The 57,671-nt window shown below is 67.3% G+C and carries 42 protein-coding genes and 1 pseudogene; 22 read left to right on the forward strand and 21 right to left on the reverse strand.

Translation table 11 applies throughout. The features are described 5' to 3' along the window. Positions 1 to 65 precede the first annotated feature (65 nt). Together ppgK and map are read right to left on the reverse strand one after the other, a co-directional pair. Entirely contained in the window at positions 66 to 869 is an 804-nt protein-coding gene (gene ppgK, locus ACFRAU_RS10315) for a polyphosphate--glucose phosphotransferase (RefSeq protein ID WP_377999838.1), read from the reverse strand. A gap of 80 nt (positions 870 to 949) precedes the next feature. Next, complete coding sequence (map, locus tag ACFRAU_RS10320) at positions 950 to 1,828, reverse strand: type I methionyl aminopeptidase (protein ID WP_377997269.1); 879 nt, start codon at positions 1,826 to 1,828, stop codon at positions 950 to 952. 124 nt (positions 1,829 to 1,952) lie between these two features. Here map and ACFRAU_RS10325 point away from each other — a divergent pair, with 124 nt between their 5' ends. Next, the gene (locus ACFRAU_RS10325; protein ID WP_190603389.1) at positions 1,953 to 2,117 is read left to right on the forward strand and encodes an SPOR domain-containing protein; all 165 of its coding nucleotides are present in this window, start codon (positions 1,953 to 1,955) and stop codon (positions 2,115 to 2,117) included. A gap of 19 nt (positions 2,118 to 2,136) precedes the next feature. On the opposite strand, the gene panB is transcribed toward ACFRAU_RS10325, so the two are convergent. Next, the gene (gene panB / locus ACFRAU_RS10330; RefSeq protein ID WP_377997270.1) at positions 2,137 to 3,042 is read right to left on the reverse strand and encodes a 3-methyl-2-oxobutanoate hydroxymethyltransferase; all 906 of its coding nucleotides are present in this window, start codon (positions 3,040 to 3,042) and stop codon (positions 2,137 to 2,139) included. 243 nt (positions 3,043 to 3,285) lie between these two features. Between panB and glnA (ACFRAU_RS10335) the strand changes: the two genes are divergently transcribed. From glnA (ACFRAU_RS10335) to ACFRAU_RS10355, 5 genes are all read left to right on the forward strand, one after another. Next, positions 3,286 to 4,626 carry a type I glutamate--ammonia ligase gene (gene glnA / locus ACFRAU_RS10335; RefSeq protein WP_076798006.1) on the forward strand — a complete coding sequence of 447 codons (1,341 nt, stop codon included), beginning with the start codon at positions 3,286 to 3,288 and terminating at the stop codon, positions 4,624 to 4,626. A gap of 9 nt (positions 4,627 to 4,635) precedes the next feature. Continuing rightward, positions 4,636 to 7,647 carry a bifunctional [glutamine synthetase] adenylyltransferase/[glutamine synthetase]-adenylyl-L-tyrosine phosphorylase gene (locus tag ACFRAU_RS10340; RefSeq protein ID WP_377997271.1) on the forward strand — a complete coding sequence of 1,004 codons (3,012 nt, stop codon included), beginning with the start codon at positions 4,636 to 4,638 and terminating at the stop codon, positions 7,645 to 7,647. 21 nt (positions 7,648 to 7,668) lie between these two features. After that, the gene (locus ACFRAU_RS10345; RefSeq protein WP_377997272.1) at positions 7,669 to 8,094 is read left to right on the forward strand and encodes a VOC family protein; all 426 of its coding nucleotides are present in this window, start codon (positions 7,669 to 7,671) and stop codon (positions 8,092 to 8,094) included. A 6-nt stretch (positions 8,095 to 8,100) separates the two neighbouring features. Beyond that, entirely contained in the window at positions 8,101 to 8,616 is a 516-nt protein-coding gene (locus ACFRAU_RS10350; protein WP_377997273.1) for a GNAT family N-acetyltransferase, read from the forward strand. A 103-nt stretch (positions 8,617 to 8,719) separates the two neighbouring features. Then, entirely contained in the window at positions 8,720 to 9,385 is a 666-nt protein-coding gene (locus ACFRAU_RS10355; protein ID WP_377997274.1) for a hypothetical protein, read from the forward strand. A gap of 120 nt (positions 9,386 to 9,505) precedes the next feature. Here the strand turns inward: ACFRAU_RS10355 and glnA (ACFRAU_RS10360) are convergent, their stop codons facing one another. After that, positions 9,506 to 10,930, reverse strand: a complete 1,425-nt coding sequence (gene glnA, locus ACFRAU_RS10360; protein WP_377997275.1) for a type I glutamate--ammonia ligase — start codon at positions 10,928 to 10,930, stop codon at positions 9,506 to 9,508. A 272-nt stretch (positions 10,931 to 11,202) separates the two neighbouring features. Here glnA (ACFRAU_RS10360) and ACFRAU_RS10365 point away from each other — a divergent pair, with 272 nt between their 5' ends. After that, positions 11,203 to 11,640, forward strand: coding sequence for an RDD family protein (locus tag ACFRAU_RS10365; protein ID WP_377997276.1), 438 nt, complete (start codon positions 11,203 to 11,205; stop codon positions 11,638 to 11,640). Positions 11,641 to 11,649: 9 nt separating this feature from the next. On the opposite strand, the pseudogene ACFRAU_RS10370 reads toward ACFRAU_RS10365, so the two are convergent. The 4 genes and pseudogenes from ACFRAU_RS10370 to lipB all read right to left on the reverse strand — a co-directional run. Next, positions 11,650 to 11,952 (reverse strand): annotated as a pseudogene (locus ACFRAU_RS10370) (DUF3817 domain-containing protein); the annotation flags it as partial. Positions 11,953 to 12,085: 133 nt separating this feature from the next. Beyond that, positions 12,086 to 12,838 carry a DUF4191 domain-containing protein gene (locus ACFRAU_RS10375; RefSeq protein WP_377997277.1) on the reverse strand — a complete coding sequence of 251 codons (753 nt, stop codon included), beginning with the start codon at positions 12,836 to 12,838 and terminating at the stop codon, positions 12,086 to 12,088. A gap of 88 nt (positions 12,839 to 12,926) precedes the next feature. Then, entirely contained in the window at positions 12,927 to 13,946 is a 1,020-nt protein-coding gene (gene lipA / locus ACFRAU_RS10380) for a lipoyl synthase (protein ID WP_377997278.1), read from the reverse strand. Then, the gene (gene lipB, locus ACFRAU_RS10385) at positions 13,943 to 14,611 is read right to left on the reverse strand and encodes a lipoyl(octanoyl) transferase LipB (protein ID WP_377997279.1); all 669 of its coding nucleotides are present in this window, start codon (positions 14,609 to 14,611) and stop codon (positions 13,943 to 13,945) included. The genes lipA and lipB overlap by 4 nt, the downstream gene beginning before the upstream one ends. A 208-nt stretch (positions 14,612 to 14,819) precedes the next feature. Between lipB and ACFRAU_RS10390 the strand changes: the two genes are divergently transcribed. Beyond that, entirely contained in the window at positions 14,820 to 16,811 is a 1,992-nt protein-coding gene (locus ACFRAU_RS10390; RefSeq protein ID WP_377999839.1) for a protein kinase, read from the forward strand. Between the two features lies 1 nt (position 16,812). On the opposite strand, the gene ACFRAU_RS10395 is transcribed toward ACFRAU_RS10390, so the two are convergent. Next, on the reverse strand, positions 16,813 to 17,706 hold the full coding sequence (locus ACFRAU_RS10395) for a TIGR01777 family oxidoreductase (RefSeq protein WP_377999840.1): 894 nt from the start codon (positions 17,704 to 17,706) through the stop codon (positions 16,813 to 16,815). 73 nt (positions 17,707 to 17,779) lie between these two features. Here ACFRAU_RS10395 and ACFRAU_RS10400 point away from each other — a divergent pair, with 73 nt between their 5' ends. After that, positions 17,780 to 21,313 (forward strand): S41 family peptidase, encoded by a 3,534-nt coding sequence (locus ACFRAU_RS10400; RefSeq protein ID WP_377999841.1) that lies wholly within the window; start codon positions 17,780 to 17,782, stop codon positions 21,311 to 21,313. An 83-nt stretch (positions 21,314 to 21,396) separates the two neighbouring features. On the opposite strand, the gene ACFRAU_RS10405 is transcribed toward ACFRAU_RS10400, so the two are convergent. The 5 genes from ACFRAU_RS10405 to ACFRAU_RS10425 form a co-directional block, all read right to left on the reverse strand. Beyond that, positions 21,397 to 21,825, reverse strand: a complete 429-nt coding sequence (locus ACFRAU_RS10405) for an OsmC family protein (RefSeq protein WP_377990397.1) — start codon at positions 21,823 to 21,825, stop codon at positions 21,397 to 21,399. A 149-nt stretch (positions 21,826 to 21,974) separates the two neighbouring features. Beyond that, the gene (locus ACFRAU_RS10410; RefSeq protein ID WP_377999842.1) at positions 21,975 to 22,328 is read right to left on the reverse strand and encodes a hypothetical protein; all 354 of its coding nucleotides are present in this window, start codon (positions 22,326 to 22,328) and stop codon (positions 21,975 to 21,977) included. A 173-nt stretch (positions 22,329 to 22,501) separates the two neighbouring features. Then, positions 22,502 to 24,238 (reverse strand): 2-oxoglutarate dehydrogenase, E2 component, dihydrolipoamide succinyltransferase, encoded by a 1,737-nt coding sequence (gene sucB, locus ACFRAU_RS10415; RefSeq protein ID WP_377999843.1) that lies wholly within the window; start codon positions 24,236 to 24,238, stop codon positions 22,502 to 22,504. Positions 24,239 to 24,355: 117 nt separating this feature from the next. Beyond that, entirely contained in the window at positions 24,356 to 25,738 is a 1,383-nt protein-coding gene (gene lpdA, locus ACFRAU_RS10420) for a dihydrolipoyl dehydrogenase (protein WP_377997285.1), read from the reverse strand. A gap of 241 nt (positions 25,739 to 25,979) precedes the next feature. Further along, positions 25,980 to 27,497 carry a leucyl aminopeptidase gene (locus ACFRAU_RS10425; protein ID WP_377999844.1) on the reverse strand — a complete coding sequence of 506 codons (1,518 nt, stop codon included), beginning with the start codon at positions 27,495 to 27,497 and terminating at the stop codon, positions 25,980 to 25,982. 262 nt (positions 27,498 to 27,759) lie between these two features. On the opposite strand from ACFRAU_RS10425, the gene ACFRAU_RS10430 reads away from it, so the two are divergent. The 4 genes from ACFRAU_RS10430 to ACFRAU_RS10445 all read left to right on the forward strand — a co-directional run bounded on the left by ACFRAU_RS10430 (position 27,760) and on the right by ACFRAU_RS10445 (position 33,164). After that, positions 27,760 to 28,698, forward strand: coding sequence for a proteasome assembly chaperone family protein (locus tag ACFRAU_RS10430; RefSeq protein ID WP_377999845.1), 939 nt, complete (start codon positions 27,760 to 27,762; stop codon positions 28,696 to 28,698). A gap of 93 nt (positions 28,699 to 28,791) precedes the next feature. Then, entirely contained in the window at positions 28,792 to 30,132 is a 1,341-nt protein-coding gene (locus ACFRAU_RS10435) for a nitrate/nitrite transporter (protein WP_377999846.1), read from the forward strand. 141 nt (positions 30,133 to 30,273) lie between these two features. Then, positions 30,274 to 31,599: a DUF4192 domain-containing protein gene (locus tag ACFRAU_RS10440; RefSeq protein ID WP_377999847.1), complete on the forward strand. Its 1,326-nt coding sequence runs from the start codon at positions 30,274 to 30,276 to the stop codon at positions 31,597 to 31,599. A gap of 290 nt (positions 31,600 to 31,889) precedes the next feature. Continuing rightward, complete coding sequence (locus ACFRAU_RS10445) at positions 31,890 to 33,164, forward strand: RNA polymerase sigma factor (protein ID WP_377997290.1); 1,275 nt, start codon at positions 31,890 to 31,892, stop codon at positions 33,162 to 33,164. 341 nt (positions 33,165 to 33,505) lie between these two features. On the opposite strand, the gene ACFRAU_RS10450 is transcribed toward ACFRAU_RS10445, so the two are convergent. Together ACFRAU_RS10450 and ACFRAU_RS10455 are read right to left on the reverse strand one after the other, a co-directional pair. Beyond that, the gene (locus ACFRAU_RS10450; RefSeq protein WP_377999848.1) at positions 33,506 to 35,428 is read right to left on the reverse strand and encodes a DUF222 domain-containing protein; all 1,923 of its coding nucleotides are present in this window, start codon (positions 35,426 to 35,428) and stop codon (positions 33,506 to 33,508) included. Between the two features lie 444 nt (positions 35,429 to 35,872). Continuing rightward, the gene (locus tag ACFRAU_RS10455) at positions 35,873 to 36,094 is read right to left on the reverse strand and encodes a hypothetical protein (RefSeq protein WP_377993969.1); all 222 of its coding nucleotides are present in this window, start codon (positions 36,092 to 36,094) and stop codon (positions 35,873 to 35,875) included. A 225-nt stretch (positions 36,095 to 36,319) separates the two neighbouring features. On the opposite strand from ACFRAU_RS10455, the gene ACFRAU_RS10460 reads away from it, so the two are divergent. Beyond that, a complete protein-coding gene (locus tag ACFRAU_RS10460; RefSeq protein ID WP_377993970.1) occupies positions 36,320 to 38,425 on the forward strand; it encodes a type IIA DNA topoisomerase subunit B in 2,106 nt (701 codons plus the stop codon). 23 nt (positions 38,426 to 38,448) lie between these two features. Here ACFRAU_RS10460 and ACFRAU_RS10465 read toward each other — a convergent pair whose 3' ends face one another. After that, a complete protein-coding gene (locus ACFRAU_RS10465; RefSeq protein WP_377993971.1) occupies positions 38,449 to 39,435 on the reverse strand; it encodes a M56 family metallopeptidase in 987 nt (328 codons plus the stop codon). Between the two features lie 6 nt (positions 39,436 to 39,441). After that, positions 39,442 to 39,828, reverse strand: a complete 387-nt coding sequence (locus tag ACFRAU_RS10470; protein ID WP_190603345.1) for a BlaI/MecI/CopY family transcriptional regulator — start codon at positions 39,826 to 39,828, stop codon at positions 39,442 to 39,444. Positions 39,829 to 40,100: 272 nt separating this feature from the next. Between ACFRAU_RS10470 and ACFRAU_RS10475 the strand changes: the two genes are divergently transcribed. From ACFRAU_RS10475 to ACFRAU_RS10490, 4 genes are all read left to right on the forward strand, one after another. Continuing rightward, complete coding sequence (locus ACFRAU_RS10475) at positions 40,101 to 41,699, forward strand: cytochrome ubiquinol oxidase subunit I (protein WP_377999849.1); 1,599 nt, start codon at positions 40,101 to 40,103, stop codon at positions 41,697 to 41,699. A gap of 33 nt (positions 41,700 to 41,732) precedes the next feature. Then, positions 41,733 to 42,782, forward strand: coding sequence for a cytochrome d ubiquinol oxidase subunit II (gene cydB / locus ACFRAU_RS10480; RefSeq protein WP_377999850.1), 1,050 nt, complete (start codon positions 41,733 to 41,735; stop codon positions 42,780 to 42,782). A gap of 6 nt (positions 42,783 to 42,788) precedes the next feature. Further along, positions 42,789 to 46,274 (forward strand): thiol reductant ABC exporter subunit CydD, encoded by a 3,486-nt coding sequence (gene cydD / locus ACFRAU_RS10485; protein ID WP_377999851.1) that lies wholly within the window; start codon positions 42,789 to 42,791, stop codon positions 46,272 to 46,274. 64 nt (positions 46,275 to 46,338) lie between these two features. Continuing rightward, complete coding sequence (locus ACFRAU_RS10490; protein ID WP_377999852.1) at positions 46,339 to 47,391, forward strand: GNAT family N-acetyltransferase; 1,053 nt, start codon at positions 46,339 to 46,341, stop codon at positions 47,389 to 47,391. A 31-nt stretch (positions 47,392 to 47,422) separates the two neighbouring features. Here ACFRAU_RS10490 and ACFRAU_RS10495 read toward each other — a convergent pair whose 3' ends face one another. Next, a complete protein-coding gene (locus ACFRAU_RS10495) occupies positions 47,423 to 47,941 on the reverse strand; it encodes a DinB family protein (protein ID WP_377999853.1) in 519 nt (172 codons plus the stop codon). A gap of 9 nt (positions 47,942 to 47,950) precedes the next feature. Beyond that, positions 47,951 to 50,467: a DNA topoisomerase (ATP-hydrolyzing) subunit A gene (locus ACFRAU_RS10500; protein ID WP_377999854.1), complete on the reverse strand. Its 2,517-nt coding sequence runs from the start codon at positions 50,465 to 50,467 to the stop codon at positions 47,951 to 47,953. A 56-nt stretch (positions 50,468 to 50,523) separates the two neighbouring features. Here ACFRAU_RS10500 and ACFRAU_RS10505 point away from each other — a divergent pair, with 56 nt between their 5' ends. From ACFRAU_RS10505 to ACFRAU_RS10520, 4 genes are all read left to right on the forward strand, one after another. Further along, a complete protein-coding gene (locus tag ACFRAU_RS10505; protein WP_377999855.1) occupies positions 50,524 to 53,214 on the forward strand; it encodes a GNAT family N-acetyltransferase in 2,691 nt (896 codons plus the stop codon). A gap of 77 nt (positions 53,215 to 53,291) precedes the next feature. Next, positions 53,292 to 54,032: a DUF5998 family protein gene (locus tag ACFRAU_RS10510; protein WP_377993979.1), complete on the forward strand. Its 741-nt coding sequence runs from the start codon at positions 53,292 to 53,294 to the stop codon at positions 54,030 to 54,032. Between the two features lies 1 nt (position 54,033). Further along, positions 54,034 to 55,302, forward strand: a complete 1,269-nt coding sequence (locus ACFRAU_RS10515; protein WP_377999856.1) for an alkaline phosphatase family protein — start codon at positions 54,034 to 54,036, stop codon at positions 55,300 to 55,302. Continuing rightward, a complete protein-coding gene (locus ACFRAU_RS10520; RefSeq protein WP_377999857.1) occupies positions 55,295 to 56,080 on the forward strand; it encodes a thymidine kinase in 786 nt (261 codons plus the stop codon). The genes ACFRAU_RS10515 and ACFRAU_RS10520 overlap by 8 nt, the downstream gene beginning before the upstream one ends. Here the strand turns inward: ACFRAU_RS10520 and sepH are convergent. Further along, positions 56,030 to 57,559 (reverse strand): septation protein SepH, encoded by a 1,530-nt coding sequence (sepH, locus tag ACFRAU_RS10525; RefSeq protein ID WP_377999858.1) that lies wholly within the window; start codon positions 57,557 to 57,559, stop codon positions 56,030 to 56,032. The genes ACFRAU_RS10520 and sepH overlap by 51 nt on opposite strands. Positions 57,560 to 57,671: the final 112 nt, after the last annotated feature.

Consider the following 57,671-nt stretch of genomic DNA (forward strand, 5'->3'; position numbering starts at 1 on the left):
GGACACGGGGTCTGCCGCCCTTCGGCGTTTTTGGCGGGCCGTGTTTGCCGCGGCCCGCGCGCGGTTTACTTGGCCAGTTCGTGCTTGACGGCGATCTCGAGGGCAGCGCCCACGATGCCGGCCTCGTTCTTCAGCTCGGCGGGAACGATCGGGGTGCGCAGCTTCATGTGCGGCAGGTATTCATCGGCGCGCTTTGAGATGCCGCCGCCCACGATGAAGAGCTCGGGGGAGAACAGGAACTCGACGTGGGAGAAGTAGCGCTGCAGCAGGACACTGTATTCCTCCCAGCTGAGGCCGTCCCTTTCACGGGCCACAGCGGACGCCTTGCTCTCGGCGTCGAAGCCGTCGATCTCCAGATGGCCGAGTTCGGCGTTGGGTACCAGGCGGCCGTTGAAGATGAACGCGGATCCGATGCCGGTGCCGAGCGTGATGACCAGGACGGTGCCGTCCATTCCGGCGCCGGCGCCGTAGCGGGCCTCGGCCAGGCCGGCCGCGTCGGCGTCATTGATGACCTCCACGGGACGGCCCAGGCGCGCCGTGAGCAGCGCATCAATGTCCGTGTTGAGCCAGCTCTTGTCCACATTGGCGGCGGAATGGACCACACCGTGCTGGATGATGCCGGGGAACGTCACGCCGATGTGGCTGTCAGCCTCGGGCGCGTCGGGACGGGCCGAGAGTTCCTCGACGACCTTGGCCACCACCTCGACCACTGCTTCCGGCGTGGCCGGCTGCGGGGTCGCCAGGCGGAAACGCTCGCCGATCAGTTTGCCCTTCTTCAGGTCGACAATGCCGCCCTTGATTCCGGTTCCGCCGATGTCGATGCCGATCAGCGGGGCGTTCTTGCGGGTCTTTTCGTCCTTCTTGGCCAATGGAATTCCGTTCGTGGCAGGGTAGGGGCTTGGGCTGGGCAAGCGGGACTTGCCCGAATGACGCGGGCGGTTGCCTGGCGTCAGGGAAGGGTAAGGATCTCGGCACCGGATTCGGTGACGAGGAGCGTGTGTTCGAACTGCGCGGTGCGCTTGTGGTCCCTGGTGACGACCGTCCAGTCGTCGGCCCACATGTCCCATTCGATGGTGCCGAGGGTCAGCATGGGCTCGATCGTGAATACCATGCCGGGCTCGATCACGGTGCTGTAGGCGGGCGCGGCGTCGTAGTGCGGGATGATCAGCCCGGTGTGGAAGGCCTCGCCTACACCGTGTCCGGTGAAGTCGCGGACCACACCGTAGCCGAAGCGCCTGGCGTAAGACTCGATGGCGCGGCCGATCACGTTGATCTGGCGGCCGGGGGCAACGGCCTTGATGGCGCGGTTGAGGGACTCCCTGGTCCGTTCAACCAGCAGCCGCGACTCCTCGTCCACATCGCCCACCAGGAAGGTGTAATTGGTGTCGCCGTGCACCCCGCCGATGAAGGCGGTGATGTCGATGTTGAGGATGTCGCCGTCCTGCACCACCGTGGTGTCCGGAATGCCGTGGCAGATGACCTCATTCAGCGACGAGCACAGGGACTTGGGGAAGCCGCGGTACCCCAGCGTGGACGGGTAGGCGTTGTGGTCCAGCAGGAACTCGTGGCCGATGCGGTCCAGTTCGTCGGTGGTGATGCCGGGCCGGATGTGATTGCCCACCTCCACGATGGCCTGCGCGGCGATCCTGCTGGCCACCCGGATCTTCTCGATGGTTTCCGGTGATTTGACCTCTGACCCGGTGAATTTGGCCGGGCCTGGCTTGCCGACGTACTCCGGCCGCGGGATCGCCGCGGGAACAGACCGCTGCGGGCTGACGGTTCCCGGGGTAAGCGTGCCGGTGGGTGCGGTCGAGGCTAAGGAAGGCATAGATTGATCATATAAGGCAGCACAGAACGCCATGTAAATTAATGCGCCCGGCGGCGACCGTTCCGGGTTACGTTACGTGGATCACGGCGGCAGTGCGCCGTTAACCGGAAAGCGAGGAGCTCCGATGCCCGAGTACTGGTACAACGTCAAGACCCACATGGTGGAGGAAGACGCGATGTCGGACTGGACCCAGCTGATCGGTCCCTACAAGACCCGGGAAGAGGCGGAACACGCCCTCGAGAAGGTCAAGGCGCGCAACGAATCCTGGGAAAAGGGCGACGACGACTGACCCTGGAAGACGACTGACCCTAGAACGAGTGCTCCGGTCCGGGGAACTGTCCCGACCGGACGTCCTCGCCGTAGGCCTTGGCCGCGTCGCTCAGGACGGTCCGCAGGTCCGCGTACTGCTTGACGAACTTGGCCATCCTGCCGCCGCGGAGGCCGGCCATGTCCTGCCAGACCAGAACCTGCCCAGTGGTGGCATTGCCTGCGCCGATTCCGATGGTGGGCACGGAAATGGCAGCGTCCACGGCCTTTGCCGTTTCCGCTGGAACCATTTCCATGAGCACGCAGAACGCGCCTGCGTCGGCCAGTGCAGCGGCGTCCTCGACGAGCCGCGCGGCGTCCTCGCCCCTGCCCTGCACGCGGTAGCCGCCCAGGGAATGCTCACTCTGGGGCGTGAAACCGATGTGGCCCATGACCGGAATGCCGGCCTGGACCATCGCCCTCACCGTGTCGGCGTAGAACTTGCCGCCCTCGAGCTTCACTGCGTGCGCCAGGCCCTCCTTGAGGAAGCGCACTCCGGTGGCCACGGCCTGCTGCGGCGAAACCTCGTAGCTGCCGAAGGGGAGGTCCGCCACCACCAGGGCGCGCTTCGCGGAGCGCGTGACGGCCCGGCATAGCGGTAGCAGCTCGTCGACGGTGACGGGAAGGCTGGTTTCGTTGCCAAAGACATTGTTGGATGCGGAGTCGCCCACCAGCAGAACCTCGATGCCGGCCTGGTCGAAGATCTCTGCCGTGTACTGGTCATACGCCGTGAGCATGGCGAAATGTTCGCCGCTGGTCTTCGCCTGCTGCAGGTGGTGCGTGCGGATCCGGGAGAGCGGCTTCCGTGCGGATTCCGACGGCGGCGCTGCAGCTGCCGAGGGGCCGTTCCCGTAGGGTGCAGGTACTTCAGCGGACGTGCTTGGATCGGGACTGCTGCTTGGGGCCATGGCTAGAGCGTAGTCCGGGACCCGCCGTGCTAGCCACCGGCCGCCATGGGATGCCGGGTGATTCGCGTCATAGCGGGATTGTCCGGGTGGGGCGGTCTGTTCTCCGGTCGAGTGTTAACGCTGTGTTACACGGCGCAGCCGCGCCAGCATCATGCCTAAATGCTTAGTAAAGTGATTCGTGAGCTGCCGCTGCTCCGTCGTGGACGGACCGGGGCATGAACGTAGACCGGAGAAGAGGCCTTCATGGACCGCCAGCAAGAGTTTGTCCTGCGCACGATCGAAGAGCGCGACGTACGTTTTGTGCGCCTGTGGTTCACCGACGTCGTGGGCTCGCTCAAGTCGGTGGCGTTGGCGCCTGCGGAGGTCGAAGGTGCCTTCGACGAGGGCCTCGGCTTCGACGGCTCGGCCATCGAAGGCCTTGCCCGTGTCTTCGAGTCGGACATGCTGGCCCAGCCGGACCCGTCCACCTTCCAGATCCTTCCCTGGCGCGGTGAGACGGAGCAGACGTCCCGCATGTTCTGCGACATCCTGACTCCCGATGGCGAGCCCTCGGCAGCGGATCCCCGCAACGTCCTGAAGCGGACCCTGGCCAAGGCCGCCGATATGGGGTTCACCTGCTACACGCACCCCGAGATCGAGTTTTACCTGCTCAAGTCGCAGGAGCCCGGCCCCGACGGTTCACCCATTCCGGTGGACGAGGGCGGCTACTTTGACCACGTCCCCGGCGGCGTGGCCCAGGACTTCCGCCGTACCGCCGTGACCATGCTGGAATCCGTGGGTATCTCCGTCGAGTTCAGCCACCACGAGGCCGGCCCGGGCCAGAACGAAATCGACCTGCGCTACGCGGACGCCCTGCAGACGGCGGACAACATCATGACCTTCCGGACCGTCATCAAGGAGGTGGCGCTGCAGCAGGGCACGTACGCCACCTTCATGCCGAAGCCCTTCACGGCCCACCCGGGTTCGGGCATGCACACGCACTTCTCGCTCTTCGAAGGTGACACCAACGCCTTCTTCGAGGCTGGTGCGGAGTTCCAGCTCTCCAAGACGGCGCGCCAGTTCATCGCCGGCATTCTCAAGCACGCCCCCGAATTCACCGCTGTCACCAACCAGTTCGTGAACTCCTACAAGCGCCTCTGGGGCGGGGGAGAGGCACCCAGCTACCTGAGCTGGGGGCACAACAACCGCTCCGCCCTGGTCCGGGTCCCGCTGTACAAGCCGGGCAAGGGACAGTCCGCACGGATCGAATACCGCGGCATCGACTCGGCCGCCAACCCGTACCTTGCCTACGCCGTACTCCTGGGCGCCGGGCTGAAGGGCATCGAGGAAGGCTACGAGCTGCCGGCAGCGGCGGAGGACGACATCTGGTCGCTGAGCTCCGCGGAGCGCCGGGCCATGGGCCACGACCCCCTACCCGCCAGCCTGCACGACGCCATCCGTGCCATGGAGGACTCGGAACTGATGCCGCAGATCCTGGGCGAACAGGTCTTCGAGCACTTCCTGCGCAACAAGCGGGCGGAGTGGCAGGACTACCGCCTGCAGGTGACCCCCTATGAGCTGCAGCGCAACCTCGCCATCCTTTAGGCGGCTGGGGTGAGCTTGGCCCGCCGGCTCATTACCGCCGGCTTCAGTGACCTCGAAAAGGGCGAACGGTTCCTTGCTGCCCCCGAGCTGGAAGGCATTGACCAGGACATCCTCTTTGCGGGCCTGCAGCTGGCGGCGAACCCGGATGCCGCGCTGCAGTCCCTGGTCCGGCTGATCGAAAAGCATCCGGACCTGAGGAAGCTGGCGGCGGCGGACACCGAGGTGAGCGAACCGCTCTACCGGGTCCTGGGCGCCAGCGAGGCGCTGGGTGAGTTCCTGATCCGGCACCCGGAGCACCTCGACGCGTTCAGCGTGACCGCCAGCCCGGAACCGCTCCAGGCCGATCCGGCCGAGCTGCGTGCCCAGCTGCTCAGGTCGGTCCGCGCCGATCCGAACGCGGCCCGGCCGGTGGCGGGGATCTCGGGCCCTGAGGCCTACGAGGCGCTCCGCACCGCCTACCGCAGGGGCGTGGTGGATCTTGCCGTCAAGGACCTCTGCGCCGCTGACCCGCTGGACTTCATGCCCGCCGTCGGCGCTGAACTCGCGGACCTGGCCGGGGCAGCCATTGAGGCGGCCCTGGCGGTCTCCCGCACCGAAGCGGCGGGGAAGTTCGACGCCGGGGAGGTCGCCGACGTCGCACTGTCGGTGATCGGAATGGGCAAATGCGGAGCCCGGGAACTGAACTACATTTCCGACGTCGATGTCATCTATGTGGTGGAGGCAGGTGAGCTGGACGACGCCCGCGCCAACACCATCGGCACGGCGCTGGCCTCCGGCATCTCGCGGGCCATTTCCTCCCCGGCGCGCGAGCCCGGCCTTTGGGAAGTTGACGCCAACCTCCGGCCGGAAGGAAAGTCCGGCCCGCTGGTCCGGACCCTGGCTTCGCACCAGAGCTATTACGCCCGCTGGGCGGAAAGCTGGGAGTTCCAGGCGCTCCTGAAGGCACGGACCATTGCGGGCGACGCAGAGCTGGGCGCCCGCTACGAGGAGGCCGTGTCACCGCTCGTGTGGACCTCGGCGAACCGCGACGGATTCGTTGAATCCGTGCAGGCAATGCGCCGCCGGGTGACCGAACACATTCCGCCGGCCGAGGAACAGCGGCAGATCAAGCTGGGCCGCGGCGGACTTCGCGACGTCGAATTCACCGTCCAGCTGCTCCAGCTGGTGCACGGCAAGTCGGACGAATCCCTCCGCCGCCGAGACACGACGTCGGCCATTGCCGCGCTGTCCACCGGCGGCTATATCGGCCGGGCTGACGCGGCCGCGTTCGACCAGGCCTACCGGTACCTGCGGTTGCTTGAGCACCGCATCCAGCTTTTCCAGCTCCGCCGCACCCACCTCATGCCGGTCAAGGAGGAGCCCCTGCGCACCCTGGCCAAGGCAGTGCTGGGCCCCTTCTCCACGGACCGGCCGCACCCCGACGCCCTGCTGGCCGCGTGGCAAAAGACCAAACGCTCCGTCCGCGAACTCCACGACAGGATCTTCTACCGTCCGCTCCTGAACACGGCCGCCAAGCTCAGCAGCGAGGACGCACGCCTGACTCCGGAGGCCGCGCAGGGCCGGCTCGCGGCGCTGGGTTACCGGGACCCGCAGGGCGCACTCCGCCACATCGAGGCCCTGACCGCCGGGGTCAGCCGGCGGGCCGCCCTGCAGCGGCAGCTGCTGCCCATCCTCCTCGGCTGGCTGGCCGAGGGCGTGGACCCCGACGCCGGCCTGCTCGCCTTCCGCAGGATCAGCGAGGCCCTCGGCACCACGCACTGGTACCTTGGCATGCTCCGCGATTCGGCGGCGGCGGCCGAGCGGCTGTGCCATATGCTGTCCAACTCCCGGCTCATTGCCGACCTTCTTGAAGTCTCGCCGGAATCGGTGTCGTGGCTGGGGACGGATAAGGAACTGGCGCCGCTCAGCTTTGAGGCGCAGTGGCACGAGATCACGTCCAAGATGTCCCGGCATGCGGACCCGGAAAGCGCCATGCGCCTGATACGGCTCATCAGGCGCCGTGAAATCCTGCGGATCGCCATCGCGGACAGCGCCGGCCTGCTCCGGCAGGGACAGGTGGGGGCGGCGCTGGCCGAGACGGACCGCGCCGCCATTCTGGGCGCGCTGCGGGTGGCCGAAAACATTGTCTCTGCCGCCGGCCCGCTGAAGACGTCGGTGCTGGTGGTGGCCATGGGCAGGCAGGGCGGGCTGGAGATCGGCTACGGGTCCGACGCCGACGTCCTGTATGTCCACCGTGCGCTGCCCGGAGCCACGGACGATGAAGCCCAGCAGCAGGCCGCAAAGATCGTGGGCCATCTGTCAACGCTTCTGACGCAGCCGCTCAAGCCCGCGATCATGGCCGAGCGGGTCCTTGCCGTGGACGCAGACCTCCGCCCCGAGGGCAAGAACGGGGCCATGGTCCGGTCACTGGAGTCCTACGGCGAGTACTACCGCCGCTGGTCGCTCATCTGGGAGGCGCAGGCACTTCTCCGCGCCCGGCCGATCGCCGGCGACGACGGGCTCGCGGCCGACTTCGTGAAGCTGATCGACCCCATCCGTTACCCGGACGCCGTCTCCGACGCGGACGTCCGGGAGATACGCCGCATCAAGGCGCGGGTGGAATCCGAGCGGCTGCCCCGCGGCGCCGATCCTGCCAGGCACCTTAAGCTGGGACGCGGCGGCCTGAGCGACGTGGAATGGCTGGTGCAGCTGCTGCAGCTCCAGCACGCCGGCAACCACCCCGAGCTGCGCACCACGTCCACCCTGAAGGCTCTTCACGCGGCCGCCACGCTGGGACTGCTGGAAGACGACGACGCCCGCCTGCTGGCCGCCGCGTGGCGGCTGGCCAGCAGGATCCGTTCCGCGAACGTGATCTGGACGGGCCGCGCTTCCGACCTGCTGCCCTCCTCGCGGCGCGACCTGGAGGCCGTGGCCAGATGGTGCGGCTTTGAGGAAGGGATGGCCGCGGCCTTCGAAGAGGACTATCTGAGGGTGAGCCGGCGGGCCCGTGCCGTGTTTGAGAAGGTCTTCTACGGCCACTGAACCGGTGCTAGGTTTGGGCGCATGGCTACCCAAATCTTCATGAACCTGCCCGTCAGGGACCTCGATAAATCCGTGCAGTTCTTCACTGCGCTTGGCTTTACTTTCAACCAGGACTACACGGACGAGAACGCCACCTGCATGGTGATCAATGACGACGCCTTCGTGATGCTCCTCGTGGAGAAGTTCTTCAAGACGTTCACCGCCAAGGAGATCGTGGACGCCACCTCGGCCACCGAGGCCATCATGGCCTTTTCGGTGGACAGCCGGGATGCCGTGGACCAGATGGTGGGCAAGGCCCTGGCCGCGGGCGGAACCGAATCGCAGCCGGCCCAGGATTACGGCTTCATGTACAGCCACAGCTTCCAGGATCCGGACGGGCACCTTTGGGAGGTCATGTGGATGGATCCGGCGGGGCCGCCCGCCGACGGGGCGGCACCTGCCTCCTGACGGATCATGAGGCCGGACGTATGGCTCATTCCATTGCGGGACCTGGATGCCGATGCCCGGGCCATCCAACTGGGTGCCGTGGCGGAACTGGAACTCGCCCCCGGTCAGCGGGAGTTTGTGGGCGAGCCTCTGCGCATGATGCTGGCAGGGCTCGAAGACGGGTCCCGCAGGCCCTATGTCATCGAGGCGGGCGGCAGGGCGGCCGGTGTGCTGACTCTGCAGTCGGGAGCAGCCGGGCTCGCCGGCTGGCCCGACGACGAATCCGCCTGGCTGCTTCGCGGGTTCCTGATCGACAGGCGCCGGCAGGGCCAGGGCCTGGGCCAGGCGGCCGCCTGTGCGGCAGTGGCGACGGCCGCCAAACTGACGGCCAGGCTGGGAGGCGGCCAGGCCGGCGTCGTGCTTTCAGTCAACGAGCGGAACCCCGCCGGGCAGGGCGCCTACGTGAAGGCGGGTTTTGCGGACAAAGGCGTCTATCTGGGCGGCGACGCCGGTCCGCAGCGGACCATGTACGCCGCCTTCTGACGGCTGGTCCCGCGCCGAAACGCCGCCGGACCGTTGCGCCGGTACGGGGGCGTGCCTACGCTGTGTCTTGGCAGTGCACTTCAAACCTTGTTGGGGGGAAGGCTTGAAAAGGTCTTCGTCTCGGAGGCACTCGCCGGAACAGGCTGGCTCCCGGTCTCAGCACGCCTGGAGCCAGCTTTCGGCGCGTGAGCTTCCGCAGCGCCAAAGGCTCCGCGATGCGGCACGCCAGGATGCGGACCATGCCAAAGCGGAGGCGAAGGGCAGCCGTGCCAGGAGGCTCAGGAGGGCCGAGCTGCTGCTCATCGGAGCGGGCGTCGCGGCCACGCTCATCGCGGCGGCGTACCAGTACGTGGGGATCAGAAGCACTTTGGAAAGCAGTACTGCCTCCTCGCTCTATGCCCAGCAGCAGGAGATCGACAGGATTTTCGTGGACAACGTCGAGCTGCAGCCGTACTTCTGGCACCGCCAGGAACTGCCCGACCCGTCGGTAATCCCCGACCCTGCGGCGAAACTGGAGGCACAGCACCTGGCGGCCCGGGCCGAAGCGACAGCCCACCGCATCCTTGACCACTTCGCCCACCTCAAGTACCAGATGGGCACGCAGGCCTTCACCTCCGAACGCACGGACTGGGAGGCCTACATGCAGCGGAGTTTCGCGGACTCCCGAATTCTGTGCCGCGCGCTGCGGGGAGACCAGGAAGCCTATGGCGGCACCGGTCCGGACTCCCTCTGGGGACGGTACGCCGAGGAACCCTGCGGGGGAACGTGACCGAAGCCGGGGGGAGTGACCGAAAAACGTCCATGTACCAGAGAACGGCCAAGGGCGGCCACCGGTCAGTAACCGGTGGCCGCCCTTGGCGGTGTCAGGAGGGTCTCCCGAGGGGTCGGACTAGACGCCGTAGTAGAGCTCGAACTCGTAGGGGTTCGGGCGCAGGGACAGCGGGCGGATCTCGTTCTCGTACTTGTACTCAATCCAGGTGTCGATCAGGTCCTGGGTGAACACGCCGCCGGCCTGCAGGAACTCGTTGTCCTCGGCCAGTGCTGCCAGTGCTTCCTCGAGGGTGCCCGGAGCCTTGGGGATGTCCTTGGCTTCTTCGGCCGGGAGCTCGTAGAGGTCCTTGTCGATCGGAGCCGGCGGCTCGATGCGGTTGCGGATGCCGTCGATGCCGGCCATCAGCTGGGCAGCGAAGGCCAGGTACGGGTTGGAGGAGGGGTCCGGAGCGCGGAACTCGATGCGCTTGGCCTTCGGGTTCGAGCCCGTGATCGGGATACGGATACCGGCGGAGCGGTTGCCCTGCGAGTAAACCATGTTGACCGGGGCTTCGAAGCCCTTGACCAGACGGCGGTAGGAGTTGACCGTCGGGTTGGTGAACGCGAGAACAGCGTCGGCGTGCTTCAGCAGGCCGCCGATGTACCAGCGGGCGGTGTCGGACAGGCCGGCGTAGCCCTTCTCGTCGTAGAACAGCGGCTCGCCGTTGCTCCAGAGCGACTGGTGGCAGTGCATGCCCGAGCCGTTGTCACCGAAGACCGGCTTCGGCATGAACGTGACGGACTTGCCCCAGGCGTCGGCCGTGTTCTTGATGACGTACTTGAACTTCTGCAGGTCATCAGCCGCGTGGGTCAGCGTGGTGAACTTGTAGTTGATCTCGGCCTGGCCGGCGGAGCCCACTTCGTGGTGGCTGCGCTCGACCTCGAGGCCGGCCTCGTCCAGCGCAACACACATAGCGTCACGCAGGTCGGCCTGCTTGTCGGTCGGGGAAACCGGGAAGTAACCGCCCTTGACGGGGGTCTTGTAGCCGAGGTTTCCGCCTTCTTCCTCGCGGCCGGTGTTCCAGTGCGCTTCTTCGGAGTCGATCTTGTAGAAGCTGCCCTCGGGGGAGGACTTGTACTGGACGTTGTCGAACACGAAGAACTCTGCTTCGGGAGCGAAGAACGCGGTGTCGGCGATGCCGGTGGAGGCGAGGTAGGCTTCAGCCTTTTCAGCCACGCCACGCGGGTCGCGGTGGTACGGGTCGCCCGTACGGGGGTTCACGATGGAGAAGTTCAGCGCAAGGGTCTTCTCCATGCGGAACGTGTCCAGGAACGCGGTGGTGACGTCCGGGATGAGCTGCATGTCAGACTCGGCGATGCCCTGGAAGCCGCGGATGGAGGAACCATCGAAAAGCTGGCCGTTGACGAAGAAGTCCGCGTCGACGCTCTTGGCGGGCACGTTGAAGTGCTGCTGAACGCCGGGGAGGTCGGTGAAGCGGATATCGACAAACCGAATGTCTTCATCTTTGATGAACTTGAGGACTTCGTCCGCAGTCTTGAACATCTATGCTCCTTACGCATATGTAATATCTGGCTAGAAAGCCAAGTGGTCCAGCGCAATCCAATGGGGCGGAAACACAAAAGTGCCCCGCTCCTGGCTCGCTAGCAACTGGTACCACCCTAGGGATTCGGGGTTTCCCGTCCGTGTCCGCTTTGTTTCCGGCAGGTTACAGAACCTACTGATATGTAAACGCTATACGGTGTCCACACTGTGGTCCATGCCTATCCAGAGTGTGAACGTCCGCGGCGTCGCGAGCGGCTCGGTAAACTTGGCGGGTGGTAGATCGCAAAGACATCGGTTCGTGGCTCAGCGGGCCGGACACTTCCGGCATTTCCAAGTACCCGGGGGAACGGCTCGGCTTTCCCGAGTCAGGCCCGCGGTCCATGGCCCGCGCAGGCCGGCGGATCCTGGCGATCACCATCGATTGGACCATCGCGCTGCTGATCAGCAACGTGTTCCTGGCCGGCAATTCCATGGCCACGCTTGGCGTCTTTGCGGCGGAGCAGATCCTGCTGATTGGAACCCTGGGCTACAGCATCGGCCACCGGGTGATGGGCATCCATGTGGTGAAGCCGGACGGCTCAGCGGCCGGCCCGCTGGCCGCCCTGGTCCGCACGGTCCTGCTCTGCCTGGTGATCCCGGCGGTCATCTTTGACCCCGACCAGCGCGGACTCCATGACAAGGCCATGAACACGGTCCTCGTCCGCAGGTAGCCGCCCGGGGGAGAGGTGTCCCCGGCGGAGCGCCCACCGTTCAAACAGGACCGTGGCGAAGGGGAAAACCGCCGAGAGGCCGGCGAACAGCGCCACCTGGAACGGCCAGCGCTGCAGCCGCCACAGGACAAGGGCTGCCGCGGCGTAGCCGATGAACAGCGCACCGTGCACCGGGCCGGCAATCTCCACGCCGAGTTCGGTGGTCCCGGCGACCCACTTGAAGTACATGCCGGTGAGGAGCGCGGCCCAGCTGAAGGCTTCGGCCACCGCCAGCAGGCGGAAGACCCGGACGACGGCGGACGGGAGTTTCACAGGAGGCTCCGGCTTCTGTAGGGGCTGGGGTCTGGCTGGTTTTCAAAATACCGATCACACGGGCAATGCCGCCCAAACGAGAAACGCCCCGGGGCCGGCGCAGGTGCGGCGGCCCCGGGGCGGATCAGGCGGATTAGCGTCCGCGCTGGGGACGGGCCTTGTAGGGGTCCACGCCCTTGGGGATCGGCAGGCGGCTGCCCAGCGACGAGATGCGCTTGGACACGGCGCTCACCTCGGTCTTGGTGAGCTCGTTGTTGAGCTTGTTCATCTTCTTCGCCACCTGGCTGATGGGGACCTGGCCCTCGCCGCGCCCGGTTTCGATGACGTGGATGGTGACATTGGGAAGGATGCGCGCCAGCTTCTTGCGTTCGCCTTCGATCAGCGGGCGCACGCGGTGGGTGGGGCCTTCAGCAACGAGCACGACGCCGGGACGCCCGACAGCGCGGAAAACGGCGTCCTGGGTCCGTGGGTTGACAGCCACGGGCTGCTCCTCGGTGATCCAGCCGCGCTTCAGCGTGCTGAGGGCAGCGCCGGACGCTCCTGGCTGGTTCTCGATCTGCGCGAAGGCAGCCCGCTCGGCCCGGCGGGACAGGATGAATGTTGCCGCCAGGAAACCCAGCGGGATGCCGATGATCAGGCCTGTAATCCAGTTATTCAGCAACAGGCCAACAATGAGGCTGACGGCCACGACGCCCAGGAATGCCAGCAGCATGAGCCACGGGACCATGGGGTCGTGGCGGCGGGTCATGTTGAAGACCTCGCGGATCTGCTTAAGCCGGCTGGGCTTCTTTTCCTTCACGGCCTCCGGCTTGCGCCCAAAGAGACCGCGCTTGGAGCCATCAGCGGCTGCAGGAGTGTTGTTGCTGGAGTCAGGGGAGTTCGCCATAGTGCCTTAATTCTACGTGATCCACGACAAAGGGCCGGACGCCGAAAAGTTCCGGCATCCGGCCCTTGGCCATGGGAAATACCTAGTGCTACTGGTGCGCCGCGAGCAGGGTGCTGGCTTCCTGGCGGGTGGTTCCGGAGTCCTGGATGGCGTCGGCGATGTGGGCGAGTGCGGCGGGGATGTCGCGGCCTTTTTTGCGCATCGCGGTGGCCCAGAGCCGGCCGGCGCGGTAGGAGGAGCGGACCAGTGGGCCGGACATGACGCCGAGGAAGCCGATCTCTTCGGCTTCGTGCTGCAGGTCGACGAATTCCTGGGGTTTGACCCAGCGGTCCACGGGGAGGTGGCGTTCGGAGGGGCGCAGGTACTGGGTGATGGTGATCAGGTCGCAGCCGGCCCCGTGGAGGTCGCGGAGGGCCTCGGAGATTTCCTCGCGGGTTTCGCCCATGCCCAGGATCAGGTTGGACTTGGTGACCATGCCCAGGTTGCGGCCCTGGGTGATGACGTCCAGGGAGCGTTCGTAGCGGAACGCGGGGCGGATGCGCTTGAAGATCCGGGGCACGGTTTCGACGTTGTGCGCGAAGACCTCGGGTTTGGAGTCGCAGATCGCGGCGATGTGCTCGGGTTTGCCGGAGAAGTCCGGGATGAGGAGTTCGACGCCGGTGCCGGGGTTCAGTTCGTGGATCTTGCGGACCGTTTCGGCGTAGAGCCAGACGCCTTCGTCTTCGAGGTCGTCGCGGGCGACGCCGGTGACGGTGGCGTAGCGCAGCTGCATGGCCTGGACGGAGCGGGCCACCTTGGTGGGTTCGAACCTGTCCACGGGGGAGGGTTTGCCGGTGTCGATCTGGCAGAAGTCGCAGCGGCGGGTGCATTCGGAGCCGCCGATCAGGAAGGTGGCTTCCTTGTCTTCCCAGCATTCGAAGATGTTGGGGCAGCCGGCCTCTTCGCAGACGGTGTGCAGGCCTTCCTTTTTGACCAGGTTCTTCAGGCCTACGAACTCGGGGCCCATCTGGACCTTGGCCTTGATCCAGTCCGGTTTGCGTTCCACCGGGGTGGCCGCATTGCGCTGCTCGATCCGCAGCATTTTCCGGCCTTCTGGTGCCAGTGTCACAGGAGAGCTCCTTCGGGGGTTGCAACTAGGGCGTCTTCATTGTTGCGCAGTTCCTCGGTGATCCGCGAAACGAGATCGGCGGGGGACACGTCGCGGCCCGTTTCCAGGGCGATGGTGGTGACACCGGCATCGGTGATTCCGCAGGCGATGATCTGGCCGTACGGTGCGAGGTCGTTGTTGCAGTTGATGGCGAAGCCGTGCATGGTCACGCCCTGGCTGACCCTGATGCCGATGGCGGCAATCTTGCGGGCAGGGCCCTTGGCGTCCTCTTCGATCCAGACACCTGCACGGCCCTTGATCCGGACGGCGGTGATGCCGTAATCCGCGAGCACCGCGATGATCACGGCCTCCAGCCGTTCCACGTAGTCGCGGATGCCGGCCTTGTTCTTCAGCTTGATAATCGGGTATCCGATGAGCTGGCCCGGCCCGTGCCAGGTGAGCTTGCCGCCGCGGTCCACGGGAACCACGGGGGTGCCGTCGAAGGGCCGCTCGTGATCCTCGGTCAGCTTTCCGGCCGTGTAGACGGCGGCATGTTCGAGGAGGAGTACGGTGCTGGGGGCCTTGCCGGCCAGGACATTTTCATGGATTTCGCGCTGGATCTCCCAGGCGTGGCTGTAATCGACGAAATCCGGGGCAAGACCGAGCTTTGTGAACTCAAGAGTCATGCGTTCCAGCTTAGACCTCAGCCGGCGTCCTGCCCGGCAGTGTGCCCAAGCTCTCACCCCGGCCCTGGTCACATTCTGCGCCATTCCTAGTCGGGGCCGCGCGCCCGGGCCTGCCTGTGGATAACTTCTGCAGGAATTGCCGGTTTCCGGTACTCCTTAACCCATGGACGAGCACAGCCTGGATGATCACAGCCGGGAAAACCACAGCTTGGATGACCACAGCCTGGACATGCGCAGTCAGGAAAATCACAGTCTGGAAAACCACAGCCCGGAAGTCCGCAGCGCGAACACGCACGGTTCGGCAGGGGCGGCACCTGCCGTCGCAGGCTACTCTGTATGCCGCCGGCTGGGCCGTGGCGGCAGCGCCGACGTGTGGCTGGTTTCGCAGGACACCACCGGCGTGAAGCTGGCCCTCAAGTGTTTCGGCCGGCCGGGCAGTGGTGAATCCGGAAGTGGTGAAGCCGGCAGCGGTGAATCAAGCAACGCTGCTGACGCACACCCGGCCATGGCCCGGGAAGAGGATGTCCGCCGTGAACTTCTGGTCATGTCTGTCCTGGACCACGAACACCTGGTGAAGGCTTACGGCGTGGTCGAAACGGATGAACCTGCAGGGGGCGGCTTTGGTCTTCTGATGGACTACGCGGCCGGGGGTTCGCTCCAGCAGTTGGTCACGGCGAGGGGCAGCCTGGGTGTCGGGGAAACGGTCACAGTCCTGACGCCGATCGCGCAGGTACTGGGCTATCTGCACGGCAAGGGCTTTACGCACTCGGACGTCGCACCCGGCAATGTACTCTTCACCGCCCATGGAAAGCCGCTGCTGGCCGACCTCGGCGTCGCCCGGATGGTGGGCGACGCGTCCGGTGTTCCTGCCGAGCACACCGACGGCTTTGCGGATCCGGCTCCTGTGGACGCGGTCCGGGCTGGTCTTCAGCCGGAGCGCGACGTCTATGCTGCTGCCGCCTTGGGTTGGTACTGCCTCACCGGACAGCCCCCTCCGCCGTCAGCCGTGAGGCCGCCGCTGTCCCTTCTTGTGCCGGACGTGCCGGCCGAACTCGCGGCGGCGCTGGAAGCGGGACTCAGCGATGACCGGCGGCAACGTCCGCCTGCCGCCGAGCTGGCCACTGCTGTGTACCGCAGCGCGGCCGCGGCCCCAGTGGACCTGTCCCGCTCGGTGCATGACACCGTTCTGCCCGAGTTGCTGACGCGCAGGCCCGTAGCGCCGTCCGGCGGGAGGCTGAAGAAGCGCCTGTTCGCGTGGGGAAGGCGGTTGAAGACCGTCGGCTGGGTAAGGGCGTTGGGCCGGCTGTCATCGCGTGGGGCGCCGGCTGCATCGCTCCCGCGCCCGGCTGCCAGGGATGCCGGAGACAGGCACGGTGTCAGGCACGCTGCGGTGCGGCCAGCTGCGGCCAGGCGAACCGTCAGGCACGCTACGGTGCGGCCAGTCGCAGCCAGCCAGGCGCCAAGGCACTCGACGGTTAGGCACTCCGCGGCGCGGCCAGTCGCGGCCAGCCAGGCGCCAAGGCACTCGGCGGCCAGGCACTCCGCGGACGGGCAGCACGCCGGGGACACCAGCCGCCGGCTGGTAGCGGCGGGCGGCGTGCTCACAGCAGCGGTGCTTTCCGGCGCTGTGCTCCTGGGGCTTCCTGGGGCGGCAAGGGATTCAGGCCAGGCGGCTCCGGACTCGGCGCCGGCGGCGCCCGAGTCAGATCAGGCGGCGCAGGAGGCAGTCCTTCCAACCGGCAGCCCCGGATCCTCGCAAGGCGCTGCGGCACAGGAGGCCGGCCTGCCCGATGATGTCCGGCGGCGGCTCGCGGCGAAGGATCCTGTGGAAGCGGTCCTCGGACTGGCGCAGCTGCGTTCGCTGGCGCTGCGGGAGGGCAGGCTGGACTTGCTCGATGCCGTCAACGCCCCGGACACCCCGGCTCAGGCCGCAGATGAACGGATCCGGGCCGGCCTGGCGAAATCCGGGACACTGCTGGCCGGCTTCAGCACAAGCCTCTCAGCCGTCCGCCGCCTGCCCGAAAGCACGGCTGCGAGGGCCGTGGTGTCGGTGACGTCATCGACCTCGGCCTATAAGGAGCAGTCGGCGGCAGGCGCCGTCGTGGCCACCGGCGCGCGGCAGCAGGGCATCCGGCTGCGGCTGGTTCTTGTGAAGGCCGAGGGACGCTGGCGCATCGCCGATATCCTGCCGGCGGCCTGAACTACTCGCCACCGGCCACCCATTTGGCGGCAAGCGCCACCGAGGGATGCCGCCAGGTGAACCCGCTCTCCCTGAGCAACGTTGGCTCGATCCGCTGGCTCGCGAGAAGGAGTTCGTCCGTCAGCCTGCCCATGACGAGGCGCAGCGCCGGGGCGGGCACGCGCAGCAGGGCAGGACGGTGAAGCGCCCTTGCCAGCCCGGTCACGAGGGTGTTGAGGTCGGCGGCTTCGGGCGCCCCAACATTGACAGGGCCCGAGTTGCCGGATGTGAGGAGGAATGCGAACGCGGAGGTGAGGTCGGGGAGGGTAATCCACGGCCAGTACTGCCGGCCGTTGCCCAGCGGGCCGCCAATCCCGGACCGCAGCATGGGCAGCAGGCGGCCCATGGCCCCACCCGACCTGCTCAGGACCACTGCCGTCCGCGGGGTCACGAGGCGGACTCCGGCGGGAGCCTCATGGGCTGCCGCTTCCCACTCGACGCAGATGCGCGCCATGATGCCCTGCCCGGCGGGCGAGTCTTCAGTCAGCATGGCGTGCCCGGCGTCTCCGTAGTAACCTGCGCCGGACTGGCTGATAAAGGTCCGGGGCGGGGAGTCGAGGTGGCGCATCGCCGAGGTCAGCGTGCGCGTGGGATCCAGGCGCGACCGGAACAGCTCATCGATCCGGCGCGGTGTCCATGGCCTGGCCCCGATGTTCGCGCCCGAAAGGTTGATCACGGCGTCGGCGCCCTCAAGGGAGGCCGGGTCCAGGGTACCGGCGGCGGGATCCCAGGGGATTTCCGACGGCGACGAGGGCGGCCGCCTCACCAGCCGGACGACGTCGTGCCCGTCGGAGGCGAGGCGGGATGAGAGTGCGGTTCCAATGAGCCCGGAGGCGCCGGCCATGACAATGCGCATGATCCATCTCACCATGTCCGGCACGGCAGGGCACCTCCCCGATGGCACATGTCACGTTGACTATGATCGAACGATGACCTCTTCGAGTTACCTCCGGTTCCCTCATGTTCACGGCGATCTGGTCACGTTTGTGGCCGAGGACGACGTCTGGATTGCCCCCCTCGGCGGCGGCCGCGCCTGGCGTGTTTCCTCGCTCCAGCTGCCGGCCCGCAACCCGCGCTTCACGTCGGACGGAAAGAAGCTGGTCTGGACGGTCGTGCAGGGGACGGCTCCCGAGGTGGTTATCGCCGATGTCGACGGCGGGGGATACCGCCAGCTGACCTTCTTCGGGCACAGCACTACCCGGGTTAAGGGCTTTACCCCTGCCGGGGACATCGTGGTCACCAGCGCGTTCCGTCAGGCCGAGAGCCGCCACACGCATGCCTACCGGCTGTCCACCGACGGCGGCTGGGCCGAGGAGCTCCCGCTGGGGCCGGTTGAGTCCGTGGCCTTCGGGCCGGAACTCGGGGACGAAAAGCCCGTGGTTGTGGGCAGTGTGCTGTCCCGCGAACCGGCCTGGTGGAAGCGCTACCGGGGCGGCACCGCCGGAAAGCTCTGGATTGACGGCGACGGAAACGGCGAGTTTGAGCGGTTCCTGCCGGAGCTGGACGGCAACCTCGCCGATCCCATGTGGGTGGACGGGCGCATCGCCTTCCTCTCCGACCACGAAGGCTACGGTAACCTGTACTCGGTTCTGCCCGGCGGCGGGGACCTGCGCCGCCACACCGACCACGAGGACTTCTACGTCCGCCATGCCTCCACGGACGGCAAGCGCGTGATCTTCGAATCGGCCGGTGAGCTTTGGCTCCTGCATGACCTTGGGTCCGAGGCCGTCCGGCTGGACGTAACGCTCGGATCGGCGTCCCAGGGCCGCCGTCCCTCACTTCTCAAGGTATCCAAACACCTCGGTGACGTCCGGCCGGACACCACCGGGGAAGCAAGCGCCGTGGAGTCCCACGGTACGATCCACTGGCTGCGCCACAAGGATGGGCCGTCCCGCGTTGTGGAAGCGACGGCCGGCGTCCGCGCCCGCCTGCCGCGTCCCCTTCCCGGCGGCCGGATCGCCTACGTGGCAGATCACGACGGCGACGAGGCCCTGATCATCAGGGAAATCGCGCCCCAGGTCACGGCCCGCGGCGGCGCAGCCGGAAAGGCCGCGCCAGCGGCCAAGACCACGGCCGCGCCGGACACCAAGTCCGCCGGAGATGAGCAGGAAACCGCGCCTCCTGCAGTTCCGTTGCCCAGCCCCGTCTCCGCCGCGGGCGTGGCGGGGCCCCGTGCCATCCATCCAGTGGCCGATGACGCCGCGGCCGACCTCGCCCCCGCCGGGGCGGCAACCGAAACTGCGGCCAGCCACGCGACCGCCGGCCCTGAGGGCGAATCAAGCCCGCTCACGGTCCGGTTCCCCAGGCCTTCACGCGCCAGCGCCATCGAAGCCAGCCCCGACGGCCGCTGGATCGCCATCGGAACCGCCTTTGGCGACCTGTACGTCGCTGACACCCGGGACGGCACGCTGACGGCGGTGACCAGTATTGGCGAGGGCAGCATTGAGGATCTCGCCTGGTCGCCGGACTCCGTCTGGCTCGCCTGGTCCGAACCGGTGACATCCTTTGGCTCACGCAGCCGGCTGCGGCTGGTCCGCGCCGACGCCCGGGAAACCGGTGCCGGAGAGCCGGCTATCGTGGAGGTGACGGACGGGCGCTTCCGGGACGAATCGCCGTCGTTCTCCCCGGACGGCAAGTTCCTTGCCTTTCTTTCCAACCGCAGTTTCGATCCGGTCTACGACGGCCATTCCTTCGACCTGTCCTTCCCCAGCCCGATCAAGCCCTACCTCGTGGCGCTGGCGGCGGACACTGCTTCGCCGTTCGGCCCCGGCGTTGCCTTGGCAGACGAAACAGGGGCGGAGGGTACGGCCGCCGAGGGCGGGACGGCACCGGCGGCCGTCAGGGTGGACGCCGCAGGCCTCGCACACCGGGTCATCAGCGTCCCCGTTCCGCAGGGCAACTACTCGGCGCTGACCGCCACCGACGGTGCGCTGCTGTGGCTCGACAGCGCCCTCGCCGGAGTCACCGGGGAGGGCAGGGCAAGCCTGGAGGACAAGGACGCCGCCCCGAGCCTGGTCCGCTTCGACCTGGCAAAGCGCAAGAGCACCACCCTCGTGGACGCCCTGGACAGCTACCGGCTTTCCGCTGACGGCAAGAAAGTGGTCCTGGTCCACGACAAGCAGGTCCGGGTGGTGCCCTCCGACGCCAAGGCCGACGAGGACTCCGGCCAGCTGGTCAAAGTGGACCTCACCCGCGTCCGCGTGCTGATGGACCCGCTGAGCGTGTGGGGGCAGGCCTTCGACGAGGCGTGGCGGCTGCAGCGCGACTTCTTCTGGAGAGAGGACATGGCCGGCCAGGATTGGGACTCCATCCACGCCCGCTACCGTCCGCTCGTGGAACGGCTCGGATCGCATGACGACCTGGTGGACCTGCTGTGGGAGCTGCACGGCGAACTCGGCACGTCGCACGCCTACGTGCGTCCGGCGGCGGCCACCGAAAACGGCAGCAACGGCCAGGGCCGGCTGGGCGCCGACCTCGCGTTCACCGGCGAGGGCTGGGAAATCGAGCGCATCCTGGCCGGCGAGTCATCGGACCCGCTGGCCACATCGCCACTGACCCGGCCCGGCGCCGACGCCAAGGCGGGCGACGTCCTGCTGGCCATTGACGGCGTGCGGCTCACGGAGTCGCTCACCCCGGCCAGGCAACTGGTGGGCGCGGCGGGGCGCGCGGTGGAACTGACCATCCGCAACGGCGCCGGCCACGGCGGATCAGCCGGAGTCCAGCGCCGGATCGCCGTCGTCCCGATCCGGGATGAGGAACGGCTCCGCTACCAGGACTGGGTGAATGCCAACCGCCGTACGGTCCGCGAGGCCTCGGACGGCAAGTTCGGCTACCTGCATATCCCGGACATGCTGGCCAACGGCTGGGCCCAGCTCCACCGCGACCTGGACACCGAGACCGCGCTTGACGGCCTGATCGTGGACGTGCGCCGCAACCGCGGCGGGCACACCTCCCAGCTTGTGGCCGAACTGATCGGGCGGAAGGTGACGGGCTGGAGCATGCCCCGCGGCGAAAAGCCGCGGACGTATCCGCACCACGCGCCGCGCGGCCCGGTCATCATCCTGGCCGACGAATTTGCCGGGTCCGACGGCGACATCATCACCCAGGTGTCCAAGCTGCGTGGCATCGGACCGGTGATCGGCACCCGTACGTGGGGCGGCGTCGTCGGCATCGACAACCGCTTCACCTTGGCCGACGGAACGGGCGTGACCCAGCCCCGCTACGCCACCTGGTTCAGTGGCGGCGTGGGCTGGAGCGTCGAAAACCACGGCGTGGCTCCGGACATCGAGGTGACGTTCCCGCCGCACGCCTATGCTGCCCGCCGGGACCCGCAGCTGGAATCCGGCATCACAGCGCTGAAGGAGATGGTGCAGGAGCTCCCGACGGACCGGCCGCCGGCCCGCGAGGGCTACCGCCGGCTGCGCCCGGAGCCGCTGCCGGCCCGCCGCCACACGGACGCCTAGCAAAGCAAAAAGGCCCTGTTCCCGACTGGATTTCTCCAGGGGAACAGGGCCCTTTCTGATCCTAAAAGACCAGCGCCTTAGATTCAGGAGGCCAGTGTGGCGTCCAGGGTGATCTCGATGCCGGTCAGGGCCTGGGATACCGGGCAGCCCTTCTTGGCGGATTCGGCGATGCGCTGGAAATCCTCTTCGGAGATGCCGGGAATGCGGGCGTTCAGGGTCAGGTGGCTGCCGGTGATGCCGGTGCCGGGCTGGAAGCCGACCTCTGCCTTGGTGTTGACTTCGTCCGGGGTGAAGCCGGCCTGGCTCAGCTCGTGGCTGAAGGCCATGGAGAAGCAGGCGGAGTGTGCCGCGGCGATGAGTTCTTCGGGACTGGTCTTGCCGCCTGCCGCTTCGGTGCGGGCCTTCCAGGTGACGTCGAACGTGCCGAGGCCCGAGCTGTCCAGGGTCGTGTTGCCTGAGCCCTCTGTCAGGCTGCCGGTCCATACAGTGTGCGCGGTGCGTGTTGTAGCCATGTCACTCCTCAACGTTGATTCGATCCGGGGGCCGGCACCTGCCAACGCCCCCGCCGCTACCAATCCTATGGATTCGGTGCGGCCGGTGCACGGGTTGTCCGCTGTCAGTGGATTATGACCGGACTGCGGGTTTTGCGGCCTAGTACCGATTAGTTCCATAGGGTGGCGATGGCGATGTTGATCAGAGCCAGCCCGCCAACGCCGTGTGCGAGGCCGGTTGAGACGGGCTGCCCGTTCTTGACCTTGCGCGCTCCAATGACGGCCAGGACTGCAACAACGACGGCGATGACGAACTTGATGCCCAGCTTGGCGTAGTTCGGGTGGGCGTCGGGCAGCAGCGGAAGGAGGCCCATCATGGCGATGCCCGTGAGCAACTGCAGGAAGGCTCCGTCGCGCTGGCGGGGGTGCACGGTGGGCTGCTTCATCGTGGCGATCCAGTAGCCCACGATCATGGCGGCTCCGACAACGTGCAGGAACACCAGAATGCTAAAGAGAATAGTCATGGCACCAGCTTAGCCAGTCTGTTCTACGTCCTGTAGCAAATCCACGCGTGAGCTCGGTTAACACTGTGCCGGCGGTGTTAACCGGACAGCGGAGCGCCTTAAATAACGACGGCGGTACGGGCTTCCGGTGGCAATCCACCGGTGCCCGCACCGCCGTCGTCATTGGCTGCTGGTTACAGTCCCAGGTCCGCTTCGAACGCGCCCTCTTCGAGGCGGGCCTTCAGCGTCTGCAGGAAGCGCCCGGCGTCCGCACCGTCCACCAGGCGGTGGTCGTAGGTGAGGGACAGGTACATCATGGAGCGGATGGCGATCGAGTCGTCACCGTTCTCGTCCTGGACCACGACGGGGCGCTTGACGATCGCACCGGTGCCCAGGATGCCGACCTGCGGCTGGTTGATGATCGGGGTGTCGAACAGCGCACCGACGGAACCGATGTTGGTGATGCTGAACGTACCGCCGGACAGCTCGTCCGGACCGATCTTGCCGTCGCGGGTACGGCCGGCGACGTCGGCGATCTTGCCGGCGAGGCCGGCAAGGTTGAGATTGCCGGCGTCGGAGATGACCGGAACCAGGAGCCCCTTGTCGGTGTCCACCGCAATCGCCAGGTGTTCGGCGTTGTGGTAGGTGATCTCCTGCTTGTCTTCGTCGTACGCAGCGTTGAGCTTCGGGTGCTGCTTGAGGGCCTCGGCCACGGCCTTGGCAATGAACGGCAGGAAGGTCAGCTTGACGCTGTTCTGGGCCTGGAACGAGTTCTTGGCCTTGAGGCGCAGCTTGGCGATCTTGGTCATGTCGACCTCGTGCACCTGCGTGAGCTGGGTGGAGACCTCGAGGGACTCGCGCATGCGGCGGGCGATGACCTGGCGGATCCGCGGAGCCTTCTGCACGGTGCCGCGCAGCGAGGAAGCAGCGGCCGACGGGGCTGCCGAAGAAGCGGCAGGGGCTGCCTGTGCTGCGGGAGCGGCCTTGGATTCAGCAGCGGCCAGGACGTCCTGCTTGCGGATGCGGCCGCCAACGCCGGTGCCGGAGACGGCGGCGATGTCCACGCCGTGCTGGTTGGCGAGCTTGCGCACCAGCGGAGTGACGTAGCCGGACTCGCCGCCTGCGGCGGGAGCAGCCTGCGGTGCCGGTGCGGCCTGGGGAGCGGGCGCTGCCTGCGGTGCCGGTGCAGCCTGGGGAGCGGGCGCGGGCGCCTCTTCCTTTGCCGGGGCAGCTGCCGGTGCCGGCTTTTCTGCAGCGGGAGCGGCGGGAGCCTCGGCGGGCTTCGCCGGAGCCGCGGCAGGGGCAGCGGCGCCGGAGCCGATGACGGCGAGGACGGAGCCAACCTCGGCGGTCTCGTCCTCGTTGACGCGGATTTCCTGCAGCGTACCTGCCACGGGGGACGGGATTTCGGTGTCTACCTTGTCGGTGGAAACCTCGAGCAGCGGCTCGTCAATTTCCACGGTGTCGCCAACAGCCTTGAGCCAGCGGGTGACGGTGCCTTCGGTGACGCTCTCGCCAAGGGCGGGCAGGGTGACCTCGTGGCCCTCGCCGGAGGATGCGGGTGCTGCTTCGGCGGCAGGTGCTTCCTGGGCCGGTGCCTCTTCAGCGGGAGCGGCAGGTGCCTCTTCGGCGGGTGCTGCCGGTGCTTCCTCGGCGGGCGCTGCTGCCGGTGCTTCGGCGGCGCCGCTACCCGAGCCGTCACCGATGCGCACCAGCGGAGCGCCAACTTCAGCGGTCTCATCTTCGGCGACGAGGATTTCCTCGATGACGCCGGCGATCGGAGAGGGGATTTCGGTGTCTACTTTGTCGGTGGAAACCTCGAGCAGCGGTTCGTCCACCTCTACCCGGTCACCTACCTGCTTGAGCCAGCGGGTGACAGTTCCTTCGGTGACGCTCTCACCGAGGGCGGGCAAGTTAACGGATTCAGACATGTCGTCCCCGTTCTCCTTATTGATGTAAAAGTGCGGATGAATTGCTGCAGTGTTCGAGCCCGGTGCACCGTGCTGTTCGAGCCGGTGCACCGGGCCGTTGGTGTCTTGCGGAACGAATTAGCCGTGGAGGGGCTTTCCTGCCAGCGCCAGGTGCGCCTCGCCCAGGGATTCGTTCTGGGTCGGGTGGGCGTGGACCAGCTGGGCCACGTCCTCGGGGTAGGCTTCCCAGTTCACGATCAGCTGGGCTTCGCCGATCTGCTCTCCCATGCGGGCGCCGATCATGTGGACGCCGACGACGGGGCCCTCTTTCTGGCGGACCAGCTTGACGAGGCCGCTGGTGCCCAGGATGGAGCTCTTGCCGTTGCCGGCGAGGTTGTATTCCTGGGTTTCGACCTGGTCGTCGCCGAACTTGGCCTTGGCGGCCTTCTCGGTGTAGCCGACCGTCGCAATTTCCGGCTCGGAGTAGGTGACCTTGGGGATGTTGACATCTTCGACGATGACGGGCTTGAGGCCGGCGATTTCTTCGGCGACGAAGATGCCCTGCTGGTAGCCGCGGTGCGCCAGCTGCACGCCGGGGACGATGTCGCCGACCGCGTAGATGTTGCCGACGCCGGTGTGCAGGCGCTCGTTGGTGATGACAAAGCCGCGGTCGATGTTCAGGCCGGCCTCCTCGTAGCCGAGGTTGGCCGTGACGGGTCCGCGGCCCACGGCCACGAGCAGAAGGTCGGCTTCGAAGGTCTTGCCGTCGACGAGGGTGACCTTGACGCCGTCGTTGTTCTGCTCAACGCCCTGGAAGAAGACGCCGGTGGAGAACTTGATGCCGCGCTTCTTGAAGGCGCGCTCAAAGTTCTTGACGATGGTGGCGTCCTCGTTGGGGACGAGGGAGGGCAGGCCCTCAACGATCGTCACGTCAACGCCGAAGGACTTCCAGACAGAAGCGAATTCGACGCCGATCACGCCGCCGCCCAGGATGATGGCACTCTTGGGGATGTAGTCCATGGTGAGCGCTTCGTCTGAGGTGATGACCTTGCCGCCGATTTCCAGGCCCGGCAGCGTGCGGGAGTAGGAACCCGTGGCGAGGACGATGTTCTTGCCCTTGTACGCGGTGCCGTTCACGACGACGGTGTCGGTTCCCTGGAGCTTGCCCTCACCCTCGATGACGGTGATGCCCTTGGACTTGATGAGGCCCTGCAGGCCCTTGAACTTGCCGGCAATGATGCCGTCTTTGTAGGCGTTGACAGCGGTGATGTCGATGCTGTCGAGCGTCACGTTCACGCCATACTTGGCGGAGTCGCGGGCGTGGTCTGCCAGTTCGGCCGAGTGCAGCAGCGCCTTGGTGGGGATGCAGCCGTTGTGGAGGCAGGTACCGCCGAGCTTGCCCTTCTCCACGAGGCCAACGGTGAAGCCAAGCTGAACGGCCCGGAGAGCCGTGGCGTACCCGCCGCTGCCACCACCGAGTACCAGGATGTCGAATTCTTGCGCAGTTGCCTGATCGGCCACTTAGACGCTCCCTCGCGTGAACGATGACACGAGAGTACGCATCATCTGGTCTTGGAAATTGCTCTGCCGTGATTATGCCAGCAGGCCTTTTCCCTTTCATTTGTGACTACCGTGGTTCACCTTAGCGAACCACTTATCCATGCTCCACCTTGCCGGTCCTTTTGTGGAGCGCTTGTGTCGAGTGTCACGCGGCTGTGTGGCGAGCGGATCACGCCGCCACACAGCCGCGGGGCACAACGGCTCAGGCCAGGAGATCCTCGACGTAGGCAACCAGCGTGCGCACGGTGCAGCCCGTGCCCTGCTTCGGCGTGTAGCCGTAGGGTGCCCCGTTGTTGAAGGACGGCCCGGCAATGTCGATGTGCGCCCACGGGATGGTCTGGCCGTCCTTGTCCTTGCCCACGAACTCGCGCAGGAACACGGCCGCCGTCATCATGCCGCCGTGGCGCTCACCGATGTTGGCGATGTCCGCCACCTGGGAATCGAGGCTGGGCCGCAGTTCTTCAGGCAGGGGCATGGGCCACACAAGCTCGCCGGCCCGGTCAGCGGCCGCCTTCAGCGGGCCGGTCACGCTGTCCGCGCCCATGATGCCGGCGGTCCGGTTGCCGAGCGCGATCAGCTGCGCACCGGTCAGGGTGGCAACGTCGATGATGGCGTCCGGGTACTCCTGGCTTGCGGCGACGATGCCGTCTGCCATGACCAGCCGGCCCTCGGCGTCGGTGTTCAGGACTTCCACCGTCTTCCCGCCGAACATGCTCAGCACATCGGCAGGACGCGAGGCCGCGCCGGATGGCATGTTCTCGGCGATGCACAGCCAGGCGGTCGCCTTGACAGGCAGCCCCAGGCCCGCGAGGGCCAGGACCGTATTAAGCACGACGGCGGCGCCCGCCATGTCGCTCTTCATGTCGCCCATGCCGAGGGCCGGCTTAATGGAGATGCCACCGGTGTCGAAGGTGATGCCCTTGCCGACCAGCGCGATTTTTCGTGTGGCCTTGGCGGGGGAGTACTCCACCTTGACGAGGCGGGGCTGGCGGGCGGAACCCTTGCCGACACCCATGATGCCGCCGAAGCCTTCCTTCTCCAGGCGCTTTTCGTCCCACACGGTGACCTTGACGGGCAGGCCCTTGGCCAGTTCCTTGGCGGCATCGGCGAACGACTCGGGGTAAAGGTGGCTCGGGGGCTGGTTCACGAGCGAGCGGGTGGCGTTGACGGCCTTGCCCAGCAGCCGCGCACGGTCGAGTGCGGCGTTCAGGTCCTTGTCGCCGGCGAGTTCGGTAAAGATCGCGACGTCCGCCACGGGATCCTTGAGGCCGTCCCTGCTGGACCGGAATTCGGTGAAGGAGTACGCGCCCAGCGCGGCACCCTCGGCGATGGCGGCAACATCGGCGACATTCGCCGTCGGGAACGCCAGCGTGACAGAGGACAGGCCGGCAAGCTGGCGTACAGCGGAGCCGGCCGCGCGGCGCAGCGCCTCCCCGGAGACCCTTCCACCGGCGTCGACCTTGCCCACGCCGGCCAGCACGAGGATTCCCGAGCCCGTCTCCGGAAGCCCGGGAAGGCGGACCGCCTGGTCCGGGGCGCCGGTGATGCCGAGAACCTTCAGCGAGTCGGTCAGGGCCTCAACAGATTTCGCGGTCAGCGGGTTTTCCAGCAGGAACGGGCCGTCCGGGCCCTGTCCGACGCCGATGACCACCGCGTCACTTGCCGCCTTCTTCAGGTCCCTTGCAATGGCACTAAGGTTGATTTCAGTATTCTTGACCACGAGGATCGGTCCTCAATTCTCTGTGATTGTTCGGGCAGGGAGCGCAGCAAGGCGCCCACTCGCGGGTGTCGGCCGCCGTCCATGCAGGGCAGCGGCGCCAACTTCCAAGGAAGCCAATTCCGATCGTAGTCTCTCGTTCCGCAACAGCGGGGGAGCGCCGGGGATCCGGGCCGGTTGAGAGGCTCGCCACAACGCCCCGAGGAATGACGCCGCTGTTCCGGGCGTTATGAAGAATAACCCCCGACCACGAAAGGAACTCGCCGTGTTTGAAAGGATCTCCGGCTCGCTGCTGGACCCCGACGCGCTCTATGCCAAGAACATTGGGCTGTTCCATAACCCTGAGCTCCGCGGGCTGAACCTGGTGATGGGCTTTACCGGCTTCGCCGACGCCGGCCACGTGGTCCGGCAGATCACCGACGAGCTGCTGGACACACTCGACACTGAACGTGTGGCCGTGTTCGACGCCGACCAGCTGATGGACTACCGGTCCCGGCGTCCGCATGTGACCTTTGTTGAGGACCATCTGCAGGACTACCAGCCGCCCACCCTGGCCCTCTACAGGCTGGTTGACGGGCTGGGCAAGCCTTTCCTGTTCCTCGCCGGCTTCGAGCCGGACCTGCAGTGGGAACGCTTCGCGCGTGCCGTGGTGCAGATCGTGGAGGCTCTGGATGTCAACCTGGTGACCTGGATCCACTCGATTCCCATGCCCGTGCCCCACACACGTCCGGTCGGGGTGACCGTGCACGGTAACCGGCCCGAGCTCATCGAGGGCATCTCCTCCTGGAAGCCGACCGTGGAGGTGCCGGCCGCCGTCGGGCATGTCCTGGAACTTCGCCTGAGCGACGCCGGCCGCAATGTTGCCGGCTACGTGATCCACGTGCCGCACTACCTCGCCGAGGCGGAGTACCCCCCGGCCGCCGTGGCTGGACTGGAGTACCTGGGCGCGGCCACCTCGCTGATGCTGCCGACAGACCGGCTGCGCGAGTCCGGCCGTGAAGTCGGCCGGCAGATTGCCGAGCAGATCGAGGCCTCCGAGGAAGTCCAGCAGGTGGTGGCCCGGCTGGAGGCCCGCTATGACGAAAAAGCCGAGGGCACGGTGCGCCGGTCCCTGCTCGCCAACGAGAACGACGAACTGCCCGACGGCGACGCGCTGGGCGCCGCTGTGGAGGCCTACCTGGCGCGGGAGAACCCCGCGCCGTAAGCCCCGTCACTGGGCGGCATAAGACTCGTCACTTGAGGGCAAAAACCGGGCAAAATAAATAGTATTTTTGTTCCGCCCGGGGATAATAAAAAGGTGACTGCACCCCGCGCCTGGCTCATTTGGTCCATCGGCATCTTTTCGTACCTTGTGGCTGTGACCCAGCGTACGTCGTTCGGTGTGGTGGGTCTGGAGGCGACCGAGAGGTTTCACGCCAGCGCCTCGGCCATCTCGTTCTTCACCGTGCTGCAGCTGCTGGTGTACGCCGGCCTTCAGATTCCGGTGGGTGTGCTGGTGGACAGGTTCGGCTCCCGGGCCATGATCGCCGGGGGCGCCCTGCTGATGGGCCTGGGCCAGCTGCAGCTTGCATATGCAGACAGCGTGCCGGCCGGTGTGCTGGGACGCGTGCTCGTGGGTGCCGGCGACGCCATGACCTTCATCTCCGTCATCCGGCTGATTCCGCTGTGGTTCGCGCCCGCCAGGGTTCCGCTGCTGACCCAGCTGACCGGCATGTCCGGGCAGCTCGGCCAATTGCTGAGCGTGGTGCCGTTTGCCTTCATCCTGCACACCGCGGGCTGGACCCCGGCGTTCCTTGCGCTGGCGGGATTCTCCGGAGTCGCCGTCGTGCTGGTGGTCCTGATGCTGCAGGACGTGCCGCCCGGCACGCCCAGGCAGGAGGCCGCCAAGGGGCTGCGCGCCACCGGCGTGTCCCTGTCCCGTGCGTGGAAGCAGCCGGGGACGCGGCTGGGGATGTGGAGCCACTTCACCATCCAGTTCAGCGGGACGGTGTTCGCCATGACCTGGGGCTACCCGTTCCTGATTTCGGCGCAGGGCCTTAACGCCGGCACCGTCGCCTCGCTCATGTCCCTCTACGTGGCCGGTGCCATCGGGGCAGGCCCGCTGATCGGGCGTTTCGTTTCGCGGCACCCCCTCCGGCGTTCCACCATGGTCCTCCTCCTCGTCGCCGCCACGGCAGCGGCCTGGGCGGCCGTGCTGCTCTATCCCGGCCGCTCGCCGCTGTGGCTGCTGGCCGTTCTCATCGTGGTGCTGGCCATCGGCGGCCCGGGCTCCATGATCGGCTTCGACTTCGCCCGTACCTTCAACCCGGCCCACCGGATCGGGACCGCTACCGGCATCGTCAACGTCGGCGGCTTCTTCGCAGCGCTCATGGCCATCTACCTGATCGGCGCCGTGCTGGACATCCTCAACTCCACGGGCTTTTCCCGCGGCGAACTCTATGGCCTCGAGCCCTTCCGCATCGCGCTGTGCGTGCACTTCCTGCTCCTCGGCGTCGGGTCCGTCGCCATGCTGGTGGTCCGCCGCAAGGTCCGCCGTCAGATGGCCGCGCAGGGCGTGGTGGTGCCGCCACTGCTGCAGGCAATGGCCCAGCAGCGCAGGCAACGGATTGCCCGCCGCAAGACCCTGTCCCGCGACTAGGCTTTTCCCCGCTGACGGCGCCTCCTCGGCAGACGGTGCCGGCTGACTGCCCGCGGGGCACTGCTCCTCAACAGACCCCCGTTGTCCACATGCACAATCTTCCAGTCGCGCCGGCAATAACCGCCGTCGGAAGCTGTTTCCATGACAGCACCGGAGCATCTCACCATCAGCGGACCCGAGGACATTCTTGGCTATATCCCGCACAGCCTGGGCTATCGGCCGTCCGAGAGCCTCGTGGCCATGACCATGCAGGGCAAACGCCTCGGAGCGACGCTTCGCGTCGACCTCCCGACGGGCGGCGGCCGCCGCAGCCGGGAGGCGTTCGCCAGGACAGTGGCGGAGTACTTGCTGGCTGACAAAGACGCTGATGGCACGCTGCTGGTCTTTTTTGCCGACGGCGGCTTCGACGATGACGGCAGGGAAGGTGGGGCGGCGTCGTCTCTTCGGCCGCTGCTCGCCGATCTGGAATGTGCCCTCGGGCTGGCGGGCATGCCTGTGCGGGACGCATGGCGGGTGGGCGCAGAGTACTGGCGCAACGTCTACTGCACCGACAACGGTTGCTGCCCGCTGCCGGGCCGCCCCGTGACCGAGATCCGGGACAGCCGGCTCAACGCCGAGATGGTGTATCTGGGCAGCAGCGTCGGCGCGCCGCCCGGTGCGGCGTCGCCCGGCAATGCAGATACGCCGGCAGCGGACGACGCCGACGTCATGGCAGCCGAACGCGCGTGGGATCTGGCCCTGGCCGGGAAGAGAACTCATCGGGCCCAGTTCGACGCGGTTCTCGACGCCTGGGCAGCTGCGTTGCAGACTGTTTCGCCTGATGCCATTCCGGAGGGAGCCGTTCCGCTTGATTCCGGTCCACTTGCAACTGGCGAGGGCGGCGGTCTCGAACCGGAACTCGCCGGGTTTCTGCGCGCATCGCTGCGTGTGCCGGCGTGGCGCGACGCAGTACTGGTCATGGCTGCCGCCGGGCGCGCCGCGGCGGCGGCCGGCGCCGAAGCCTTCGGGATCTTCTCTGCCGGGACAGGACAGGCCGTGTCGTGCCCGCCGCTGCCGGAGGTGCGGCTGTCTCCGCTCCTTCCTGAACAGTCCGAAGACAGCGTCGGCGACGCCGCCGCTTCCGGCTGCGGCCCGGATGCCCTGCCCGGATACGGCGAAGTCCTGCTGGGCCTGAGCCCACGGGTGCCGGACTGGGACACGCTGAAACGCTTGGAGCGCCTGATGCATGATCTGTCGTCGTGCGGCGGGGGCGAGGCGCAGGCTGCGGCGCTAACAGCGACCGGCTGGATCGAATGGTGCCGGGGGAGAGGTTCCTTCGCGGACGCGTCGTTGACGCGGGCGCTGGAAGCCAGTCCTGGTTACCGGCTGGCCGAGCTGCTGTCCGAGGTTGTCCGGCGCGGAACACTCTGCGGCTGGGCAGGACGCCGCGAGGCCGCGTGGCAGAAGTTCGGATCGGACGCTGCCTAGATCAGCTGCCTCGATCAGGGCCGCCGGCGCCGACATGACCCGCCGCCGGGGCGTCTTACGGTCCGGTCGGCCCCTGGCGCGGAAAATCATGAGACAATGGAGGCCGAGACCCGGTTGGGTCCGTGAATCAATGCTTGCAGTGATCCCAAACGGGAACATTGCGGCCGTCCCGGCAGTTCTACTTAGTGGCCCTGTCGGTCGGTTGCATCTGATGTCAATCACGGACTTGACAGGGTCATAGTGGTGTTGCCCGAAGGTGACTCCACAGACCGCCGCTAGAAAGGTTTTCTGTGACCCCGTCTTCCGCGAAGAAGGAACCCGCCGCCCTGGCCGTTGACACTGCCGAGGAGAAGCCGGCGGCATCCAGCGCCAAGCGTGCAACCACCCGTGCCGCTGGGAAGCCCGAGCCCAAGAAGCGCGGACCCAAGCCCGGAGCCAAGGCTGCAGCCGAAGCTGCCGGAAGCCGCTCAACCAATGACGATGCCGAGCTGGAGTCCGAGGAGGACCTGGACGACGCCCAGCCCGACACCGCTGATCTGGTCGATGAACCCGACGAGGCCGGCAAGGAAGCCGCAGCGCCTACCGGTTCGGGATTCGTCTACTCTGACGCCGACGACGACGATGCACCTGTCCAGCAGGTCATGTCAGCTGGCGCCACCGCCGACCCCGTCAAGGACTACCTGAAGCAGATCGGTAAGGTAGCCCTCCTCAACGCCGAACAGGAAGTTGACCTCGCGCTCCGCATCGAGGCCGGCCTGTTCGCCGAAGAAAAGATCGCCGCCGATGACGGCTCGATGGACCCGAAGTACAAGCGCGAACTTGAGTTCATCATCCACGACGGCAAGCGCGCCAAGAACCACCTCCTCGAGGCCAACCTCCGCCTTGTCGTCTCGCTTGCCAAGCGCTACACCGGTCGCGGCATGCTGTTCCTGGACCTCATCCAGGAAGGCAACCTCGGCCTCATCCGTGCTGTCGAGAAGTTCGACTACACCAAGGGCTTCAAGTTCTCCACCTACGCCACTTGGTGGATCCGCCAGGCCATTACCCGTGCCATGGCGGACCAGGCCCGCACCATCCGTATCCCGGTGCACATGGTGGAAGTCATCAACAAGCTGGCCCGTGTCCAGCGCCAGATGCTGCAGGACCTGGGCCGCGAACCTACGCCCGAAGAGCTGGCGCTCGAGCTGGACATGACCCCCGAGAAGGTCGTCGAAGTCCAGAAGTACGGCCGCGAGCCCATTTCGCTGCATACACCGCTTGGCGAGGACGGCGATTCCGAGTTCGGTGACCTCATCGAGGACTCCGAAGCCGTCGTTCCGGCCGATGCTGTGAGCTTCACCCTGCTGCAGGAACAGCTGCACTCCGTGCTGGACACCCTGTCCGAGCGCGAAGCCGGCGTTGTTGCCATGCGGTTCGGCCTCACGGATGGCCAGCCGAAGACTTTAGACGAAATCGGCAAGGTCTACGGCGTTACCCGTGAGCGCATCCGTCAGATCGAATCCAAGACCATGTCCAAGCTCCGCCACCCGTCCCGGTCGCAGGTGCTGCGCGACTACCTGGACTAGGCATCACCGGGCCAGTAATTCCTGGACTGGGAAACACGAACAAGGGCCAGGCCTTTCGCCGGAAACCGGCGGCAGGCCTGGCCTTTGTCATGCCCGCGACTCACGGTGTAGGCGCGCGTGGCCGGAGACGCTGTGGCCATGCCTGCAGGCTTGCGCCGGCGGGTCGTTTTTCGGGCAGCAGTCCGCAACATTGGTTGAGGTACCCAGCCCCCAAGGTACCCAGCCCCCAAGGTGCCTAGTCCCTAAGGTGCCCAGTCCTTAAAGTGCCCCGCCACAGGTCACCCGACTCGGGCTACTTACCCGGCCGTTCCGGATAGAGGGTTTCAAGGACCGCGGGAACCTCAGTGACCGATTCCACCCCGGCCGGTTCCCAAGAGGCCGTCTCCCAGTAAGCCGTTTCTGGGCAGGCTGGCTTCACTCAGCCGGGTTCCGGGCGAACTGGCTCCGGAGAGTGGCATTCCTGGCAGTGGCATTCCTGGCAGTGGCGTTCCTGGTAGTGGGGGTGCGGTGGATTGGTAGGTGTGGCCGGTGGGTGTGGTGAGTTCGATGGTGTGTCGTGGTCCGGGTCTGGGTTGGGCTTTCCAGCCGGGGAGTTCTTTGGTGTGGTTGCAGGCTTCGCAGAGTCCGGCGCCGTTGGCGAGGGATGTTGGGCCGTTGTTGTGCCAGGGGATGATGTGGTCGTGGTGGCGGATGGGTGCGTCGCAGTAGGGTGTGCGGCAGGTGTTGTCGCGGATTTGGATGAAGCGGCGCAGTGGTGCCGGGAAGAGCCGCCGCCGGGAATCCATGGCCACGAGGTCGCCGGTGTCCGGGGCGGTGTAGAGCCGGCGGAGCCAGATCTTCAGTTCCTGCACGGCGTCCTGCTGGCCTGCGTCCTTATGGCCGGTGCCTGAGCCGGAAATGTTCGAGCCTCCGGCGGCTGACCGGCCAGCTGCGGTCTGGAGATGATCCGGCGGGCCGGAATCGTGGCACCCGGGCAAGCTCTGGCCCGGAGCCCTACCCTGTCCAGCTCCTTGTCCTTCTCCCTGTTCGTCCTCCTGTTGAGCCACGAGCTTCCGGGCCCAGGCGGAGGGGACTACACCGTAGCCAGCAAGCCTTGCTGGTTCGCTGTCGCCCTGGAGGAGCGTGCGGTCGGTCATGACGAGGCTGATCTCCACCCCGGCGACGCCACCCTGTGTGCCGGTGGTCCATTCGACGAGGGTGTCGGCCTTGATCTGCCCGAGGCTGCGGGGGTCGCCTGCGGCGTGGACAGTGTCGGCCTGCCGGGTCAATGCCGCATACACGGCGACGCCCTGGTGGGCGGGCAGCATCGCTGTCAGGTAGGTCATGCAGTCCGGTGCCGGGCGCAGGCTCACGCCCCGTTCCGAGGCGGCGTGGCTGGCGCGTTGGGTGACCGAGCGCGGGTCCCTGCGGGTGGCGGCGGCCTTGAGAGCGGCGATGACGGCCCGGGTCCCGACCCCGTTGAAGGTTCCGGTGTCGGCGGCGAGTTCCTCATCGACGGCGGCCCGGTCTTCGACGGTCAGGGTGGCTGTTTCCTTCACGACATACATGGCGCGCTCTTCGTTGAGCTGGCCGGTGTCCAGTGCACCGAGGGTGTGGGGCATCTCGGTGACCAGGGCCTTGGCCATGCCGAGCAGCCGGCCGCCGCGGTGTGGTGACTCGCCCCGGGCCAGGGCGATCTGCTCGGCCACCCCCATGCTCTGTTCTTTGGGGCGTGGCTTGCCCAGGTCCCCGGCCGACAGAGCGCTGCGGTTGCCATGACCGGGACTGCTCTCGGCTTCGAGTTCAGCTTGTTCCTGACGCTGTTTCGCTTCGAAGGTGACGGCAAGCCTCGCTTGTTGCCCGGTAGCCCAGCATTTGAATTTCTCCAGCGCCTGGGTCTGGTCGATCAGTCCGGGACCGTCGGCGGTGAGGTCGGCCTTCAAGAAGACCTCGGCCGCCGCCAGTCTTGCGTCGAGACTCAGCCAAGGCGCATCAGCACTGGAGGGCGCGCCGCCGGCGAACACCGCGTCGTAAAACAGTGCCTCGGGAAACGGATCCACTGGAAAGGATTCCGGATACTCGTCGTCGTATGGAACCCCGTCGTCCAGGAAGCCGTCGTACCCGAACTCATCGAACAGAAGAGTCTCGTCAGAGAACCAACCGGCGGGATTCGCGTCAAAAAGAAAAACTGCATCCGGAAGCAAGGCCCCGGGACCCGCGGCAGCACGCAGGTCGTCGCCGTGCGGCGCCGCTCCTGTCAGTGCTGAATTCCCGAAGCCTTCCATGAACACAGTCTGCCAACAGGCACTGACATTAAAGGGCCCATCGGACGCCCGGGGCGGGTGGATCCAAAAAAGTTGTTTGGATCCACCCGAGGACGAAAAACTGCGTCGCAGATCAGGGCGTTCCCAGCGGTGAGAACGCCCTGATCTGGTACCCAGTTGGGCGCCCGAAGCCAACCAAGCATTCGGCTGGAAGCAAGCCCGCCGACTAGAAAGCCCGAGCCGCGGCAGCGCCGCCGTCGTACGGGGTTATCCCGTATGACCGAAGGGAATCCAGGTAGCAGATCAGGGCGTTCCCAGCCGTCAGAACGCCCTGACCTGCCTCCCAGTTGGGCCCTTGGCGAGTGGGAAGCCCAAGACGCGGGAGCATCTAGGAGGGGAGCCGGGCTGGCGACAAAGAAAAAGCCAGGACCCCCGGGCGGGGATCCTGGCTTTGAGCTTTGTTGTCTAGTCGACCGGAACCGGTGCCTTTTCGTTCAACCGGTCAGTCTCATCGTGCCAGTCGGAGCTGAGCGGCCTAAGGGTCGCTTCGACGGCCCGTGAATGGTGGGCGCAGAAGAGCAGCTCGCCCCCGGAGGACTCAAGTACAACCCGGACGTATGCCTGCGCGCCGCAACGGTCACACCGGTCAGCTGCGGTTAGCGTGCGGTCGGCAACTGCTGTTGTCATGTCGGCCTCCTTAGTAGATCTGTACATCTATATAACCAGCATTCGCCGCTAAACCATGGCAAGGATGGGTCACTTTCGCTGTCCGCGTATCACGTGTGCGTAACGAACGCCGGGAGCGGGGACCCGTGTCGGGAGTGGCAGTCCGGCATTTGGCGGCATCGGGACTAGGCTAGAGGGAGCTTTTTAACGCCTATCCGGCCTGTTCCCCAAAGGAGTTCACAACCTGTGGCACCGAGTTCTGATTACACCGCCCGCCACCTTTCGGTGCTGGAGGGGCTGGAGGCCGTGCGGAAGCGCCCCGGCATGTACATCGGATCCACGGACTCCCGCGGCCTCATGCACTGTCTCTGGGAAATCATCGACAACTCCGTCGATGAGGCGCTGGCCGGCTTTGGCCACGACATCAAGATCATCCTGCACGCGGACAACTCCGTAGAGATCCACGACGACGGCCGCGGCATTCCCGTCGACGTCGAACCTAAGACGGGCCTCACCGGCGTCGAGGTTGTCTTCACCAAGCTGCACGCGGGCGGCAAGTTCGGCGGCGGCTCCTACACCGCCTCCGGTGGGCTCCACGGCGTCGGCGCCTCCGTCGTCAACGCCCTCTCCGCGCGTCTCGACGCCGAGGTGGACCGGGGCGGCAAGACGTACAGGATGTCGTTCCGCCGGGGCGAGCCTGGCCGCTTCAACGACAACGGCCGGCCCAGCCCTGCCGCCACCTTCGCGCCGTTCGTCGAAGACTCTGTCCTCGACATCGTCGGGAAGGCCAAACGCGGCGTCACCGGAACACGCATCCGCTACTGGGCAGACACCCAAATCTTTACGACGGACGCCCGGTTCTCCTACGAGGAACTCACCGCACGGGCCCGTCAGACCTCCTTTCTGGTCCCCGGCCTGAAGATCACGGTGCGCGATGAGCGCAAGCTTCCCGGCACGCCCGGTGAGCTCGGGGCCCACGAGGAAGTGTTCCACCACGACGGCGGCATCTCCGAGTTCGTCGAATTCCTCGCCGCAGACTCCGGGGTCACTGACGTCTGGCGCCTGCACGGCGCCGGTAAGTTCAAGGAAACCGTGCCTGTGCTGGATGAGAAAGGCCACAGCAAGATCGCGGAAGTGGAACGAGACTGCGAAGTGGACGTCGCACTGCGTTGGGGAATCGGCTACGACACCTCTGTCCGCAGCTTTGTGAACATCATCTCCACGCCGAAGGGCGGCACCCACCAGGCCGGCTTCGAGCAGGCCCTGGTCAAGACGTTCCGGAAGACCGTGGAAGCCAACGCGCGGAAACTCAAGGCCGGTAACGACAAGATCGAGAAAGACGACATCTTCGCCGGACTCACCGCGGTCCTGACCGTACGGCTCGCCGAGCCGCAGTTCGAGGGCCAGACGAAGGAAATCCTTGGCACCTCCGCGGTCAAAGCCATCGTGGCGCGGGTTGTGGAGAAGGAGATCGCAGCCAAGCTCAGCTCCTCCAACCGCAACGACAAGGCCCAGTCGGCGCTGCTGCTGGAAAAAATCGTCAGCGAGATGAAGTCGCGCATCTCGGCGCGAGTCCATAAGGAGACGCAGCGCCGCAAGACTGCGCTCGAGACGTCGTCGATGCCCACCAAGCTGGCCGACTGCCGCACCGACGACGTCGCCCGTTCCGAATTGTTCATCGTGGAGGGTGACTCGGCCCTCGGCACGGCCAAGCTGGCGCGCTCCTCCGACTTCCAGGCACTGTTGCCGATCCGCGGAAAGATCCTGAACGTCCAAAAGGCATCCGTGGGCGACATGCTCTCGAACGCCGAGTGCGCGGCCCTCATCCAGGTGGTGGGAGCCGGATCCGGACGGAGCTTCGCGATCGAAGCGGCCCGGTACGGGAAGGTCATCCTGATGACCGACGCCGACGTCGACGGCGCCCACATCCGTACGCTGCTGCTCACCCTGTTCTTCCGCTACATGCGGCCGATGGTGGAGGCGGGCCGCGTCTTTGCTGCTGTGCCGCCGCTGCACCGGGTGGAAGTCATCAACCCCGGCCAAAAAGCCAACGAGATGATCTACACCTATTCCGAGGCGGAGCTGCACGGCCTGCTGGCGAAGCTTGCCGCCGAAGGCAGGAAATACAAGGAACCCATCCAGCGCTACAAGGGACTGGGTGAGATGGACGCCGAGCAGCTGGCCGAGACCACCATGGACCCCCGTCACCGCATGCTCCGCAAGGTCAACATCGAGAACGCGCAGCAGGCGGAAGCAACGTTCGACCTGCTGATGGGATCGGACGTCGCGCCGCGCAAGGACTTCATTATCGCCGGTGCCTCCAGCCTGGACCGCGAACGCATCGACGCCTAGGCAGGCTCAGCCAACAGACGGCCTTAGCCCAGCAGGCCCGGAACGATCAGCAGGGCGGTGGGCATCGCGAGCAGCAGCGTGCACACGGCGAGGACGGCTGCGCGGAGTCCGCCGGCGAGTGGGGGCTTGGGTGAGAGAAGGCGGCTGACGCGTGACGCCGTCGTACTTGCCGGGCCGGCGCCGCCGGCACCATCGGGCAGCTGCAGGCCTGCTCCCGCAAGGCCTGCCGGTTCGACGACGGCGGCCCCCTGGGGCGCCGCCGAGCCGCTTGCGACGATGGCTATGGCCTTGATCAGGGTTGCCTTGCTCTCTGTCTTGAGGGCAACGTCGTCTGCCAGCATTTCAATCAGCGAGTTCACGGATTCCTGGGCAAGGCGCGTGGTGGGCAGCCACGGCAGTGCCTGGCGCCAGGCGGCGAAGGCCCACAGCAGCAGGTGGTGGCGCTGGGTCAGGTGCGCGTTTTCGTGAATCAGGACGGCACGCAGCTCCGCTGGTTCCAAGGCGGCCATGAGGCCGTCGGAGAGGACCGTGACGGAGCGGGCGCCGCCGGGCAGGCAGTACGCCACGGGCGAATCGTGGCTGATGACCACCGTGCCGGGGCCGTCGTCGGACGGCGAGGCCAGAAGGGCCAGCAGTTCCCGGTGGCGCCTGCGCTGGCGCTCAATCTTGTAGTAGGTCAGCAGCAGCGTGAAGACGAGGTGCGCGGTCAGCAGTGCCGCCGCGGAGAGCGCGAAGAGATGCCAGAAACCCAGCGCGGTGGTGGGTGCTGCAAAAAGCACCATGCCTGCCAGCGCACGGAGGCCCGCAATCAGGTTGTCGCCGACGGGTTCGAGGCCGTAGACCAGCATGGCGCCGATCATGGAGAGGCCACCGGCGAGGGCGATGGCCTGCCACAGCACCATGGCCGTAAAAGGGTCGCGCGCCGGCCAGTGGGCGCGCGAAAGCAGGATAGGTACCGGCCAGGCCAGTACTATCGCCAGGACCGCCAGGAAATATGAGGTCCAGAACATTAGGTGCTAGCTGTGGCCAAGCAGTTTGCGCAGCGTCTCGGCTTCACTTTCGGTCACCGAACCGATGAAGCGGGCCAGCACGGCCTCGCGGTCCGGAGCGGATCCCAGCACTTCGTGCATGAGTTCGGCGGTGTGGTCTTCGCGGCTGGATACAGCCTGGTAGCGGTGCGGCCGGGTGCCGCGTTCGCGTTCCACGAGGCCCTTCTTTTCGAGGCGCGAAAGGACCGTCAACACGGTGGTTACCGCCAGGTCCTTGCCCTCGTGCCCCGCTGCTCCGCCATGCGCTGCCGTGCTCTGCGCAAGCAGGTCCCGCAGCGTGTTGGCCGTCGCTGCTTCGTGGCCCGCCCAGAGCAGGTCCATGACTGCGCGTTCCAGTTCCCCAAGACTTGCCATCTGTACATCCTTTTGACAACGCACTGCCAAGGGCCGGTTGCCCGGCCCGTGCCGTGATTCCAATACTGCAACTTCAAATCTATCGTGTTTGGCCGCTTGTTTCTACATGAGGTAGAACGTTCGGCGCGTCGCGGGTGATTGCGTTCCTCCGATGTGCATGCAACCGTGTTTACAGTGTTCGACCCGTGTTCTACACTCTGTAGAAGTTGAAGTTCTACGTTGCGTAGAAAACAACGCTGGAGAGCTAGACCCAACCGTAAGTAGGGACCGCCTTGGACGCCTTGGAAATCGCACGCTGGCAATTCGGAATCACCACCGTCTACCACTTCATGATGGTGCCGCTGACAATCGGCCTCGGCCTGGTGGTCGCGGTGATGCAGACCGTCTGGTACGGCACCGCGAATCCGGCCTATCTGCGGATGACCAAGTTCTGGGGAAAGCTCTTCCTCATCAACTTCATCATGGGTGTGGCCACGGGCATCGTCCAGGAGTTCCAGTTCGGCATGGCCTGGAGCGAATACAGCCGCTTCGTGGGTGACGTCTTCGGCGCCCCGCTGGCCCTCGAGGCGCTCCTGGCGTTCTTCGTCGAGTCCACCTTCCTGGGCCTGTGGATCTTCGGCTGGAAGCAGCTGAAGAAAGGCGTGCACCTCGCCTCCCTCTGGATTGCCGTCGTCGGCTCGTTCTTTTCCGCGTACTTCATCATTGTGGCCAACAGCTGGATGCAGCACCCCGTCGGCGTCACGATGGTTGACGGCCGTCCGGTCATGACCGACGCCTGGGCCGTCTTCACCAACAACACCGCCCTCGTGGCCGTGCCCCACACGCTCTTCGGTGCCCTCGCCGTGGCCGGCGGGTTCCTGCTGGGCATCGCCTGGTACCACCTCTGGCGCAGGCGCCGCGACGGCATCGACACCATCGGCGCGGACGGCAAGGTGGTTGCCGGGGAGGCCGGGATCCCTGGCCGCGACCGCACCGACTACTCAGTCTGGATCAAATCGCTGCGGATCGGTGCCGTCGTCGCCATGATCTCCTTTGCCGGAACCGCCATCACCGGTGACCTGCAGGGCAAGCTGATGTTTGAACAGCAGCCCATGAAGATGGCCGCCGCCGAGGCCGCGTGCCACGACGGCACCGGCTTCTCGGTCCTGAGCGTCGGCAACCTCGGCTCCAAGAACTGCGATGACATCAAGGCCGTGATCGAGGTCCCCGGCATTCTGTCCTTCCTCGCCAAGGGCGACTTCACCACGGAGGTCAAGGGCGTCAATAGCCTCCTGGACCAGTACAAGGCGGACTACGGCACGCACGTGCCGGACAACCCCATTTACGGCGACCGGGCCGGCCAGGAAGTCCAGTACGTTCCGGTCATGGAGGTCACCTATTGGGGCTTCAGGGCCATGATCGGATTTGGCGGCCTCGCCGCCCTCGCCGCCCTGGTGGCCCTCTGGCTGACCCGCAAGGGGACCGTGCCCGAGTCGCGCTGGCTGATGCGGCTGGCCGTGTTCGGCATCCTGGCCCCCTTTGGTGCCAACGCCGCGGGCTGGATCTTCACGGAAATGGGCCGGCAACCGTTCGTCGTGGCCCCCAACCCCGACCTCAACGGCATCGACCAGGTCTTCATGTTCACCGCTGCGGCCGTTTCGCCGGGCGTGTCCGCCGGTGAGATCCTGACGTCGCTCGTGGTCCTCACCCTGATCTACGCGGTGCTCCTGGTGGTGGAAGTGAAGCTGCTCGTGAAGTACGTGCGTGGCGGCGTCGTCTCGGCCATGCCTGAACTGGTCCACGCGCCGGTCGACGAGAACGAGGACGCTACACCCGGCGGCGGGCCGGACAAGCCCGGAACCCCCGACGACGTCCTGGCCTTCGCCTACTAAGACCCGAGCCTATTAAGACCGAGGATACAAAGCATGGAACTGCTGCCAACCATCTGGTTCATTGCCATCGCCGTCCTGTGGACCGGCTACCTCTTCCTGGAGGGATTCGACCTGGGCGTCGGGATGCTGATGAAGATCTTTGCCCGCAACAACACTGAACGCCGCGTGCTCCTCAACACCATCGGGCCGGTCTGGGACGGCAACGAAGTCTGGCTCCTGACCGCCGGCGGCGCCACCTTCGCGGCCTTCCCGTTCTGGTACGCCTCCCTGTTCTCCGCCCTGTACCTGCCGCTGCTGCTGGTCCTGGTCGCGCTGATCTTCCGTGCGGTCGCGTTCGAATACCGCGGCAAGGTGGACACCGACCGCTGGCGCAACACCTGGGACTGGGCGATCGCCGCCGGCTCCTTCCTCGCCGCCTTCGGCGTGGGCGCCGCACTGGGGCTGACCACCACCGGCCTGCCGCTGGACGCCAACGGCGACCGCGACGGCGGGCCGTTCGCCTGGTTCAGCTGGTACGCCGTGCTGGGCGGACTGGCGGTGGCCGGCTTCGCCCTGTTGCACGCCCTGGCATTCCTGGCACTGAAGACCGACGGCGACGTCCGGCACCGTGCGCGGCAGTGGTTCGTCCGGCTGCTTCCCGTCCTGCTCCTCCCGATGGCCGGCTGGGCCATCGGCGTGCAGGTCCTCAGCGGGAAAGCCTGGACACTGGTTGTCCTCGCGGTGGCCGTGGTTGCCGCCGCGGTAGCCTGGGCCCAGGCCCGGAAGGGCAACGAAGGCAGGGCCTTCCTGGCAACCGGCGTGTTCCTGCTGGGCGGCTCCGCCTCCATCTTCGGGGCAGTGTTCCCGGTGGTCCTGCCCTCCACCATCGACCCCGCCTTCAACCTCACCATCGCCAACGCTTCATCGTCCGACTACACCCTTGGCCTGATGAGCATCGTGGCGTGCGTCGGATTGCCGCTGGTGATCGCCTACCAGGCCTGGACGTACTGGGTGTTCCGCCGCCGGGTCAGCGCCGCGCACATCCCCGAGGCACACAGTTTCCTGCCCGCTGTCGCGGCGAAAGCCCTCCTCAGGAAAGACTGATCCGCCTTGAAGCCCCAGTTCCCGTCCGGACCTTCCACCCGCCGCGCCCTTTACGAACTTGGCCTGCTGGCCGCGCTGAAGGCCCTGTCCCTGGTGCTCATGGGACAGGCCGTCGCCTCCGCCCTGGCCGGCCTCATGACGCAGGACGCCGCGTGGGCTGACCAGCTGGCCTGGGGCGCAGCCGGCGTGGTGCTGCGGTCCGTCACGGTCTGGGCGCAGGGCGTCGCCGCGAGGCGCGCCGCCCTGGGCGTCAAGGAGGAGCTGCGCGCGCAGCTCCTGGAGACGGCGCTTCGGAACGGCGTCCGGGCAACAGGCCCTTCCGACGGCGGCCTGGCGGTGCTCGCGACGCGCGGCCTGGATGCCCTGGACAGCTACTACACCCAGTACCTGCCCGCGCTGGTGAACTGTGCGGCCATACCGCTGCTGCTCGGCGCCCGGATCCTTTTCGCCGACTGGGTCAGTGCGGTGGTGATCGTCCTGACGGTGCCCCTGGTCCCCGTGTTCATGGTGCTGATCGGCCGCTACACCGAGGACAGGGTGCGGGACGCCCAGGCCGCCCTCTCCCGGCTGTCCGGGCACATGCTGGAACTCGCCAAGGGACTGCCGGTGCTGGTGGGACTCGGCCGGGCCGCCGCCCAGCGCCGCGCACTGGAGGACATCTCCGAGGACTACCGGTCCCGGACCATGGGGACCCTGCGGACGGCGTTCCTCTCCGCCCTCGCACTGGAACTGATCGCCACTATCTCCGTTGCCGTGGTGGCGGTGTTCATCGGTGTCCGGCTGGTCCACGGCGACATGGCGCTGGAGGCAGGGCTGCTGGCGCTCATCCTCGCCCCCGACTGCTACCTTCCGCTTCGCGAGCTGGGAACCGCCCACCACGCGAGCGACGACGGCCGGGCCGCCCTTGCCGAAACGACGGCGGTGCTGGAGGCCCCGGAGCCGCAGCGGCTCGTGCCCGGTCCGGCCCGTGCGTACAAGCCAGCGGGCGTATCTGTCCGGGATCTCACGGTCAGGTATCCGGGAAGGCAGGGTCCCGCCGTCGGGCCCGTCAGCTTTGCGGCGCCGGCCGGACTGGTCACCGCGCTGGACGGTCCCAGCGGGGCAGGCAAGAGCACCGTGCTGGGCGTTCTCGCGGGCACGGTCGGCAGTGGCGCCGGTACCGCAGTGTCCGGAACCATTGACGGGTTCGCGGCGAACGGTGTGGCCTGGGTGCCGCAGCATCCCGTGATGGTGGCGGACACCGTGCGCGGGGAGGTCCTGCTGTACCTGACAGCCGGCACTGATGCAGCCGATGCAGCCGCCGGCGATGAAGCACATGCCGGGGGAGTGCTGCGCTGCCTGGCGGCCGTCGGTGCTGACCATCTGGCGGACAAGCATCCGGCCGAACTGAGCCCGGGCGAGCTGCGCCGCGTCGCCGTGGCCCGCGGCCTGGCCCGCATCGAAGCCGGCGCCACGGTATTGCTCCTGGACGAGCCGACCGCCCACCTGGACAGGGACTCGGCCAACCGGGTTCACGAGGCCATCCGTGCGCTGCGCGGCCGCGCCACCGTCATCCTGGTGGCCCACGACCGCCAGACGAGGGAACTCGCCGACAGGATCGTGCGGGTTGCCGGGCGTGGAACCGGGTCCACCACTGAAACGTCCGCCACTCGAACGTCGGCCACTGCCCATGCTTCGGCCGCGGACACCGTTCCCAGTGCGTTGGCCAGCGGCGGAGGCGATACCGATGCGGTGGCCGGCACCGTGCTGTCCGGCGCCCCGGGCGGCGTCCCCGGCGGCGAGGCACAGGCCAGCTCCGGCCACACCGCCGGGATGCTCGCGCGGCTCCTCGCGCCCGTGCGCGGGCGGTTCGCCGCGTCCGGGCTAGTCGGCGCCCTGGCCGCCCTCTTCGCCGTCGCGCTTTCCGGGTTGTCCGGCTGGCTCATCCTGCGCGCCAGCGAACAGCCGCCCATCATGTACCTCCTGACCGCAATCGTGGGTGTCCGGTTCTTCGGCATCGGCCGCGCCGTTCTGCGCTACTGCGAGCGGCTTCTCCTGCACGAAGCCGTGTTCGCCTCCCTCACGAAGCTCCGCGGCGGCCTCTGGGCCTCCCTGAGCCAGCGGGCGCTGTCCCTGCGCCGGCTCCTGCAGGGCGGCAACGTGCTGGGCGCTGTCATCGAGGACGTCGACACCGTCCGGGACCTGCTCCCGAGGGTTGTCCTGCCGCCGGTGACCGCAGTAGCGGTGGCGGCGGCGGCAGCGGGTACGGTGGGCTGGCTGCTTCCGGCTGCCCTGCCGGCCATGCTCGCTGCCGCCCTGGTGAGCCTGGTGGCCGCGCCGGCCGCGTCGCTGCTCGCCGACCGGATGTCGGCCAAGGCCGAGCAACGGCTGCGCTCCGGGGTCCTCCGGCGCATCGCCGCCGCTTTGGACGCCAGGGCGGAACTGCACGCGAACGGCGCGAAGGAGCCGGTACTGGACGGAATCCGGGCACTGGACCGGGACGCCACCGCCGCGGCCCGTCGTTCGGCCTGGGCAGAAGGGCTCGGCCAGGCGCTCACCGCGGCCGCGTGCGGGGCGGGCGCCCTCTACAGCGCCGTGCTGGCGGCTCCGCTGGTTCAGGCGGGGTCCCTTCCGGCCACGACTGTGGGCGTCGTGGTCCTTCTGCAGTTGGCGCTCGCCGAACCCTTTGGGGCCATGACGACGGCGGTCCGGCAGTTTCCGGCGCTGCGCGCGGTCCTGCGCCGCGTCGGTGCGTCGGGTGTCCTGCAGCCGGGCGAACCCAGCGCCGGCACGGACGCCAGGCAGCCTTCCCGCCCGGATTCCCGGGAGCTCGGGCAGCCGGGCGTTGAACTGGACAGGTTGCAGGCCGCGTGGCCAGGGGGCGGAGTCGTCTTCAGCGGTCTCTCCGCCGTGGCTGAGCCCGGCCGCTGGCTGGCGGTGACCGGCCCGTCGGGTGCCGGCAAGTCGACGCTGCTGGCAGTGATGTTGGGCTTTCTGCCCGCCCGGGCGGGCCGCATCGCCGTAACAGGCTCCGCGGCGTGGTGTCCGCAGGAGGCGCACCTATTCGACTCCACCGTCCGCGGGAACCTGCTGCTTGGCAGTCCGCGGCAGGAGCCCGGAGCGGGGTCTTCAGCGGAGGCCGATCAGGCGATGCGGGAAGCTCTGGAGGCGGTCGGCCTGGCGCCGCTGCTGGCCCGGCTGGAAGACGGCCTGGATACCCGCATTGGCCCGGGTGGAGCTTTCCTCAGCGGCGGTGAGCGGCAGCGCCTGGCCGTCGCGCGCACCCTCATGACGCAGGCCGACGTGATCCTTCTGGACGAGCCGACGGCGCACCTCGACGCCGAATCCGGCCGTGCGCTGATCGCCGACCTGCGTGCCGGACTCGCATCGCGCACCGTGGTGCTGGTGACCCACAACCCTGCCGACATCAGCCCCGACGATGCACTCCTGGACCTGCGGCCCGAAAACAGTCTCGCCGCATCTGTGGTGATGGCGTCCGGCCAGCCCGCCTAACCTGCGGCCCGGGCGCAGCCCGGCATGATGGCGCGGCCCATTCCCGGCGGCTAGCCTGTTTCCCATGACGCACAACGACGCCCCCGGCCTGCCAGCAGCCGGCTTCGGGGAACTGCCCGCCGTCGACTTTCCCGAACTGCGCTGGCGCAGCGCCGGCGCCGGGGATCTTGATGCGTGGGCGGCGCTGATTGCCCGGACCGCCGCCGCCGAGCAGCCGGTGTGGTTCGAACGGCGGGCCGACCTGGAACAGATCGTGGAGTCCAGGAACAACCCGGTGGGGCCAAATACGGTCCTTGGCCTGGACGCCGACGGCGTTCCCCGGGCCTACGCCCGGCTGACCAAAAACAAGGACGGGGCAAAGGCACACGGATTCTGCGCCGTGGACCCGCACTGGCAGCGCCGCGGCGCCGGCTCAGCCCTCCTGTCCTGGCTGGAAGCGCGGACCCGGCAGCGGTTCGCGGAGGATGCCGGAGCGCGGCAGAACAACGCGGGCCGGGGCAGCACAGGGCCGGTGCCGCGGCTGCGCATTTTCATCGAACAGAAGCAGCAGCATCAGTGCGCGCTCCTGCAGGAGTCCGGGTACGGGGTGGTCCGCTATTACAACGAGATGCACCGTCCGCTCTCTGCTCCGCTGCCCGAAGCACCCCTCGACCACGGCCTGGAACTGGTGCCGATGGACCCCGGGCTGAGCGAAGCCGTGCGTCTGGCGCACAACCAGGTCTTCGCCGACCACTGGGGCAGCGAACCACGGGATGAGGAGGCCTGGGGCTTCGTGATCAACGACCCCCTGGCCCGGCCGGATCTCAGCGCCGTCGTGCTGGCGGGCAGCACCGGTGAGGTGGTCGGTTACCAGCTTGCCAGCCACGACCCCGACACGGCGGTGACCCGCGGGTTCACGGAGGGCTACACGGACCTGCTCGGCGTCCGCCGGGAATACCGCGGGCGCGGGATCGCGCAGGCGCTGCTGGCCGATGCCATGCGGCGTTTCGCCGCCGCAGGCATGGACAAGGCGTCGCTGGATGTGGACTCCGAGAACCCCACCGGTGCCATGGCGCTGTACCGCAAGATGGGCTACGTCCCGGTCAACACCAGCCTGGCCTGGGACAAGGTCCTGTAGTCCAACACGCCGCAGTTGAACACGCCGCCGGTCAGCCGTCCACGTCCGCGAGGTGGTGGACGACGTCGTGCAGGAAATACTGCGCGAGCGTCAGGACGGTGAACTCCGAGCCGTTGCTGCGCAGCCCGGTCCGGCCCCACTGCGACTCCTGGACCCTGGCGAAGGAGGCGGCCACCTGCTCGCCCTCCGCGGTGAGCTCGGCGCTCACCACGGCAGGGTCGGCGTTCGCGTAGTCGCTCTCCACCGCCGTCTTGTCCTGGTCCCAGTTCTCAAACCGGGCGTTGTCCTCGGTGAGCATCAGGTTGAGGCGGCGGTCGAAAAGACTGAACACATCCCTGACATGGCAGGAGTACTCCAGCGCCGACCACGTGCTGTTGTCCGGCCGCTCGGTGGCGTCCGGCCGTCGGAGCACGGCCCGCCAGCGGGGCAGCATGTTCTCGACGCTGCCGGGAACCGTTGACGGCGTGACGGTGGACGCGTCGAAGCCGCACTGGGTGCAGGGGCGGGACAGGACCCAGGTCCAGTCCTTTTCATCCGGGACGATAGGCATGGCAGTAGTCTAGGCCGATTCCGGCCAGGCCATGCTGGGGCCGATGACGTCCACAGCCTGCGACAGCGGAATGCCCGAACCGTCGCGCCGGCCGTGCTCCTGGGGCAGCGAGCGGGCCACTCCTGCCGACGACGACGCCTTCGCCGGTCCGTGGCCCGCCCACGCCAGGAGCAGCGTGTCCTCGCCCTTCAGGAACCGGTGCGCCCGGACCCCGGCGGTGGCCCGCCCCTTGGCCGGGTATTCGGCGAAGGCCGTCACCTTGGCGGCCCCGGGGGCCGTGCCCGGCAGGGCACCTTCCGTGCCGGAAATGGTCACGACGACGGCGGCCTCATCGCCGGGGGCGACGGCACCGAAGAACACCACCTGGTCGCCGGCGGCCAGTTTGATGCCCGCCATGCCACCGGCCGTCCGGCCCTGCGGGCGGACACCGACGGCGCTGAACCGCAGCAGCTGTGCCTGCCGCGTCAGGAACACGAGGTCGGCGTCGTCGGACCCGGCAGGCGCCACACCCACCACGGTGTCCTTGTCCTTCAGCGCGATGACTTCCCAGTCCTCGCGGTTGAGGGGGTAGTCCGGCTGCACGCGTTTCACCACGCCCTGTGCCGTGCCGAGCGCCAGCACCTCATCGAGCGGCGCGAACGCCACAAGGGACTCACCCTTCAGGAGGGTGATGAAATCCTTGGCCGGAACGCCGCCGGCCAGGTTCGGCAGGCCGGAGACCGGCGGGAGGACGGGCATGTCCATCACCTGGATCCGCAGCATGCGCCCCTGCGAAGTGATTGCGGCGATCTCGCCCCGGGCAGACGTCTTGATCACCGAGCGGAACACGTCGTGCTTGGAGCGCGGGCCGGCCTCGGCCAGGCTGTCCTGGTTGGCGGTCCGGGCAATCTGGCCGGAGGCTGTGAGGATCGCCCAGCACGGGTCGTCGGCAATCTCGAGGGCCAGGGGAGCGGGCTTTCCCCTGACGCCTGCCTTGCCCTCGACGCCGGCGGCGCTGGCCACCGTGGGGGCCACGGCCTCGGACTCGAGCAGCACGGTCCGCCGCGGCGTGCCGTACTTCTCCGCGATCTCGCCGAGTTCGCCGGAGACGAGTTCGCGCAGCAGCTGATCGGATTCGAGGATGGCCTCCAGTTCGGCGATCTCCTTGCGAAGCTCGTCCTGTTCCTTCTCCAGCTCGATCCTGCTGTATTTGGTCAGCTGGCGGAGCCGGAGCTCAAGGATGTAGTTGGCCTGGATCTCGGAGAGATCGTAGATGGACATCAGCCGTTCGCGCGCCGCGGAGACCTCGTCCGAGGACCGGATGATCTGGATGACCTCGTCGATGTCCACGATGGCGATGAGCAGGCCCTCCACGAGGTGGAGGCGGTCCTTCTTCTTGCCGAGCCGGAACGCCGTCCGGCGCCGCACCACCAGGATGCGGTGGTCCACGTACACGGTGAGCAGCTGCAGCAGGCCCAGCGTCTGCGGCTGACCCTCCACAAGGGTGACGTTGTTGATGCCGAAGGAATCCTCCATCGGCGAGTAGCGGTAGAGCTGCTGGAGGACGGCGTTCGGGTTGAAACCGTTCTTTAGCTCGATGACCAGCCGCAGGCCGTGCTTGCGGTCGGTCAGGTCCACGACGTCGCTGATGCCTGCCAGTTTCTTGCTGTTGACCGCGTCCTTGATCTTCTCGATCACCTTCTCCGGGCCCACCATGTACGGCAGTTCGGTGACCACGAGGCCGGTCCGGCGGGCCGAGAGCTGCTCCACCTCCACCTTGGCGCGGGTCTTGAAGGAACCGCGGCCCGTGGCGTAGGCGTCCCGGATGCCGTCCAGGCCCACGATGCGGCCGCCGGTCGGCAGGTCGGGGCCGGGGACGAACCGCATGATGTCTTCCAGCGTGGCGTCCGGGTTGGCGATGAGGTGCCGGGCCGCGGAGATGACCTCCACGAGGTTGTGGGGGGCCATGTTCGTAGCCATGCCGACGGCGATGCCGGTGGTGCCGTTGACCAGCAGGTTGGGGAACGCTGCGGGCAGGACCTCGGGCTGGGTGAGCTGGTTGTCGTAGTTGGGGACGAAGTCCACCACGTTTTCGTCGAGGTGGTCCGTCATGGTGAGCGCTGCCGCCGCCAGGCGGGCCTCCGTGTACCGCGGTGCCGCGGGGCCGTCGTCGAGCGAGCCGAAGTTTCCATGGCCGTCGATCAGGGGGAGCCGGAGCGAGAAGTCCTGGGCCATGCGCACCATGGCGTCGTAGATAGCGGTGTCGCCGTGCGGGTGGAGCTTGCCCATGACCTCACCCACCACGCGGGCGCTTTTGACGTGGCCCCGGTCCGGACGGAGTCCCATGTCGCTCATCATGTAGAGGATGCGCCGCTGGACGGGCTTCAGGCCGTCGCGGGCGTCGGGCAGGGCCCGGGAGTAGATGACCGAGTACGCGTACTCCAGGAAGGAGCCTTCCATCTCGGAAGTCACGTCGATGTCAACGATGTTTTCGGTGTAGTCCTGGACTGTTTCCCCTGCGGGGGTGCGTGTTTGGCGGCGTGCCATGGGGCTGGTGGATCCTTTTTGGGGTGCACTTCGGGAGGTTTGGCTAGGCTAAGCCTATGGTGGATCAGCCCGGGGACGGCGAATATCCGGAATATTGGGAGGCCGATGTCGTTTTGAGGGACGGCGGCACAGCGCATTTGCGGCCCATCCATCCCACCGACGCGGACGCCGTGCAGACCTTCCACACGCGGCAGTCGCAGAACTCCATCTACATGCGGTTCTTCGCCTTCAAGGAGCGGCTCTCCAGCCGCGAGCTCAAGCGTTTTACCGAGGTGGACTACCGGGACCGGGTGGCCTTCGTGATCACCATCGGCGGGGACATCATCGGCATCGGCCGGTACGACCGGCTGGATGACCCCGCGGAGGCCGAAGTGGCCTTCAACATCGCCGACGCGCACCAGGGCCGCGGCATCGGCTCGATCCTGCTGGAGCACCTCGCGGCGGCGGCCCGCGAAAACGGGATCCGCAGGTTCAGCGCCGAGGTGCTGCCCGAGAACCGCAAGATGCTCATGGTCTTCTCCGACGCCGGCTACGACGTCAAACGCCATTTCGACGACGGCGTGGTGAGCCTGGAGTTCAACATCGACCCCACGGACAAGTCACGCGCGGTGATGGAAGCCCGGGAGCACCGCGCGGAGGCGAGGAGTGTGCAGGACCTGCTGGCGCCGTCGTCGGTAGCGGTGATCGGCGCAAGCCGGCGGTGGGGGACCGTGGGGTACCAGCTCCTGGAACACATCATCGAAGGCGGCTTTACCGGTCCTGTCTACGCCATCAACCCCGAAGCCTTTGAACTGGCCGGCATGCAGTCCTTCGGCAGGCTCTCCGAGGTGCCCGGGCCCGTGCAGCTGGCGATTGTCGCGGTGCCCTACGAGGAAGTCCCGAAGGTGGTTGATGAGTGCGCGGCTGCCGGCGTGAAGGGCGTCCTGGTGGCTTCGGCCGGATTCACCGAGGACGGGGAGCGGGGCCTCGCCCGGCAGCGCGAGCTGGTGCGGCAGGCACGCGCCAACGGGATGCGGGTCATCGGACCCGCTTCGCTGGGCATCGTGAACACCAACTCCGCGGTTTCATTGAACGCCTCCATGGCGCCCAGCCTGGCGCGGGGCGGCGGACTCGGGCTGTTCAGCCAGTCCGCGGCGATCGGTGTGGCGCTGTACGCGGCGTCCAGCCGGCGCCGTGCCGGCATCTCCACGTTCCTGTCGGCCGGAAACCGGGCCGATGTGTCCGGCAACGACATGATGCAGTTCTGGGAGGACGACGCCGACACCACCGCCGTGGGCCTCTACCTGGAGTCGATCGGCAACCCCCGCAAATTCTCCCGCATCGCCCGCCGGCTCGCCCGGACGAAGCCGGTGATTGTGGCCAAGTCCACTTCCATGGGGCTGCAGCTGCCGCCCGGCCATGCCGTGCGCACCACCCAGGCTCCCGCCGATGCGCTGGATTCGATGATGCGCCAGGCCGGCGTGATCCGGGTGGAAACCATCGAACAGCTCATGGACGTGGCGCAGATCGTGTCCGCCCAGCCGCTCCCGAAGGGGGCCGGGGTGGCGGTCTTCAGCAACTCCGGGGCGCTGGGGAAAGTGGTGGCGGACAGCGCCGTCTCCCAAGGGCTGGGCGTTGAGGAGCTCGTGACGGAGCTGGACCTGGACGCCGGCATGTCCCGTGCCCTGCCGGCACTGCGGGACAGGCTCCGGGAAGTCCTGGCCAGGGAGGCAGTCCACGCGGCGGTGGTTGCCTTCCTTCCCGCCCGCGGGTTGACCGTTGAGCACATTGCCGGGGCGCTCGCAGAATCCTCCGCCGAGGCCGGCAAGCCCGTGGTGGCTGCGTTCACCGGCATCCTCGATCCGTCGGTGTACGTGGAAGGCATGGTGGGAGGAGGCCCCGGCGCGGCACCGGTGCCGTGCTATTCGAACCCCGGGGCGGCAGTGGCCGCCCTGTCCGCGGTGGTGCGGTACGCCGAATGGGCGGAACGGGACCAGGGCCTCTTCGTGGATCCTAACGGGTGCGATCCCGACGCGGCGCACGCAGACCTCGAGAACCTGCTGGCCGACGTCCGCGGCGAGCAGCTCAAGCAACTCGGCCCCGGCGACGCCGCCCGCCTGCTGGCGCATTACGGAATCAGGGTCATGCCGTCGGAAGGCTTCGACACGGAGGACGAAGCCGTGGAGGCGGCCGGCCGGCTGGGCTGGCCGGTGGCGCTGAAGACCACCGATCCGACGCTGCGCCACCGGCTGGACCTGGGCGGCGTGCGGCTGGATATCCAGGACGCGGATTCACTGCGGCTGAACATCCTCCAGATGCGCCGGGCGCTGGAGCCCTACGGCCCGGCGTCGTTGGAGGTCCAGACCATGGCCCCGGTGGGCCAGGCGTGCACGCTGCGCGCCATCGAGGACCCCCTGCTGGGGCCCGTGGTGTCCTTCGGACTGGCCGGCGACGCCGTCAACCTGCTGGACGACTGGGCCCACCGGGCACCGCCGCTCTCGGGCGCCGACCTTCGTGACCTTGTCCGCAGCCCGCGCGCCTCCCGGAAGCTGTTCGGCTACCAGGGCCTGCCCGCCGTCGATGTTTCCGCCCTGGAGGATGTGGCCGCGCGGCTGGCGCGGCTCAAGGACGCGCATCCGGAGATAGCACTCGTGGAGTTCAACCCGGTCCTGGCCACGCCGCAGGGGGCATTCATCCTGGCCGCCGACGTGCGGATCGGGAACGCGGCGCAGCGTACCGACAGCGCGCGGCGGGCCATGCGGAGCTAGTCGCTGGTGCAGCCGCAGGGCAGGCGAAGCTGCCCTATTGGTTAGCGTGTGCCACACCGATCTGTGAAAATGGGGAAATGAGCTCCCAGCCTCCCACCTCGAAGCCTCAAGCGCCCGACCACAGCCCGCAGGCTTTCCACCACAGCTCGCACAACCACAGCGTGCAGGGCCAGAGCCTCGAAGGCGCCCTGCAGCAGGCCGGCTTCTACCCCCTACTGGTGGCCGACGTGGTGGATGACGCCCTGGACGGCCGGGACTGCCTCGCACACCTGGTCCACCTCGAGACGCACTTCGACCGTGCCGAGGTCCGCCGGCACATCACTGTCCTGGTCCTCACCGAGGACATGCTGGTGATCACGCACGTGGACGACCAGCAGCTCGACGAGGCGGGCGAACAGATCGTGGCGCAGATTTCCACCGAATCCGTGCCGGTGGCGCAGATCCGCTCGGTGGTCCTGAGCTACATGTACGCCCAGCCGCAGAATTACAAGCCTTCGGACCCGGTCCGTGAGGTCACTCTCTCCATTGCCTGGTCCGGCGGCCAACGCCTGGACATGGGACCGGCGAGCTGCGGCGACCCGCAGTGTGAGGCCGACCACGGCTACAGCGGCACCATCGCCCAGGAGGACATCGTCCTGCGCATCAGCGCCGAGGCGGACGGCCTGCAGGCGGTCCAGGACGCCAAGCTTTTTGCGCGAGCACTGCGCGCGGTGAACACCGGATCCCCCACCCCGGTGCGGCATGCGCCCTCCGCCACCCACCCGCGTCCCCGCATGGGCGTTTTTGCCAACCGGCTCAGCCGCGGGCACAAGCGCTGAGATGCAGGAACAGCACAACCATTCTTCAGACGCCGTACCACGGGCCACGGGATCCGGCACTGCCGTAAGCGGCCTGCCGGCCGCCCCGGCCTACGGCCGCCGCTCCGTGGCCGAGGTGCTGGGCAGCGCGGCTGCCAGCGTGGGCGTACCAGGCTTCGAGAACGCGCTGGGCCTGCCGCAGGCCAAACGGGTGTGCGTGGTCGTGGCCGACGGGCTGGGACGCAGCCTGCTCAAGCAGAAGACGGCGCACACTCCGTTCCTTCGCGGCGTCCTGCAGCATGGCCAGGGGACCGTGCCCGTCTGGCTGGATGCCGCCTTCCCGTCAACCACCGCAGCCTCCCTCGCCAGCCTGGGCACGGGACTCGCTCCCGGCCAGCACGGGCTGGTGGGATATGACGTCCTTGATCCGGATCAGGACAAAGTGGTCAACATGCTGGGAAACTGGGATGCCGCCGTGGACCCACGGCAATGGCAGCCGTTCCCCACCGTCTTCGAACGTGCCTCCGAGCACGTGGCGGTCACCACCGTCAGCCTGCCGCAGTTCGGCGGCTCACCCATGACCGCGGCGGCGCTGCGCGGCGGCACGTTCGTCTCCGGCATTACTTCCCACGCCCGCACCGCGGCGGCAGCCGAGGCCATGGCTGACGCGGACACCGCCCTCATGTATTTCTACGTGAACGACCTTGACAAGGCCGGCCACCGGTACGGCGCCCAGTCGCCGCAGTGGGAGCACCAGCTCGAGGAGCTGGATGCCACGGTCAAGCGCCTTGATGCATCCCTCCCGGCCGGAACCACAGTGCTGGTGACGGCCGACCACGGGATGCTGGACGTGCCGGAGTCACAGCGCCTGGATTACGCCGCCGACCCCTCCCTGGTGGACGGTGTCCGGCACACTGCCGGGGAACCGCGCATGGTGCACCTGTACTTGGAGGACGGCGCCGGCGACGCCGCACGGGAGCGTCTGCTGGCGGCATGGCGCACCCGCTTCGGGGAGCGGATCTGGGCCTTCACCCGGGAGGAAGCCGTGGCGGCCGGGCTCTTTGGAACGGTACGGCCCGAGGTTACGGGACGGCTGGGCGATGTGATGGTGGCGGCCCGGGACACGCTGGCACTCTACGACACGCGCCGGGTGCGTCCGACGGCCATGGAGGTCGTGGGCCAGCATGGCTCCCTGACCAAGGCCGAGCGCGAAGTCCCGCTGCTCAGTTTCCAGGCTTCCGGCAGGACAGCGTCCGGTAAGGCAGGCGGCCGCCGGGGAACCCGTGGCTGAGCTCGTCTTTTTCTCGGGAACCATGGACTGCGGGAAGTCCACCCTCGCGCTGCAGATGGACTACAACCACCGAGCCCGGGGCCGCGGCGGAGTGCGGTTCAGCCGAAACGACCGCGCCGGCGACTCCCGGATCTCCAGCCGTTTGGGGCTGCAGGCCGAGGCCGTGGAAGTCGTCGACACCACGGACTTCTGGGACGAAGTGGTGCTCCGTCGCACCCAGGGGATCCGCGTGGACTACCTCATCTGCGACGAGGCACAGTTCTATTCAGCCGCCCAGGTGGAGCAATTGGCGCGCGTGGTGGACGAGATCGAGGTGGACGTCTTTGCCTTCGGCATCACCGCGGACTTCCGCACCCGCCTGTTCCCTGGTTCGCAGCGCCTTATTGAACTCGCGGACCGGGTGCAGGTCCTGCAGGTTGAAGCGCTGTGCTGGTGCGGCCGGCGCGCCACCCACAACGCCAGGACGGTCGACGGCGTGATGGTCACCGAAGGCGCCCAGGTGGTGGTCGGCGATGTGGACATGGCCGTTGATCCTGCCGCCGCCGGTCCCAGCAGTGATGCAGGCCATGTCCCCGTGGTGGGTTACGAAACGCTGTGCCGGAGGCACTTCATGCGCCGGGTCACCGCCCACGGCGCCAGCATCATTGCCCAGCAGGACCAGCTGCTCCCGTTCGAGGTGGACGCCTGCCTGTGGCGCGGTGCCGGTGATAGAGCCAGCAGCCTGTTCTCAGTCGCCGCGGGTGCCGAAGACGATTTCGTCCCAGCTGGGAACACTTGAGCGCTTCGGCCGGGACGGCTGGCGTTCCGGTTCGTCCCGGTCCTGATCGGTGCGGGACGTTCCCTGGCCAGGCTGTGGCCGGGTTCCATCGAGGCGGCTTCCGTCCAAACGGCGGCGGGAGTTGCCGCGGCCCAGGAGTTCGTCCAGTCCAGGGTTGGCAGGCGCCGGACGGCCGGTAACCGGGCCGGGGGACTGCGCCGCCGGTGAGTTGGGCTCCTCGGGCTTGGCCGGACCGGGGTTGCTGGACGCGGCGGTGCGACCGGGGACTATGGTGATTTCGCGTGTGTGGGTGCTGACGCCGTCGTGAAGTTTCAGCGACTCGTCGTCGGTTTCCTCGTGCCGGGGAACCAGGTTGAGGCGGGAGACCATCGAAGGCCGGCCGTCACGGCGCCGTGCCAGCGTGAACTCCGCCGCCGGAGCCCCGGCGCCCTCGTCGTCGTTGTTCTCCTCAGGTTCCGATTCCGGATCCTGTTCCGCACCGTCCTGTGCTGAATCATTTGGATGCGCTGAATCATGTGGATGCGCTGAATCATCCTGATGCCCGGAATTCTCCGGCTGCCAGGAACCATCGGCCGACGATTCCGTCTCCGTGTCTGCAGGTGCTTCCTCTGCCCGCGGGTGGGCGGCCGGGACACCGTTTGCGAGCAGCAGCGCCAGGGCGTCGTCGCTGTCCTCATCGACGCCAATCCGCTGGCCGCGCCGCGAACGCAGCATGTCCAGCAGGCCGTCCGGGTCCTTCTGCTGCTCTGCGCTGTTGCCTGTGCCGGCGCCCATGCCGGTGCGGGCTGCGGCGTCCGCGTCGGTTTCGAAGTCGAAAGGCCTGTCGGACACCGCGGAGAGCCGCCGGGCCGGCACAGGTCCGTCCAGGGGCTCCAGTTCGCTGAGCTGCTGGGCCCAGCGGTTCGCGTTCTGCAGAGACTTGCGGGTCGGGTTGAAGGTCCACATCGCGGGAGGTTCTTCGCCGATGCTCGCGTGGCCGCCGGGGGCGGCTTCAAACGTGGCCACCACGGTCCAGGTGCCGTCCGGACGGCGCCATGAATCCCACTCCAGCGTTGAGGACTGGATGCCGTGCGCGGCGAGCCGGTGGGCCACCATGTCGCCGAGTGTAGCGGGGTTGTCGCCGAAGGCGGACCGGTATACGTCGTGTCCCGGGGCGGGGGAGGCGACTTCCACCTTCTGGGCCTGCTGGGCAATGTACGCGCGTTCGGCCAGGACCGGTCCTTCGTACCGCTCGACCTTTTCCTGCGGCATGCCAGAGGCGGCGGCAACCTCGGCAGCCGTGGAGCCGCTGCGGATTTTCGCCTGGATGTCGCGGGGAGACATGGCAATGGGGGCGCCTGTGGACGGGCGCGCGGAGGGCCGGCTGGCAGCCAGCCTGAGCGCCTCATTGATCGGCAGCCGGAACATTGTGCCGGCGGTACCGCTTAACAGGAGATGCTCCCCGTCGTCGTGGACGCCTACAAGCCGTAGATCCTGCATACAATCCTCCACCCTGGCATTACTATCATTCGAAACTCTGCCACCCCGCGCTGTCTTTTCCCGTTAGGGCAGAGGGCGCGCCGCGAAATTCCGGGAGTTTCGGGCGGCTGCT

Source organism: Arthrobacter sp. NPDC056691 (genome assembly GCF_042791415.1).
GTDB lineage: Bacteria > Actinomycetota > Actinomycetes > Actinomycetales > Micrococcaceae > Arthrobacter.

Coding starts and splice junctions, on each gene's coding strand:
- panB (WP_377997270.1), bottom strand. CDS start 3,042: ATGGCCCCAAGCAGCAGTCCCGATCCAAGCACGTCCGCTGAAGTACCT.
- ACFRAU_RS10345 (WP_377997272.1), top strand. CDS start 7,669: ATGGCTACCCAAATCTTCATGAACCTGCCCGTCAGGGACCTCGATAAA.
- ACFRAU_RS10505 (WP_377999855.1), top strand. CDS start 50,524: ATGGTGGATCAGCCCGGGGACGGCGAATATCCGGAATATTGGGAGGCC.
- ACFRAU_RS10405 (WP_377990397.1), bottom strand. CDS start 21,825: ATGGCTACAACACGCACCGCGCACACTGTATGGACCGGCAGCCTGACA.
- ACFRAU_RS10400 (WP_377999841.1), top strand. CDS start 17,780: ATGACCTCTTCGAGTTACCTCCGGTTCCCTCATGTTCACGGCGATCTG.
- ACFRAU_RS10510 (WP_377993979.1), top strand. CDS start 53,292: ATGAGCTCCCAGCCTCCCACCTCGAAGCCTCAAGCGCCCGACCACAGC.
- glnA (WP_377997275.1), bottom strand. CDS start 10,930: ATGTTCAAGACTGCGGACGAAGTCCTCAAGTTCATCAAAGATGAAGAC.
- ACFRAU_RS10465 (WP_377993971.1), bottom strand. CDS start 39,435: ATGTTCTGGACCTCATATTTCCTGGCGGTCCTGGCGATAGTACTGGCC.
- ACFRAU_RS10495 (WP_377999853.1), bottom strand. CDS start 47,941: ATGCCTATCGTCCCGGATGAAAAGGACTGGACCTGGGTCCTGTCCCGC.
- ACFRAU_RS10395 (WP_377999840.1), bottom strand. CDS start 17,706: ATGCGCATTGTCATGGCCGGCGCCTCCGGGCTCATTGGAACCGCACTC.
- ACFRAU_RS10325 (WP_190603389.1), top strand. CDS start 1,953: ATGCCCGAGTACTGGTACAACGTCAAGACCCACATGGTGGAGGAAGAC.
- cydB (WP_377999850.1), top strand. CDS start 41,733: ATGGAACTGCTGCCAACCATCTGGTTCATTGCCATCGCCGTCCTGTGG.
- map (WP_377997269.1), bottom strand. CDS start 1,828: ATGCCTTCCTTAGCCTCGACCGCACCCACCGGCACGCTTACCCCGGGA.
- ACFRAU_RS10350 (WP_377997273.1), top strand. CDS start 8,101: ATGAGGCCGGACGTATGGCTCATTCCATTGCGGGACCTGGATGCCGAT.
- ACFRAU_RS10450 (WP_377999848.1), bottom strand. CDS start 35,428: ATGGAAGGCTTCGGGAATTCAGCACTGACAGGAGCGGCGCCGCACGGC.
- ACFRAU_RS10490 (WP_377999852.1), top strand. CDS start 46,339: ATGACGCACAACGACGCCCCCGGCCTGCCAGCAGCCGGCTTCGGGGAA.
- ACFRAU_RS10455 (WP_377993969.1), bottom strand. CDS start 36,094: ATGACAACAGCAGTTGCCGACCGCACGCTAACCGCAGCTGACCGGTGT.
- ACFRAU_RS10515 (WP_377999856.1), top strand. CDS start 54,034: ATGCAGGAACAGCACAACCATTCTTCAGACGCCGTACCACGGGCCACG.
- ACFRAU_RS10440 (WP_377999847.1), top strand. CDS start 30,274: ATGACAGCACCGGAGCATCTCACCATCAGCGGACCCGAGGACATTCTT.
- sepH (WP_377999858.1), bottom strand. CDS start 57,559: ATGCAGGATCTACGGCTTGTAGGCGTCCACGACGACGGGGAGCATCTC.
- ACFRAU_RS10470 (WP_190603345.1), bottom strand. CDS start 39,828: ATGGCAAGTCTTGGGGAACTGGAACGCGCAGTCATGGACCTGCTCTGG.
- ACFRAU_RS10500 (WP_377999854.1), bottom strand. CDS start 50,467: ATGGCACGCCGCCAAACACGCACCCCCGCAGGGGAAACAGTCCAGGAC.
- ACFRAU_RS10375 (WP_377997277.1), bottom strand. CDS start 12,838: ATGGCGAACTCCCCTGACTCCAGCAACAACACTCCTGCAGCCGCTGAT.
- glnA (WP_076798006.1), top strand. CDS start 3,286: ATGGACCGCCAGCAAGAGTTTGTCCTGCGCACGATCGAAGAGCGCGAC.
- ACFRAU_RS10410 (WP_377999842.1), bottom strand. CDS start 22,328: ATGACTATTCTCTTTAGCATTCTGGTGTTCCTGCACGTTGTCGGAGCC.
- lipB (WP_377997279.1), bottom strand. CDS start 14,611: ATGACTCTTGAGTTCACAAAGCTCGGTCTTGCCCCGGATTTCGTCGAT.
- sucB (WP_377999843.1), bottom strand. CDS start 24,238: ATGTCTGAATCCGTTAACTTGCCCGCCCTCGGTGAGAGCGTCACCGAA.